We start from the raw sequence: 56,099 nt of genomic DNA, 5'->3' as shown, positions 1-56,099 counted from the left end.
ACAACATGGGAGAGACATCATGTGGCAGGCTATCAGTCATCTTTTAAGCGAGCAACTGGGTGAAGGTGAAATTGAACTGCGTAACGAACTGCCAGGCGGAGAGATCCACGCCGCGTGGCATTTACGATACGCCGGGCGCGATCTTTTCGTTAAATGTGACGAGCGCGAACTGCTCCCCATTTTTACGGCCGAGGCCGATCAGCTTGAGCTGCTGTCGCGCAGTAAAACGGTCACCGTTCCGCAGGTATTAGCCGTCGGCAGCGATCGCGACTACAGCTTTCTGGTGATGAACTATCTTCCCCCTCGCCCCCTGGATGCGCACAATGCCTTTATTCTCGGACAGCAGATTGCCCGGCTGCACCAGTGGAGCGATCAGCCGCAGTTCGGGCTGGATTTCGATAACGACCTCTCCACAACCCCGCAGCCAAACGCCTGGCAGCGCCGCTGGTCGACATTCTTTGCCGAACAGCGCATCGGCTGGCAGCTGGAGCTGGCCGCTGAAAAAGGATTAGCGTTCGGCAATATCGACGCCATCGTCGAACACGTCCAGCAGCGACTGGCCTCGCATCAGCCTCAGCCTTCCCTTTTACACGGTGATTTGTGGTCGGATAACTGCGCGCTTGGGCCTGATGGTCCGTATATTTACGACCCGGCCTGCTACTGGGGCGACAGAGAGTGCGATCTTGCGATGCTGCCGCTGCATCCTGAACAGCCGCCGCAAATTTACGATGGCTATCAGTCGGTCTCACCGCTGCCGCCGGATTTCCTTGAGCGTCAGCCGGTCTACCAGCTTTACACCCTGCTGAACCGGGCCATTTTGTTTGGAGGGGGCCACCTTGTGAATGCCCAGCGCGCGCTGGATCGCATTCTGGCGGCATAGCGGCTGAACGGGTGGCAACGCGCCACCCGCCTTGCCCTACAGAAAGCCGAGCAGGGTAAAGAAGAAATACCCGGCCACAATGATAATGACCGGCAGTATATAGAGCGGGAAAAACTGCACAAAAATGGTGTGGCGCGGTACAACAATCCGCGATTCAATCTGCTCGCGGGTCATCCCTTCTGGCCCTTTCGCCTTCTCAAGGATCAGCCGATCTTCCACCCCTTCACGTAAAAAGCGGGTCTGGCGACTCATTCGTGCGCCGGAAGCCTGAAGCGCCATCGCGATAAAAATTAGCGCAAAGATAATCCAGAACCCCACGTTGAGCTGCTCGTGAAAATTCGGCGTGGGCGAGTTATGCCAGAAGAAATTCAGGAACGGCGTGTTGAACCGCATCATCTCAATCATTACGTGAGCAAAATCAAGCATGACGGCATTGATGCCCGGCTGTTTTTCGCTGCGTTCGTACATAAATTTGAGTACGGAAATCAGCGTTGAAATCAGGGCGGGAATGAAAATAACCCAACCAGCGATACGTTTTAAGACCGCGATGCGTCCAGCCTGTTGATACGTCATTAGTTCCTCTTCATAAAGACGCGTTATTTGTGCCTAAGTCTACCTGCTGTCGGTCATTTTCGCCCGATCTTTGAATGCAATATGCTAAATTGCCTGTGCTTAGCACCGTTCGTCTTACCCCCTATGATAAGGAGATGTTGTAATGTCGACACCGCGCCAGATACTTGCCGCTATTTTTGACATGGATGGATTACTGATTGATTCCGAACCGCTGTGGGATCGGGCTGAACTGGACGTGATGGCCAGCCTCGGCGTCGATATCAGTCGTCGTAGCGAGCTTCCCGACACCCTGGGGCTGCGCATCGATATGGTGGTTGACCTTTGGTATGCCCACCAGCCGTGGGTTGGCCCCGACCGCGAAGAGGTCACGGCGCGCATCATCAACCGCGCCATCTCGCTGGTTGAAGAGTATAAGCCTTTATTGCCGGGAGTCCGCGAGGCTATCGTGCTGTGCAAGGCGCAAGGGCTGAAGGTGGGCCTGGCTTCCGCCTCGCCGCTGCACATGCTGGAAAAAGTGCTCATCATGTTCGGGCTGCGCGACAGCTTCGACGCGCTGGCGTCAGCCGAAAAGCTTCCCTACAGCAAGCCGCATCCGCAGGTCTATCTGGACTGCGCCGCTAAGCTGGGGCTTGACCCGCTCACCTGCGTGGCGCTGGAAGATTCCGTTAACGGAATGGTGGCCTCGAAAGCCGCACGGATGCGCTCCATCGTCGTGCCGGCTGAAGAAGGTCGACACGATCCCCGCTTTGCCCTCGCGGACGTCAGGCTGACGTCTCTTGAAGAACTGACTGCCCGCCATCTGCGCGGAGAGTGATCCGCTTATCAGGCAGCTTCGGCTGCCTGCATCAAAGAATTAAAACAACGTTTTAGTTTATTTGCTTTTCTCATTCCAGGCTCCTATTCTTACGTGCAGAATGACAATTACCTGACTTCTGAGGCGCGTATGATAATGGATGCTTTTACTCTGGCGGGAAAAGTGGCGATGGTGACCGGGTGCGATACGGGTCTGGGGCAAGGCATGGCCGTTGCACTCGCCGGGGCAGGATGCGACATCGTGGGCGTAAACCGCAAGGCGCCTGATGAAACGGCAGCGCGTGTCACGGCGCTCGGGCGACGCTTTATCGCGATCCGTGCCGATCTCGGCAGGCAGGAGAATATTCAGAGCGTGGTGGACAGCGCGGTCGCCGGGATGGGACGTATCGATATTCTGGTTAACAATGCCGGAACCATCCGCCGCGCCGACGCCCTGGAATTCAGCGAGAAGGACTGGGACGAGGTTATCGACCTCAATCTTAAATCGGTCTTTTTCCTTTCCCAGGCGGTAGCGAAACGGTTTATTGCTCAGGGTCAGGGCGGAAAGATCATAAATATCGCCTCCATGCTCTCCTTCCAGGGCGGCATCCGCGTGCCCTCTTACACGGCGTCCAAAAGCGGCGTGCTGGGGCTGACCCGCCTGCTGGCAAACGAATGGGCGCCGCTCGGCATCAACGTGAACGCCATCGCGCCGGGCTATATGGCGACAAATAACACCCAACAGCTTCGCGATGACGAGCAGCGAAGCCAGGCGATCCTCGACCGCATCCCCGCGGGCCGCTGGGGGCTGCCGGAAGACTTACAGGGCCCGGTGGTCTTTCTCGCCTCGAAGGCGTCTGATTACGTTAACGGCCATACCCTCGCCGTCGACGGGGGCTGGCTGGCGCGCTAGCCGGGCGTTTGTGACAAAGAGTTACACCGTCACCTCTTTCGCCCACTGTATAAAAACCCTATACTGTATGAATCGACAGTTTACCGGGTTTTATCATGACGGCGGAAGGCCACCTGCTTTTTTCTCTTGCCTGTGCAGTGTTTGCCAAAAACGCTGAGCTAACCCCTGTGCTGGCACAGGGGGACTGGTGGCATATTGTCCCTTCTGCCGTGCTGACCTGCCTGCTGCCCGACATAGATCATCCCAAATCATTCCTCGGCCAGCGGCTGAAGTGGATCTCAAAGCCCATCGCCAGAGCCTTTGGCCACCGCGGGTTCACCCACAGCCTGCTGGCCGTGTTTGGCCTGCTGACGCTCTTCTACTTAAAAGTGCCCGACAGCTGGATAGTTCCGGCGGATGCCATTCAGGGCATGGTGCTCGGCTACCTGAGCCATATTCTTGCCGACATGCTGACGCCAGCCGGCGTTCCGCTGCTCTGGCCGTGCCGCTGGCGTTTTCGTCTGCCGATCCTCGTTCCGCAAAAAGGCAACCAGCTGGAGCGCGTCCTGTGCATGGCGCTGTTTGCGTATGCCGTCTGGATGCCGCAGACGTTGCCCGAAAATGGTGCAGTGCGCTGGTCGTCGCAGATGATTAATTCGCTGCAATATCAGTTCAATCGTTTCATTAATCACCAGATTGAACATTAAACCGACAAAATAATCACATTTGTCATAAACCATTCCATATGGATATAAGCGCCACATCACACTTCTGCTAACCTTGCGCCAACAGGTTCGGTAAAAATCGACCGTATAATAAATCAGGAGAACGGGGATGAATTTTCCACTCATAGCGAACATCGTTGTGTTCGTCGTATTGCTATTGCTTCTTGCCCAGGCGCGCCACAAACAGTGGAGCCTGGCGAAAAAGGTGCTGGTCGGTCTGGTGATGGGTGTCGTGTTTGGGCTGGCCCTGCACGCCGTCTACGGCTCCGATAGCCCGGTACTGAAAGAGTCCATCCAGTGGTTCAACATTGTCGGCAACGGCTATGTGCAGCTGCTGCAAATGATCGTCATGCCGCTGGTATTCGCGTCTATTCTGAGCGCCGTGGCCCGTCTGCACAACGCGACGCAGCTGGGTAAAATCAGCTTCCTGACCATCGGCACCCTGCTCTTCACCACGCTGATTGCGGCGCTGGTGGGTGTGCTGGTGACTAACCTGTTCGGCCTGACCGCAGAGGGCCTGGTTCAGGGCAGCGCTGAAACCGCGCGCCTGACGGCGATCCAGACCAACTACGCGGGTAAAGTGGCCGATCTTACCGTTCCGCAGATGGTGCTCTCCTTCATTCCGAAGAACCCGTTTGCCGATCTGACCGGCGCAAGCCCAACCTCGATTATCAGCGTGGTTATCTTCGCCGCGTTCCTGGGCGTGGCTGCGCTGAAGCTGCTGAAGGACGATGCGCCTAAAGGCGAGCGCGTTCTGACGGCCATCGATACCCTGCAAAGCTGGGTGATGAAGCTGGTACGTCTGGTGATGCAGCTGACGCCGTACGGCGTGCTGGCGCTGATGACCAAGGTGGTGGCAGGCTCGAACCTGCAGGACATCATTAAGCTGGGTAGCTTTGTGATTGCCTCATACCTGGGTCTGGCCATTATGTTTGTTGTGCACGGCATCCTGCTTGGCGTGAACGGCGTTAGCCCGCTGAAATACTTCCGCAAGGTCTGGCCGGTGCTGACCTTCGCCTTCACCAGCCGTTCCAGTGCGGCCTCTATCCCGCTGAACGTGGAGGCGCAGACCCGTCGTCTGGGCGTGCCGGAGTCTATCGCCAGCTTCTCCGCCTCCTTTGGTGCCACCATTGGACAGAACGGTTGTGCGGGCCTCTACCCGGCAATGCTGGCCGTGATGGTTGCGCCGACGGTGGGCATCAACCCGCTGGATCCGGTCTGGATTGCGACGCTGGTGGGTATCGTAACCATTAGTTCCGCGGGTGTGGCGGGCGTGGGTGGCGGGGCGACGTTCGCCGCGCTGATTGTTCTGCCTGCGCTGGGCCTGCCGGTAACGCTGGTTGCCCTGCTGATTTCCGTAGAGCCGTTAATCGATATGGGTCGTACCGCGCTTAACGTCAGCGGCTCGATGACCGCCGGTACGCTGACCAGCCAGTGGCTGAAGCAGACCGACAAAGCGGTTCTGGAAAGCGAAGACGACGCCGAGCTGGCGCACCGTTAATTCGCGACTGTTAAAAAAACCGCCTGATGGCGGTTTTTTTTTGTCTGCTACTCTTCAACCTCTTCATCCTGGCGAACCTGCACCGCCCAACGCTGCGCCGACTCCGGCACCGTAAATGCGGGAGACCGACGGAAGTGCTCGCCGATCAGCACAAAGGCCACGTATTTACCCCGCAACATCCAGACATCGCGAAAACCATCCACTTTCTGGGCGTGGTCTGGCGGCGCGGGTTCAACGCGGGGCACATAGCTAATAACCTGGCGGTTTTGTTGACGAAGAGGTTTCATAAGCGACTGGTTCACTAAAGCAAATTCTTAAAGCAGGAAATTTCTATCATAGCCGATCCTCACCCCGCCCGTCGCGCCCGGCGTGTGGCAGATGGCTCCTTTCGCTAATCAATCGCTCTGAAAACTCTTAGTTCGCCTGCTAATTCATAACATTGTTCTATCCTTAATAGGGTTTTTAGGAATGAACAAAGGAGAAGCGTGCAATGTCGAACAATGATAAACCACATCAGTCACCCATTCATGGCACCGAAGAATCTCAACCGGGAATGGATTCACTCGCCCCTGCTGACGGCTCTCATAAACCATCCCCGGGCCCTTCCGCGCCGGGGGAACAGCCTACCGCACCGGGAAGCATGAAGTCCCCCGATGCGGAAAACGAGAAGTTAAAATCCCTCGATCCGCACCGCAAAGGTGGCGAAGGCTATGCGCTGACCACCAATCAGGGCGTGCGTATCGCCGATGACCAGAACTCCCTGCGTGCCGGAACGCGCGGCCCGACGCTGCTGGAAGATTTCATCCTGCGGGAAAAGATCACCCATTTCGACCATGAGCGTATTCCTGAGCGTATCGTTCACGCGCGTGGCTCCGCGGCGCACGGCTATTTCCAGCCGTATAAAAGCCTGAAAGAGGTAACCAAAGCGGATTTCTTGTCCGACCCGAATAAAATCACCCCGGTGTTCGTGCGCTTCTCCACCGTACAGGGCGGCGCTGGCTCCGCCGACACGGTGCGTGATATTCGCGGCTTCGCCACCAAATTCTATACCGAAGAGGGTATTTTCGACCTCGTCGGCAATAACACCCCGGTTTTCTTCATTCAGGATGCGCATAAGTTTCCTGACTTTGTCCATGCGGTAAAACCAGAGCCTCACTGGGCCATACCGCAGGGACAAAGCGCACATGACACCTTCTGGGACTATGTCTCGCTGCAGCCGGAAACCCTGCACAACGTGATGTGGGCGATGTCTGACCGGGGGATCCCGCGCAGCTACCGCACCATGGAAGGGTTTGGTATTCATACCTTCCGTCTGATCAATGCCGAAGGTAAGGCAACGTTTGTGCGGTTCCACTGGAAGCCGGTCGCGGGGAAAGCGTCCCTGGTATGGGATGAAGCGCAGAAGCTCACCGGTCGCGATCCGGACTTCCACCGCCGCGAACTGTGGGAATCCATTGAAGCCGGAGATTTCCCGGAATACGAGCTGGGGTTACAGCTGATCCCGGAAGAGGACGAGTTCAAATTCGACTTCGACCTGCTCGATCCGACCAAGCTTATTCCCGAAGAGCTGGTGCCGGTTCAGCTGGTGGGCAAAATGGTGCTTAACCGCAACCCGGACAATTTCTTTGCCGAGAATGAGCAGGCGGCGTTCCACCCGGGCCACATCGTGCCGGGGCTGGATTTCACCAACGATCCGCTGCTTCAGGGCCGCCTCTTCTCCTACACCGATACGCAGATCAGCCGACTCGGCGGGCCTAACTTCCACGAAATTCCGATCAACCGTCCAACCTGCCCGTACCACAACTTCCAGCGTGACGGGATGCACCGCCAGGATATTGACACCAACCCGGCGAACTACGAACCGAACTCCATTAACGATAACTGGCCGCGTGAAACGCCGCCGGCACCGAAGCGCGGCGGGTTTGAGTCGTATCAGGAGCGCGTTGATGGAACGAAAATTCGCGAGCGCAGCCCGTCCTTCGGCGAATACTACGCCCATCCTCGCCTGTTCTGGAACAGCCAGACCCCGATTGAACAGCAGCATATCATCGGCGGCTTCAGCTTTGAGCTGAGCAAGGTGGTGCGCACGTACATTCGCGAGCGCGTGGTCGATCATCTGGCGCATATTGATATTCAGCTTGCCCAGGGCGTGGCGAACAACCTCGGAATTACGCTCACCGACGAGCAGTGCCATGCCGCACCGCCGAAAGACGTGAACGGGCTGAAAAAGGATCCGTCCCTGAGCCTGTATGCGGTACCCGGCGGGTCAATTAAGGGCCGCGTGGTGGCGATCCTGCTGAACGATAAAACCCGCGCCAGCGACGTGCTGGGGATCATGAAGGCGCTGAAAACCCAGGGAGTGCATGCCAAGCTGCTTTACTCACGCATGGGCGAAGTAACGGCCGATGACGGCTCTGTCCTGCCGATTGCTGCCACCTTTGCGGGCGCACCGTCGCTGACGGTTGATGCGGTGATTATGCCGTGCGGTGACGTAGAGAGCCTGCTCGGCAACGGTGATGCCGCCTATTATCTTCTGGAAGCCTATAAGCACCTGAAGCCAATAGCCCTGGCAGGCGATGCGCGGAAGTTTAAAACCCTGCTGAAGGTGCCGGACCAGGGTGAAGAAGGCATTGTTGAGGGGGATAACGTTGACGATGCGTTCATGACCCGGCTGTTTGATCTGCTCGCCGCGCACCGCGTGTGGTCGCGCAGCAGTAAAACCGACCAGATCCCGGCGTAAGCAAACCATACCCGGTTGTGCGGCCTGATGCCCGCGCCCCTCTCCCACGGGAGAGGGAATCAATAATTAAAACGGTAACCCAGGGGTTACCGTTTTGCTTTTATCGCGACACCGGCACGTTTTAAAGATCCCGGAACGTCCCCAGACGATACCCACGTTCGGCAATCGCGTGCTTCAGAGACGCCGATGTCAGGACATCGAGTTCATCCAGGCGCGGCCAGCAGTAGGCGCTCTTACGCACGGTCTGGTCGATAAACGCCGGGTGCGCCATCACCTCAAGCGAGCGCTCCCCTTTTGCGGCAGAATCGTCCAGCACCCTGAGGAACAGCGCTTCGTCGATCGCGTCGCCGTAAAATGCGCTGCTGAACCCGTCCGTTGCCGTTACGGCGACCTCCGGCAACCCGCGCACGTCACGATCCACGCGCATCGCCACGCCTTTGCGCTGGGCAAACTCTGCCACTATCGGGAAAATCGCCGGGATCATATGCACATGATGGTGACTGTCAATATGCGTTGGCTCACGGCCAAACGCGTCGACAAAGCGATTAAACTGGCAGTCCAGCTCGCGGGCAATCTCATCGAGCGGCAGCGCGTTCTGCTCCGCCAGTTCCCAAATCCATTTACCCAGCTGCCCGTCGCGCGTCAGGCCCGGCATTGGCGACAGCGGTAACCCAAGCGTCAGCACAAAGTGCATACCCACGCCCAGCTCTGGTACCTCACGGCTCAGCTGAGCCGCGTGTTCCGCCGCCTCGCCGTTGATAAGCGCTGTTGTGGAGGTCACGACGCCCCGGCGACAGGCCTCAATAATGCCGTAGTTCTGCCCTTTCGACAGGCCAAAATCATCGGCATTTACGATCAGCAGGTTTTCCATCGCGCCTCCTCTTAACGGTGTTTGAGCTTCTCAACCGTGGCGGCAAAGTTTGGCAGCCATTTTTCATGCGCCAGGATCATTTCGCTCGCGAGTTTTTCGGCATCACGGTCAGAATGCACCAGCGGGCTCAGGTTCAGCGCCAGCAGCACGTCATTCAGCTCGCCGCTCAGCGCCGCGTTGCTTGCGGCCACTTCAAAGCCCTTAATGGTATGAATGAGGCCCATCACCTTATCGTCGAAGTGGGTAATGCGCGGATGCGGTTTTGCTCCCTCGCGCCCAAGAATACAGGTCATCTCAACGGCCCAGTCTGCCGGAATATTGTCGATGTGCCCATGATGCGGAACGTTCACATAGTGCTCGGCCTGCTTGTCATTGTAAATGGCGTTGATCACCTCACACGCTGCATCGGAATAGTACGCCCCGCCGCGCTGCTCCAGCTCTTTCGGCTTCACGTTGAGGTTCGGATCTTTATACAAATCAAAAAGCTGCTTCTCCACTTTCTGCACAACCTGCGCACGCGCGCCGCCTTTGTAGTACTCGCCCATTTCAATCGCCAGCATCTCTTTCTGCTTGAAGTAGTAGAGCAGATACGAGCACGGCAGCAGATTCAGGGAGCGGATCAGCCCTTCGCTGAACGGCAGATCGAAGATGTTTTTCACCGAGGCCGCGGTCAGGCGACCGGAGGCGACGCCGTCGAGCAGCTCCGCAAAGCGCGACTGCCCGTTCACCATCACGTCCTTGATGAATACCATGTGGTTGAGGCCGAACAGGTCAATGGAGAGTTCATCGCTGTCGGTCAGTTCCAGCACGTCGCGAATGAACATTTTCATGCCGATCGGAATGTTGCAGACGCCGATAAAGCGTTTGAAGCCGGTGTGGCGATAGACTGCCTCGGTCACCATCCCGGCCGGGTTGGTGAAGTTAATGACCCAGGCGTTCGGGCAAATCTCTTCCACGTCTTTAATGATGTCAAAGATCACCGGAATGGTACGCAGGCCCTTAAACAGGCCGCCTGCGCCGTTAGTTTCCTGGCCCAGATAACCGTGGCTCAGCGGAATACGCTCGTCAAGCTCGCGCGCCTTCAGCTGACCAACGCGCAGCTGCGTGGTAACGAAGTCAGCATCCTTCAGCGCCAGGCGGCGATCCAGCGTTTTATGCACGGTTAACGGCACACCGGCTTTTTCAACCATGCGTTTGCACAGGTCGAAAATAATATTCAGCTTTTCCTGGCCTTCTTCAACATCCACCAGCCATAACTCGCTGACCGGTAATTCATGATAACGTTTCAGGAAACCTTCAAGTAATTCCGGGGTATAGCTGCTGCCGCCGCCGATGGTCACGACTTTTAATTTCTGTTGCATAATATCTCCCTTAGCGTATCAGGTTAACCGCCTGCAAGGTATAGCGTTCTCTTCCCGCTATTTGGGCAAGCAATTACGTCAATGTTCGTCGCGGATAATCCGCGGAAGGTTAATTTATTACCGTTAAATTTTTGCGGTAACTGTTCGGTGTGAATGAAGTAAACTTTTTAAAGGTTTTAATAAACAGGCTGGGGCTACTGTACCCGGATTCGTAAGCGATATCAGTGACAGAGTAGTTAGTAATTTCCAGCTGTTTTTTGGCAAAATTAATGCGGATTTCATTAATAATTTGCACCGGGGTTTTGCGGTAATAACGCTGCGTGGCGCGCGTTAAATATTCCTGAGATTTACCCGACAGCGCCACCATATTTTCAAGCGCGTTATCGCTGAACTGCCCTTTGTCGTGCATCAGCTCCACGGTACTGCGCAGCCACTGCGGAATATCATCAACCACCTGCTGTTCTTCACGGTGATGGCGAAGACGGTTCATCACGTAGAACGTCACGGTTTCAATAAATTCATCAAATTCACTGTCGCGGAAGTTCAGCGAGGCTATAACCGTTTCAATCCAGGTCATAAACTCGTTTTTGACGCGATACACCTGTGACGCCACGAAGCAGAACGGCACCAGCGGCAGATAGTGCTTTTCGAAGAAGCGCCGGCTCACCCCCACGTTCAGGATCCGCGTTGCACCAAATTCATAAAAGCTCTGGTGATAAGAGCCCATCGGCAGAAAGACGAAATCGCCGCGCTCAAGCAGGACGCGCTTACCGTTGATCTCCTGGTAGTATCGGCCGGTCAGAACAATCGTGAACTCGTAGTAGTCATGCTGGTGCAGACCACTGGCGCTCTCCGTTTTGTTGTAAATAACCACGTGAAAATTTTTGCCATTAAACAGCTGCTGCTCATGTGCGGTTTTGATTTCCATCGTGCTGACCTCCTGATGCCTGTGCGGACTTACTGCATCTTCTCGTGAAGCTCGATGAGCTCTGCCACCAGCTCGCGCGCCAGCATGGAGGTCATCAGGTGATCCTGCGCATGAACCAGCACCAGGCTCACCTTCATCTTCCCTTCGCCCTGATCGCCTTCAATGAGCTTCGTCTGCACCAGGTGCGCTTCGTTTAACGCGGTGCGGGACTGATCCATCATGGTTTTCGCGGCGACGAAATCGCCCTGCTTGGCCTGCTTGAGCGCGGCATACGCCAGGCTGCGCGCCTGCCCGGAGTTGATAATAAGGCCCATCACCACTTCTTCCAGATCGTTCTCTGCGGCCTCTTCGGCAACGATACTATCCAAATCTAACATCTTTTAGCTCCTTTTCGCTGGCGCGGGTTGCCCCGCGCCGTGCAATTTTTAGAATTTCAGTGCGAGGGCGATATCCTCTTCGCTCTCTTCTTCATCGATAACCGTTGCGGCTTTGTTGGCAATCGCCACGAACGGCATGTAGAGCAGGGTTGCGATTCCGAGGTTGAATATCGCCAGCAGGAAGGCGGCTACGCTACCGTTGGTGTTGAAGAACGCGCCCAGACCGGCCGGCATCGTCCACGGTGCAATGTTGGTCACCGGCGGGATAATGCCCAGGTAGTACGCCGTCAGCGTAATTGCAGCCAGCAGCGGTTGAACCAGGATAAATGGAATGAACATCACCGGGTTCATGATAATCGGCAGACCAAACAGGATTGGCTCGTTGATCTGGAAGATACCTGACGGCAGGGCCAGCTTCGCAACCTGACGATGGTCAGCGCGGCGAGAGACAATAAAGACCGCGATGATAAGACCCAGCGTCGCCCCGGTACCCCCCAGGAAGATATAGGAGTCAAGCATCGGCTTCGCCCACACATGGAAGGTTTTACCGGCTGCCAGCGCCGCGTCAACGGAGCCGTACTGCTGGTAAAGCGCAACGTTTTCCAGTGCCCACGGGGTCATAATGCCGCTGTCCAGCGCCGCCAGTGCCAGTGAACCATGCACGCCGAAGAACCACAGCAGGGAGGTAAAGATGACATACGCCCAACCGACCACGCTACCCATCGACGCCAGCGGCGTTGATATAGAGTCCATGATGATCTGGTGGAAGTTAGTCCCCCAGTGAGAGAGCGCCCAGGCAATAATCCCCATGATGGAGAGAATAATGAAGCCCGGAATCAGCGCGGAAAATGAACGAGAAACGGAGGCCGGTACGCTATCCGGCAGGCGGATAACCCAGTTGCGGCGAATGATAAAGGTGAACATTTCGGCCACCACCAGCCCGATGATAATACCGGAAATGATATTTGCCCCGCCCAGCCAGTTAGCGCCAACCGCATAGGCATCGCCCACGCTGTACGGTGTAACGGTCATAAACGCGGCAATAGACAGTAAGCCCGCCGCCAGCGGATCCACCTTACGCTCTTCCGCCAGCGCCATTCCTATAAAGAAAGGCGCCATCAGCGACATAATACCCAACGTACCGTTGTATACGTTGCCGCCAATGGCTTTCAGGCCGTTAAGGGTTTCAATAGTGGATGCGTCTAACCTAATTCCTAATGAATAAAAAAAGGAACCTTCACCAAAGCTCAGAAAAACGTTGTTAATTAAAACGAACATTGCCCCTGCTAACGTCAACGGCATTAATTTAATAAAACCGTTTTTAATGGCGTTAACGTGAGGCTGCTTTCCTATTTTAACAGCAAAAGGAAGGAGTACCTTTTCAAGTGAAGCGATAACTTTACTCATAGGAAAATACCCTTAAATGCCGCAACGCGGGTTACGGCGTATTGTGTGTGAAATTACTCTTTGACGGGAAAAATAAAAATTAATTAGCAGCTTTTTTAATCGCCGCAACAGCAGCTTTTAATACACCTAAACCATCAATTTTGCCGTACAGGCCAGAATCGATCACTTCGACCGGCTTATTCGGCAGCAGACGCTGAATTTCTGGCAACATATACGCAATTTGCGGACCCAGCAAAATAACGTCTGCCGTCTGGCCCATTTCACCCGCCAGCGTTTCCGGAAACGCTTCAATCACCACGGGGACTTCATATTTTTCAGCCTGCGCGCGCATCTTTGAAACCAGCAGTGAGGTTGACATGCCCGCAGAGCAGAACAGGTAGATATGTTTCTTTTCCATGATAACTTCCCTCTTGTTTGTCTGACCGCCGTCGCGCTATCACTCGACTCGCTCTCCTGGCTGACGGACAGTGTGCTGAACATTGTTTGTCGTTGAAGTGAGTATACGCAATGGTACAGGGAGGGGATAATTCTGGATAGGCTGAAATTGTCTCTCATTGACCTGGCTTGTTGACTACCTTCACATTTCAGGCAAATAATTCGCGGCAAGAATTAAGATTTGCGCAGCTATAAAAAAACCGGCCTTCAGGCCGGTTTTTTAACGCTCTCAGGCAAGCGCGGTTACTGCGCCTTAGGTGCCTGTGGGTCGGTGTCGTATTCAGCACAGGTCTGGTAACCAGAATTGATCACGTGACCGGTATCGTCCAGGGCAACAAAGTAGGTCTCTGCCTTACCATCACGTTGACCCAGAATATAGGTCTGGCAGGTACCGCGCGCGTGGATCATGGTGACCTCAGAAGAAGGTTTACCGGCAATAGCCGCAACCTGCGAACGCGTCATGCCTTTCTTGACGTCTTTAACCACTGGCTGTGTGAACTGATCCGCGGTGCGATCGTAAGCCGTACACCCTGCCAGCATAGTCAGTACCGCCGCTGCGCTTAAAATTCCTGCTACGTTCTTGTTCATATTCCGTCCTCTTGTTTATCAGCGTGTTAACTAAGCATGGGATAAAAATTACTATTGTTCAACTTTGCGAGTTACGCCAGACGAATTTCGGAAAATTCTAATAAAACAACGATAAGCTGCTAAATCGCTGTAAAACGATACACTCAAAACTGTGATCCTTGTCGTTTTCCCGACAAAGGGTTAGTTTTAACAGATCACTTTCTGTTTGGTTCTGCATAGGGAGGGCGTAATGGCTCTGCAACAAGAGATTATTCAGGCGCTGGGCGCGAAACCTGCGATTGATGCAAATGAAGAGATCCGTCGTAGCGTTGATTTTTTGAAAGCTTATCTGTCAGCACATCCCTTCCTGAAGACGCTGGTGCTGGGCATCAGCGGCGGGCAGGACTCCACGCTGGCCGGTAAGCTTAGCCAGATGGCCATCTCCGAGCTGCGCGAAGAGACCGGTGACGCCGCGCTGCAGTTTATCGCCGTACGCCTGCCGTACGGCGTTCAGGCCGACGAGCAGGACTGCCAGGATGCTATCGCCTTTATCCAGCCGGACCGGGTGCTCACCGTGAACATTAAGAGTTCGGTGCTGGCAAGCGAGCAGGCGCTGCGCGAAGCCGGTATTGAACTGAGCGATTTTGTCCGGGGCAATGAGAAAGCCCGCGAGCGCATGAAGGCGCAGTACAGTATCGCCGGGATGACCAAAGGGGTTGTAGTAGGGACCGACCATGCGGCGGAAGCCATTACCGGTTTCTTCACTAAATACGGCGATGGCGGCACGGACATCAACCCGCTCTTCCGCCTGAACAAGCGTCAGGGCAAGCAGCTGCTGGCTGCGCTGGGCTGCCCGGAGCATCTCTACAAGAAAGCGCCAACGGCCGATCTCGAAGACGATCGCCCTTCCCTGCCGGATGAAGCGGCGCTGGGCGTGACTTATGACAACATTGACGATTATCTGGAAGGCAAAACGCTCGACGACGCTACCGCTAAGATTATCGAAGGCTGGTATCTGAAAACCGAGCACAAGCGCCGTCCACCGATTACGGTGTTTGACGACTTCTGGAAAAAGTAAAAGCAGAACGGTAACTCAGTTTTGCAGGCCGGGTGAGGTACCGCCGCCCGGCTCTTTTTTAACCACCCAACTCCTGCTACACTGTATGCCTGAACAGTATATGGAGCAGTATGTGAGCAGGCGTCAATCCGCCCCGCGTCTTGAGTTTGAAGCGGCGGCTATCTACGAATATCCCGAGCATCTTCGCCCCTGGCTTGAGGCGCTGCCTAAACAGCCTGGCGTCTACTTCTTTCACGGCGACAGCGACACCATGCCGCTCTATATCGGCAAAAGCGTCAATATCCGCAGCCGGGTAATGTCGCACCTGCGAACGCCGGACGAAGCGTCAATGCTCAGGCAGTCGCGGCGCATCACATGGATAGAGACGGCAGGCGAGCTGGGCGCGCTTCTGCTCGAAGCCAGGCTTATCAAGGAGCAGCAGCCGCTGTTTAATAAACGCCTGCGCCGCAACCGCCAGCTTTGCTCCCTACAGATTAGCGCGGGTAAACCGCAGGTCGTCTACGCGCGTGAAGTGGATTTTTCACATGAACCGAATCTCTACGGCCTGTTTGCCAACAAGCGTGCCGCACTGCAAACCCTGCAAACGCTGGCAGATGAATTACAGCTTTGTTATGGCCTGTTGGGGCTGGAAGCCACCACCCGCGGGCGCGCCTGTTTCCGCTCCGCGCTGAAGCGCTGCGCCGGAGCGTGCTGCGGAAAGGAGAGCGTTGAAGAGCATCATGCCCGCTTTATGGCGGGCCTGGCCTCCATCAGCGTCAACTGCTGGCCGTGGGACGGCGCCGTGGCGTTGAAGGAAACCCGCGATGGCATGACGCACTATCACATTATCCGCAACTGGCTCTGGCTTGGCGCCGTCGAAAACCTGAATGACGCAGCCGCTCTGCTGCGCACCCCTGCGGGGTTCGATCAGGACGGCTACAAAATTCTGTGTAAGCCGCTGTTAACCGGAAAGTATGAGATTATCGTGCTTAATGACCCGGCAGCCAGGTGATTTCACTGAACAGCAGCGTGCCTTTCGATGCCAGTAAACGAAGGGTATGCGTGCCCTCTTCCCAGCTGGCTCCCTGATCGGCGGTCAGCAATTTATCTCCCAGCTGCCAGGCACCGCTTAACACGAACGCCACGCCGCCGCGTGACGCGAAGGTGGTGAACGTACGATTAGCGACGCGCACCTTAGCCTGACAGCGGTCCCGCCGGGTCATGATGTTGAAGTCCATCGACATCTGCCCCTCCGTGAGCACGGCCTTCACCGCCAGATCCCCCGCAAAGCCGTAAGGCTGATGGTGCTTCAGGGTATGGCAAAACGCGCTGCCCGCATCCAGGGTCACCTCGCCGCCTTCCAGCAGCGTAATCACCCGGTCAACGCCCGGGAAAGCGGAAAATTCGCCGTTGCTGGCGATGGAGGCAATGCTGGCCCGCCAGAAAAAATCCCGCGTCGCGGGAGGGAAACAGCAAATCTCACGCGTCTCACCCGCGCCGTTACGCCAGAGGCTGACCGGCATTTTACGGATATCAAAGAATTCCATTACCACTCCTGAAGGACGCACCGTGCGTATGGGCATTTTCACAGGGGTATTATCGGCAGCGGTAAGGCCAGACCTTAGGCATGGAATAAAAGAAAAACCGCCGGTCCTGTCCACAGCGTTTTCGCTTTTGTAGACAGGAGCCCGGCGGTCTTAAGAGTGTGAGCCGATTATTCGGCTGGTGCTGGCATTTTACCTTCCGGCGCGGCACGTTCTGTCAGACGCTTCTCAAAATTGGCATTAAACTGTTTTTTCTGTTCCGGCGTCAGAATGTTGTAAATCTTGTTCTGGGTTTCCATATGGGCCAGCATGCGGGCCTTATGCTGCTCAGCCATCTTGTCGATCTGCGCTTCGGCTTTGGCTTTATCGAAGCTGTCGCTGGCAATGATGTCGTGCATCGCGCGGCGCTCTTCCAGCGGAGGACGCTTCATCTGGTCACGCTGGCTTTTCCTGATGTCGCGGATCTGCTGTTTCTGCGCGTCGGTCAGATTCAGATCTTTAAACATCATCATTTCATGGTGCATACCCGGCTTGCCTTTATGATGCATCATCATTTTGCCTTCAGCTGGCGCGGCGGCGGTGGTCGCGGTATCGGCGGCGAACGCGGTGCTGGTAGCGCCCAGAGCCAGGGTAGAGGCAACAAACAGTGCAGTTAATTTACGCATAATGTCTTTCCTTACTTTCAGTTATTCTTCGGCGCTATGCCGTGTTGACGAGATTAACTTTACGGGGTTTAGCGTCAATTAATCAGAGCAACGGTAAAACAATGAAAGTATAAAAAACACTTTTTCGCCAATTGTGGAGAAATTAAGGAAAAATAATGGAGAGATGAAAGTAAAATATTCAACAAGATGATTTTAAAGAGATTATGGAGAAGTATAGCGAAGTGGCGTTTAATAATAAAGCAATTATCCAGGAATATTCCGCAAACAAAACAAGAACGCTTTTATCGCTAAGAAATTAATAAACCGTTTCCCCTCCGGTCAACGCGAGGGGAAACGATCAGGCCATTTTTTCCAGCATCAGCCCGGCTCGCAGACCAAACGCGACCGACGGATTGGGGAATAACACATATTCCGTGGATTGCTGTACCACATAGCGTTCATCTCCATCTTCCGCCAGCAGGACGCCCTTCCGGAACGGCGTAAAGTTCAGCGTGTGGGGCGCCATATGCAGACGGAAAGCATCGCTGCGGCGCGTGATCTGCTGCACCACCCGATAGCGCGCCACGTGCCCCTGCGCGCGTGTCTGCATCTCACCTCCCAGCAACGCCGAAAGCGCATGCTGCGTAGGGGCAAAGCGCGTCAGGTCGTTATGCCCGAACGGCAGCGCTTTTCCCAGCTCCAGCGTGCAGGACAGCGCGCCGAAATTCTCGCAGGTGAAGTGGGTGAAGGTGCCGCCCGGCGCCTGGTGAAAGACCAGCGCCTCCAGCCCCGCGTCGCCAAGCCAGGTCAGAAACGCTTCATCCCACGGCTGGTGACGCTGCGGCAACACGCCAAAACGTACGTGGTACGAGGCGCGGATGGCGGTATGCAGATCGAGGTGCCAGCGCGCTGCCCCCGCGTCGGCAAAAAACGCGGCAACGGTAGCCTCCAGCCACCGGGCGCGCGCCGTTTCATCACTCACCGGGAACTGTGCCCAGCGGCCACCAAACATGCGGTTGAGGTCGCTTGCGAGATAGCGCTGGTTTTGCGCCAGCGCGGGCGGATTCCCCAGCACCACCAGCAGACGACAGCGCAGCGCGAACGCCCCGCGGAACAGCGCGCGCAGCACAATATCGACAATCTCCACGGGTGCCGTTTCGTTTCCGTGAATGCCGGCAGAAAGCAGCAGCGAAAGGTCATACTCCCCTGTGGGCGTCAGCTCAAGCACGCCCGGCCCCAGCCATCGCCAGTGGAACGAGGGGCCTTCCCCCTCTTGCAGCTCCGGCGTCTCTGCTGCCAGGGTCAGCGCCAGTAAATTCTCCATACCCTCTCCTTAGCGCTGGAACGGATAAACCGAACCCAGCTGCAGGATAGTCGATAATGCATCCAGCGCCTCGCGGCCTTCACGCAGCAGCTGCGGATCGACCAGATCGGCCTGAACCAGACGATCGCGATAGTAGCGGTCCACCCAGTCGTTAAGGGTGTTGAACAGCGCGTCGCTCATCATCACCGCCGGATTCACCGCCTGCAATTCGTGTGGCGTTAACACCACGCGCAGGCGCAGACAGGCCGGTCCCCCGCCGTTGGCCATACTTTCCCGCAGATCGAACACGCGGAGTTCATCAATCGGATTATCCGCCTGCACCAGCTCGCTGAGATAGCGCCAGACGCCCTGATGATTGCGGGACTCCTGGGGCAACACCAGCATCATGCTGCCGTCATCCCGGCTCAGCAGCTGGCTGTTGAAAAGGTAGGTTTCAACGGCATCCTGCACGCTAACCGCCCGCGAGGGTACCTGAATCGGCATAAATCCCGGCACGCGCTCGCGCAGCGTAGCCAGCAGCTTTTCCTGATGGACGAACGCCTGCTCGTGGCAGAACAGCACCTGACGGTTGGAAACGGCAATCACGTCGTTATGGAATACGCCCTGGTCGATCGTCTGCGGATTTTGCTGAGCAAAAATGACCTGGGACGGATTAACCTGGTTCAGCCGCGCAACCGCCTGGCTTGCGGCCAGGGTTTGCCTCGCCGGATAGCGAACCGGCGCGAGGTGGCCGCCCTCCTCACGTCCGTAGATAAACAGCTGCAGCCCCGGATCGCCATAATCGCCGCCCAGACGGTTGTGGTTAGCCGCCCCTTCGTCGCCAAACATCGCGACCTGCGGTAGCGCCTGATGCACCTCAAAATGGGCGTCATGATTAAAGATGGCGCGCAGCACGCGCCAGGTGGTGTCCGCTTCGCTGGCGCGGTGGAATTTGTTGTTCAGGTTAGCGACGGTCAGATGCACTTTGCCGTCCAGCGTATCCGCCGACGGTGCGACGGTGGCGGCATTCGCCACCCACATCGAGGAGGCAGAGCTGGCAGCAGAAAGCAGGTGTGGCTCCTGCGTGCCCGCTTTTTCCACCACCTGCTCATCCGTGCCGCTAAAACCCAGCTGGCGCAGCACCGCCACGTTCGGGCGCTCCTGCGGCGGGATCACCGCCTGCGGGAAACCGGCATCGGACAGCGCCTTCATTTTCAGCAGCCCCTGCTTCGCCGCCAGCTTCGGGTTCGAAACCTGGAACCGGTGCTTTGTCGAGGCTTCATTACCGAAGGAGAGCCCGGCATAGTGGTGCGTCAGCCCCACCAGCCCGTCGAAGTTAACCTCACGCGCTTTCATGGGCGTCTCCCTGGGTGAAGTCCAGCCCCGGATTGAGCGTTTCCGGCAGCGTCAGCGACGGGGTTTCGAGGCTTGCCATCGGCCACGCGCAGTAATCAGCGGCATACCACGCGCTGGCGCGATGGTTGCCCGAGGCGCCTACGCCGCCAAACGGCGCGGTGCTCGCCGCCCCGGTCAGCGGTTTGTTCCAGTTCACGATCCCGGCGCGCGCTTCGAGCAGCAGCTGCTCGAACTTCTCGCGGTGCGGCGATATCAGGCCGCTCGACAGGCCGTATCGGGTATTGTTGGCCATCCCGATTGCCGCATCAAAATCGTCATAGCGCCAGACGCACAGCAGCGGGCCAAAGACCTCCTCGTCCGGCACGCCCTCGGCGCCGCTCATCTCAATAATCCCCGGCGTCAGTAACGACGTGCCGGGGGCTAACAGTTTCGGCTCCAGCAAAGTTTTGGCCCCGCGGTTGACGCGATCCTGCCAGGCCTTCAGCACGTTCTGCGCGGCCTGTTCGGAGATCAGCCCGCCAATAAACGGCTGCGGCTCGGCGTCCCACCGGGCGGGCACCAGACGCGCGCTCACCTCAACCAGACGCTTCAGGAATGCATCCCCCTGCGCGCCGCGCCTGACCAGCAGACGACGCGCGCAGGTGCAGCGCTGCCCGGCGGTAATAAAGGCCGACTGGATAGTCAGGTGCACGGCGGCATCAATATCGTCCGGATCCTCGACGATCAGCGGGTTATTGCCGCCCATCTCCAGCGCCAGAATTTTTTCCGGCTGCCCCGCCAGCTGGCGATGGAGCTGATAGCCCGTTCCGGCACTGCCGGTGAACAGCAGGCCGTCAACGTCGCTCAGCGCGCTCAGCGCCTGACCGGTTTCACGCCCGCCCTGCACCAGGTTCAGCACGCCCGGCGGCAGCCCGGCCTGCTTCCACAGCTTCACCACCGCCTCGCCGGTTAACGGCGTGAGCTCGCTCGGCTTGAAGATGACGGTATTCCCCGCCAGCAGCGCGGGGACGATATGCCCGTTCGGCAGATGCCCGGGGAAGTTATACGGGCCAAACACCGCCAGCACCCCGTGCGGACGATGGCGCAGCGTGGCGGCGCCGTCGGGCATCTCGGTATGCTGCTCGCCGGTGCGGGCGTGGTACGCCTTCACCGATATACCGATTTTGTTGATCATCGCCGTGACTTCGGTTGTCGCCTCCCAGCGCGGCTTGCTGGTTTCGGCGGCGATAATGCGGGTCAGCTCGGCTTTATTGGCCTCCAGCAGCGCCGCAAATTTCTCAACCAGCGCCTGGCGCTCGGTGAAAGGCCGTTTCGCCCATGCCGGAAACGCGCGGCGTGCGGCGCGGCAGGCCTGCTCAACCTGTCCGGCGCTGGCGTCGTTTCCCTTCCAGAGCACCTCCTGACCCACCGGATTGGTTTTAATCCGCGCCTCGCCTTCGCCCGTTATCCAGTCGCCGTTAATCCATAAAGTCATGCTGTTTTCTCCTCAGGGCAGAGTCGCACCAGGCGAACCGCGTCGCCGGCGTTACATTTCAGGGCATCCAGCTGCGCGGCGGTCAGTACTAGCCGCTCGCAGGTCGGGTTGGTTCGCACCAGCATGGCGCGGAAGTTGGCGTAATTCTCGTTCGATACCAGGCAGGCGGGCCACTCGCCCGGCGCGGGCTGGCCTTCAGAGACTTCAACCAGACGGCTCTTGCGGATGGCGCGCACGCGGTCGATGTCGCATTCCAGCGTGGGGCCGCCGTCGAAGATGTCGACGTAGTTACGGTAGCGAAATCCCTCTTTCTCCAGCACCGCGCGGGCCGGAGCGGTTTGCGGATGGACCTCGCCAATCACCGCCTGCGCCTCCGGCGTTAAGAAATGGGTATAAATAGGATGCTTCGGCATCAGCTCGGCGATAAACGCCTTCTGGCCGGTGCCGCACAGGTAGTCCGCACGGCTGAACTCCATGGAGAAGAAGCGTTCCCCCAGGCTCTCCCAGAACGGCGAGTAGCCCGTCTCGTCGATCACGCCGCGCATTTCGGCAACCACCTTTTCGTTGAAGCGGTCACGGAAGGCGGCCATGAACATAAAGCGCGATTTGGAAAGCAGATAGCCGTTGCCCTCCTTGCGCCAGTCCGGATCGAGGAAAAGCGTGCAGAGCTCGCTGGCGCCGGTATGGTCATTGCAGAGAAAGAGCGTCGGCAGCGCGTTGTAGACGTTCAGCTCTTTCGAGGCGTGAACCATCGTGCCGACGCGGTAGTTGTACCAGGGATCGTTAAGCCCGACGGCCACCTCGATGGCGCAGATCCCCGCCACGGTTCCCGTGTCGGTATCTTCCAGCACGAACACATAGCCCTGTTCGCTCTTTGGCAACGTCCCCTGCCAGGTTTGCAGGGCGCGCTCAATGCGCGCCGACAGCGTTTTTTCATCGGCAGGCAGCGAGGTCAGCCCGCCGCCTGTCTTACCGGCAAGCTGCATAAGCCCGGCGAGATCGCCGTGCGCAACGGGACGGATAACCATCATGATGACACCCCGGCCTTCACCCCTTCGCAGGCCAGCGCAAAACGGTCCAGCCCGGTTCTGACCTCTTCTTCGCTGACGATCAGCGCAGGGGCAAAGCGCACCACGCTGGCACCGGCAATCAGCACCATCACGCCCTGTTTTGCCGCCTCCTGCGAAATCAGCTTCGCCTTGCCGGCAAACTCAGGGGCGAGTTCGCAGCCAATCAGCAGCCCCAGGCCGCGGATCTCTTTAAACAGGCCGGTCTTACTGTTAATGGCATTCAGACGCTCCACAAACCAGTCGTGACGCTGTTTAACACCCTTCAGCACTTCCGGGGTATTGATGATATCCAGAACCTGTCCGGCCACGGCCGTTGCCAGCGGGTTGCCGCCGTAGGTGGTGCCGTGCGTGCCCACGGTCATCACGCTGGCGAATTTTTCCGTGGTCAGCATCGCGCCGATCGGGAAGCCGCCGCCCAGCGCTTTGGCCGTCGACAGCACATCCGGGGTTACGCCATAGTGCATGTAGGCGTACAGCTCGCCGGTGCGGCCCACGCCCGTCTGCACTTCGTCAAAAATCAGTACCGCGTTATGACGGTCGCACAGCTCGCGCAGCCCCTGAAGGAACGCCTGCTGCGCGGGCATGACGCCGCCCTCGCCCTGCATGGGCTCCACGATCACCGCGCAGGTGGCGTCGTCAATCAGCTCGCTGGCGGACTGCAAATCGTTGTACGCCGCGTGACGGATATCGGGCGGCAGCGGTGCAAAATCCTGCGAATACGAGGGCTGACCGCCCGCGCTGACGGTAAACAGCGTGCGGCCATGGAACGCGTTCCTGAACGCGACGATCCCGCTCTTGTGCGCGCCAAATTTATCGTGGGCATACTTACGCGCCAGCTTCAGCGCCGCTTCGTTAGCTTCCGCCCCGGAGTTACAGAAAAAGACTTTTTCTGCAAACGTGGCGTCGATCAGCTTCTTCGCCAGACGCAGCGCGGGCTCGTTGGTATACCCGTTGCCGGTGTGCCAGAACTTCGCCGCCTGATCGTTCAGCGCCTGACGCAGCGCCGGGTTCGCATGGCCCAGCGCATTTACCGCAATGCCACCCGCAAAGTCGATGTACTCCTTGCCCTGCTGATCCCACAGGCGCGAGCCTTCCCCACGTACCGGAATAAAAGCCGCCGGAGCGTATACCGGCATCATCCATTCATCGAAATTTTCACGCGTAATTGACAGAGACATAGCGACCTCATCCGGTAAATAAAAGGTTGTTTAAATGTTAAATAATTGAGTGTTTGCACTGTGAATGTAGATTGCAGCGTTCGTGCCAGCCAGCGATAAAAATGCATAAAAGGGAGGAGGTAACAGAATATCAACGGGTTAGAATATGGAGTTATTCACTGTTAATGCATAAAAAGTGAATATTTTTACGGTAAGCGGCGCTTTGCGGCATGAAAACAAGAAAGAGTATGCAGAAGCCAAATATAATTCTGGAATTGTGATCGCTCGCGAAATTTATTGGTTCTTTACGCCCTGTCAGAGAGCAATGCGCGTTGAAATGGTGCAAATATTGCACCACCGGCATTATCTGTCGCAGTAATTGGGCGAAGCGGATAACAGACGACGCAAATTCTGCTACCATCCTTCCACTATTCACCTTGCATTGGCAGCGACTATGAAATTTGTCTCTTTTAATATCAACGGCCTGCGTGCCCGCCCTCACCAGCTTCAAGCGATTGTTGAGCAACATCAGCCAGATGTGATCGGCCTGCAGGAGACAAAAGTTCACGACGATATGTTCCCTCTCGAAGAGGTAGCGAAGCTGGGCTATAACGTCTTTTACCACGGACAGAAAGGCCACTACGGCGTTGCGCTACTGACTAAAGACACGCCGGTTTCGGTGCGTCGTGGCTTCCCGGGCGACGGGGAAGAGGCGCAGCGCCGCATCATCATGGCGGAAATTCCTTCCGCACTGGGCAACATTACCGTTATCAACGGCTATTTCCCGCAGGGTGAAAGCCGCGATCATGAAACCAAATTCCCGGCCAAGGCGAAGTTTTACCAGGACCTGCAAAACTACCTGGCAACCGAGCTCAAAAAAGAGAATCCGGTGCTGATCATGGGCGACATGAACATCAGCCCGACGGATCTGGATATCGGCATTGGCGAAGAGAACCGCAAGCGCTGGCTGCGCACCGGTAAATGCTCCTTCCTGCCGGAAGAGCGCGAGTGGATGGAGCGCCTGCTCGGCTGGGGCCTGGTGGATACCTTCCGTAATGCCAACCCGGAAACGCAGGACCGCTTCTCGTGGTTTGACTACCGCTCGAAAGGCTTCGATGACAACCGCGGCCTGCGCATCGATCTGCTTCTTGCCAGTTCGCCGCTGGCCGAGCGCTGCATCGAAACCGGAATCGACTATGACATCCGCAGCATGGACAAGCCGTCCGACCATGCGCCCGTATGGGCAACGTTCAAGCTGTAACTCCCGGTGAACATAAAAAAATCCATTCTCCTGTGCGCCCTTACGGGCGCATTTGTTTCGATCGTTGTTTTGCTTCCTCCGGGCACCCTCACCCTCGACGCGTTAAAAATGCACCAGCAAACGTTGCTCGAGCGGGTGGAGCAGGCACCCGTTCAGAGTGCGCTGTTCTATTTTGCGATTTACGTCGCGGTCTCCGCGCTGTCGATACCCGGCGCGGCCCTTCTGACGCTGCTCGGCGGGGCGCTGTTCAGCCTGTGGGAGGCGGTGCTGCTGGTTTCATTTGCCTCAACGCTCGGCGCGACGCTTGCCATGCTCGCCAGCCGCTACCTGCTGCGCAACGGGGTTCAGCGGCGCTTTGCCGCCCAGATGCAAACGATCGATGCGGGAATGGCGCGCGACGGCGCGCGCTACCTTTTTGCCCTGCGCCTGATGCCGCTGTTCCCCTTTTTTCTGGTCAACCTGCTGATGGGGCTGACCCGGATTACGGTGCGTCGCTACTGGTGGGTAAGCCAGCTTGCCATGCTGCCCGCCACCGTCATCTATCTGAACGCGGGACGCGAGCTGGGGAAACTCGCCTCGCTGCGCGATATTCTGTCGCCGGGATTGCTGTTCGCCTTTACACTATTAGGGCTATTACCGCTGGTCACTCGCTGGCTGTTTTCCCGTTACAACCCTTCGAATAAAAAGTGAGGCATTATGCGCCGGGTGCGTTTTTGCGCGTTTCTGACTGGTCTGCTGCTGGCAACGTCTGCCGCTGCCGCAGAGGGCTGGCAGACCATTCAACAGCAGGCTAAAGGGCAGACCGTCTGGTTTAACGCCTGGGGCGGCGATGGGGCCGTTAACCGCTATCTCGACTGGGTAAGCGGCGAAATGAAAACGCACTACGCCATTAACCTTAAGATCGTTCATCTGGCCGATGCCGCCGACGCGGTCAAACGGATCCAGACGGAACGGGCCGCGGGACGCGGCAGCAACGGGTCGGTAGATCTGCTCTGGGTGAACGGCGAAAATTTTCGCACGCTGAAAGAGGCAAACCTGCTGCTCAGCGGCTGGGCGCAGACCCTGCCCAACTGGCGCTACGTCGATACCCGTAAGCCGGTGACGGAAGATTTTGCCGTCCCGACCGACGGGGCGGAATCACCGTGGGGCGGCGCGCAGCTGACCTTTATCGCCCGGAAAGCGAGCATGCCGACGCCTTTGGCAGATCCGCAGGCGCTGCTGGCCTACGCGCAGCAGCACCCTGGCAAGGTGAGCTATCCGCGCCCGCCGGATTTTACCGGCACCGCGTTTCTTGAGCAGCTGCTTTTAACGCTGACCGCCCGCCCGGACGCGTTAAAAAAAGCGCCTGACGGCACCTTTGCCCAGGTCACCGCTCCGCTGTGGGCCTATCTTGATATCCTGCACCCCCTGCTCTGGCGCGAAGGGAACGATTTTCCCGCCTCGCCCGCGCGCATGGATACCCTTCTCGCCAGCGGCAGCCTTAACCTGTCGCTGACCTTCAACCCCGCTCACGCGCGGCAAAAGGTGGCGAACGGTGAACTGCCTGCCGACAGCTACAGCTTCGGCTTTCGTCAGGGCATGCTCGGCAACGTCCATTTTGTCGCTATCCCGGCAAATGCCGGCGCGAGCGCGGGCGCAAAAGTCGTGGCGAACTTTCTGCTTTCACCGCAGGCGCAGATCCGCAAAGCCGATCCTGCCGTCTGGGGTGACCCGACCGTGCTGGATGCCGACAGGCTGCCTGCGGATGAGGCAAAACGGCTTCGTCTATTTACGCCCGCTGGCACCCCTGACGTGCTTCCCGAACCGCACGCCGCCTGGGTTAACGCCCTGGAGCAGGAATGGCTTCGCCGCTACGGTACCCGCTAGCCGGGCTGGCGTGGGCTGCTATGGCAGCCATCTATCTGCCGCTGCTTCCCGCCAGCGGAATGCTGCTCGCACCGGCGTTTTCCCCCGCCGGCTGGGCGGCGCTGTTTGCCGACCCGCAGCTGCCGCAGGCGCTGGCTGCCACGCTGGTTTCATCGCTTATCGCGACGCTGGGCTCTCTGTTCATCGCCCTGAGCCTGCTTGCGCTTCTCTGGCCGGGTGAAGGCTGGCAGCGCCTGACCGCCCGCCTGCCGTGGCTGTTAGCCGTGCCGCACGTCGCCTTCGCCACCAGCGCGCTGCTGCTGTTCGCCGAAGGGGGCGCGTTTTACCGGATGTGCACGCTCTGCTCGCCGCAGCTGGACCGCTACGGTATCGGGCTTGGGCTTACGCTCGCGGTCAAAGAGAGCGCGTTCGTCCTGTGGGCGCTGTACGCCGCGCTGCCTGAAAAGCGTCTCGCTCAGCAGAAGATTGTGCTGCATACCCTGGGCTACGGACGGATGCAGGCACTCTGCTGGCTGATAATCCCGGCAATCGCCCCCGCGCTGGGCGCCGTGATGCTGGCGGTGCTCGCCTGGTCGCTTTCCGTGGTGGACGTGGCGATCGTGCTCGGGCCGGGCAATCCGCCCACGCTGGCGGTGCTGGCCTGGCAGTGGCTTACCCAGGGCGATGCGCAGCAGCAGATAAAGGGAACGTTGCTGTGCCTGGCGCTGCTCCTGCTGCTGGCCGCGCTGGCCGCGGCGGGATACGGCCTCTGGGCCGCATGGCGGCGCTCGCAGCCTGACGTCTCGGGGCGTCGTCGTGCTTCGCACAGCGCGTTGCCCGCGCGGACCCTTGGCGGATTACTGCCGCTGTGCGGCGCGCTTTGTGCCATTGTCCTGCTGATGCTGGCGGGTCGGGACGACGTCGGCCCGGTCAGCGACAGCCTGTCTCTGGGGCTGCTGTCCAGCCTGCTTGCGCTGGCGCTCCTCTTTCTCTGGCTTGAGTGGGGACCGCCGCGCGGCGCGCGGTGGATCTGGCTGCCGCTTGCGCTTCCCGCACTGCCGCTTGTGTCCGGACAGTATGCCGTTGCGCTGCGGCTGGGCATCGACGGTCAGTACGCCACCGTACTCTGGAGCCATTTGCTCTGGGTTATCCCGTGGATGCTTCTGGTGCTGCAGCCGGCCTGGCGCAGGCTCGATCCCCGCCTGATCCTGACCGCCAGAACGCTGGGATGGGGACAGGCAAAAATTTTCTGGTTAGTAAAATGCCCCCTGATGGTTCGTCCGGCCCTGCTGGCCTATGCCACCGGATTTTCCGTGAGCATGGCGCAGTACATGCCCACCCTCTGGCTGGGGGCTGGACGCTTCGCCACGCTGACGACGGAGGCGGTTGCCCTCAGCAGCGGCGGCAGCGTTCCCATTCTGGCGTCCCGGGCGCTGGGCCTGCTGCTGTTGACCAGCAGCGTCTTCGCCCTTGCCGTGCTGCTCTCGCGGCTCGCAGGCCGCTACCGACAAGGATTACGTTAATGCTGAACGTGAAGAATCTCACCATCTCCCCCCTGTTTCATGATGTGAACTTCAGCGTCCCGGCGGGTGAAATCGTGACGCTGATGGGACCATCCGGCAGCGGCAAATCGACCCTTTTTTCCTGGATGGTGGGGGCATTGTCCGCTGATTTTAAGGCGCACGGCGAGCTGTGGCTGAACGATCGTCGCTGCGATACCCTCGCCGTGGAAGTGCGCGGGATCGGCATCCTGTTTCAGGATGCCCTGCTGTTCGACGCCTTCAGCGTCGGGCAAAACCTGATGCTGGCGCTGCCGGCGCGCGTCGCCGGGCGCGCACGACGCCAGGCGGTAGAGCAGGCCCTGGCGTCAGCCGGGCTGGCAAACCACTACGCCAGCGATCCGGCCACCCTGTCCGGCGGCGAGCGCGCCCGGGTCAGCCTGCTGCGCGCCCTGCTCGCCGAGCCGCAGGCGCTGCTGCTCGACGAGCCGTTCAGCCGCCTTGATAAAGCGCTGCGCGCGTCATTTCGCGCCTGGGTATTTGAGGAGGCTCGCCAGCGCGCTATTCCAGTGGTGCTGGTCACGCACGATGAGGACGATATTCCCCCCGGCGGGCAGGTGATTGAAATTTCTCGCTGGCAATAATGTGCTAACGCAATGTTTTTGGCGGCAGGAGAGACGACAATGCCATCCCCTTTTAATGACGTCAGGTTTTTCGATGAAACGTGTTTCTCAACTGACCGCGCTGGCCCTGCTCTGCGGCCTCGCCTCACTCTCCTCCACGGCGGCTGATATGCCCCACGCCCTCACGCTGGCCCAGCTACAGGCACAGAACGGCGCGGTAATCGATACGCGTATCAGCGCGTTCTATAACGGCTGGCCGCAAACCCTGAGCGGAACGTCCGGACATGAGCCCGCCGCGCTTAATCTCTCCGCCAGCTGGCTTGGGGCGATGAGCGATGACCAGCTCAGCGGCTGGGCAACGCGGCATCGTCTTTCGCCGGACGCGCCAATTGCGCTCTATGGCAGCGATGAAGACAACCGGGCCGTCAAAGCGCGGCTGGAAAACGCGGGCTTTAGCCGCATCACCACCCTGAGCGATGCCCTGCAGCAGGCCGATCGCCTGCAGCGGCTGGCGCACTTCGAGCAGCTGGTCTATCCGCAGTGGATCCACCGGCTACAGCAGGGCAAACCGGTTACGGCCGCACCGGCAGGCGACTGGAAGGTGATTGAGGCCGGATGGGGCGCGCCAAAGCTGTATCTGCTGAGCCATATTCCCGGCGCGGGCTACATCGACACCAACGAAGTGGAAAGCGAGCCGCTGTGGAATAAAGTCTCTGACGAGGCGCTGAAAGCGATGCTGGCGAAGCACGGGATCCGTCACGATACCACCGTCATTCTGTACGGTCGTGACGTCTATGCGGCCGCGCGCGTGGCGCAGATTATGCTCTACGCGGGCGTGAAGGATGTGCGCATTCTGGACGGCGGCTGGAGGGCGTGGTCCGACGCAAACCTGCCCGTTGAACGCGGTACGCCTGCAAGCGTGAAGCCAGCCCCTGATTTTGGCGCGCCGATCCCGGGCCAGCCCCAGCTGATGGTGGATATGGATCGGGCCCGCGGGATGCTGCACCGTCAGGATGCGTCGCTGGTGAGCATTCGCTCCTGGCCGGAATTCACCGGCGAAACCAGCGGCTACAGCTATATCAAGCCGAAAGGTGAAATTGCCGGCGCGCGCTGGGGCCACGCGGGCAGCGACGCGACCCACATGGAAGACTTCCACAACCCGGACGGCACCATGCGCAGCGCCGACGATATCGCCGCCATGTGGAAAACGTGGAATATCCTGCCGGAACAGCACGTTGCGTTTTACTGTGGTACCGGCTGGCGCGCCTCTGAAGCCTTTATGTACGCCCGCGCCATGGGCTGGCAGAACGTCGCGGTCTATGACGGAGGCTGGTACGAATGGAGTAGCCATCCGCAAAACCCGGTCTCCCGCGGCGAGCGAGGCCCCGAGAGTTCACGCTAGCGGTTGAGCGATCTCAGCGTCGCGTAACCGCTCCAGACGCGCGTTGTGGTGGTCAGCCAGCACAGCGCGCCAAACGCCCAGGCAAACAGCGTGAAGTGCGCCGGAAACAGGCAGCACAGCACAAACAGCGCGATGGTCTCCGTCCCTTCCGTCAAACCTCCGATGTAATAAAACGACTTGTGCGCATAGCCTGGATTATCAATATCGTGTTTCGCGGCCAGCGCGGCGAAGGCGAGGAAGCTGCTGCCCGTGCCGATAAACGCGAACAGCAGCCAGGCGGCGGCCAGCGCATTTTCAGCCGGTGCAGCCAGCGCAAAGCCAAACGGCACCAGGGCGTAAAACAGGAAGTCGAGGGCGATATCAAGAAATCCTCCCGCGTCCGTCAGGCCGCGTCGACGCGCCAGCGCACCGTCCAGCCCATCCAGCAGCCGGTTCAGCACAATGGCGACCAGCGCCGCCGGGTACCAGCCGAGCGCCAGAAAGGGCAACGCCAGCGCGCCTGCGGCAAACCCGACGAGCGTTAGCCCGTCGGGCGTGATAAACGGCTTATCCAGGGCGGCAGCCAGCTGGTTAAGCCCGGGCTTCAGCCGGGGGTGCAGATGTTTATCCAGCATGCGGTTTTCCTTTAAACGTGGCGCACAGCCCCTGAGCCGGAATATCGAGTGCCGCATTGAAGCGGGCGGACAGGTTCTGAAACGCAATCAGGGCCGTCATTTCGGTGATAGCATCCTGCGTAAAGTGGCGCTTGAGCTGGCTTTTGATGCTGTCATCGACACGAGGCGGCGTGGCGCTGACCGCTTCTGCAAAGGCCAGCGCGGCGCGCTCCTCCTCGCTGAACAGGGTGGACGTTTGCCAGTCGCTAACGGCCTGCACTTTATCCAGCGCCCCGCTCCGCTCGGCCAGACGCAGGCTGTTGGCATCGATACAAAATGCGCAGTGGCAAATCTGCGAGACGCGGGTCATCAGCAGCGATCGCAGCGCCGGGGACAAACGCGCCTGGCGCCGCTCCAGATAGCCGACAAACAGCGCCACCAGCCAGAAAAGACGCGGCATGCGCCCCCACCAGCGGGTGGGATTAAGCACCGAGCCAAAATGTTTTTTCTGCATGGCGGCAATGGGCTTGAGGCTGACGGGAAGGGATTCGATGGGGGCAACCCAGGCGGATGTCTCTTTCACCTGATTCTCCTGATGACTGGACTCTTTGAAAGGGGACGATAATATGTCGTTTTCCGCTATTAATTATTGACGAACATGCTGAAAACACTCGATGTTGTTGCGGCCATCCTCGAAAAAGAGGGCAAAATTTTACTGGCGCAGCGTCCAGCCCATGCCGATCAGCCCGGAATGTGGGAGTTTGCAGGGGGCAAGGTTGAAGCCGGTGAGACCCAGCCACAGGCGCTGATCCGCGAACTGCGTGAAGAACTCGGCATTGAGGCCGTACCCGCGCGGTACGTGGCAAGCCACCAGCGGGAGGTGTCGCAGCGCCTGATCCATCTCCACGCGTGGCACGTGCCCGACTTTAGCGGCGAGCTCAGGGCGCATTACCACTCGGCGCTGGTGTGGTGCACGCCGGAAGAGGCTTTCGCCTATGATTTAGCCCCGGCGGATATTCCGCTGCTTGAGGCGTTTATTCTTTTACGCGACGCCAGACCAGCGGGTTCGTACTGATGGTGCGCTCATCGCGCTGGCACTGCAGCAGCACGCCCTCCGCCCTGACCACCGCGCCTTCTGAGTAGTTTTGATCCTGATAGATACAGCACTGATTGCACGGCTGGGCACGCTGGCCGCCGCTGCTAAAGACCTCCGGCGGCACGTTAACCTCGACATCCGGTCGAAAGCGGTCAGCCTGCGCGCCTGCGGATAACGTCAAACATATCGCGGCCATTGCGTAACGGTTCATAGACTTTATTTCCTTTGCATCGTTTATATCTATAACGGTAGATCGGGACGGGATCTTTAATTTATCGCATCATCGCTTTTGGTTATGACGCGCGCCTCGTCATTAATTTCCCTTTCGGGCTGCATTTCTGCTTGCCTCTCAAAGCGGTGCGGGTGGTATAGTCAAAAAAACGACACAAAACATCCACGCCACGCGCATAAAATATTATAAGAGGTTCTTATATCTATGGATCAGACACGCTCTCTGGAAAGCTTCCTTGCCCACGTTCAGCAGCGCGACCCGCACCAAAGCGAGTTTGCCCAGGCCGTTCGTGAAGTGATGACCACCCTGTGGCCCTTCCTTGAAGAAAATCCGCGCTACCGCCAGATGGCGCTGCTCGAACGTCTGGTGGAGCCCGAGCGCGTGATCCAGTTCCGCGTGGCATGGGTGGACGACCGCAATCAGGTGCAGGTGAACCGCGCGTGGCGCGTGCAGTTTAACTCCGCCATTGGGCCGTTTAAGGGCGGAATGCGCTTCCACCCTTCGGTGAACCTGTCGATCCTTAAATTCCTCGGCTTCGAGCAGACCTTCAAAAACGCGCTCACTACCCTGCCGATGGGCGGCGGAAAAGGCGGCAGTGATTTCGATCCTAAAGGTAAAAGCGAAGGTGAAGTGATGCGCTTCTGCCAGGCGCTGGTTACCGAACTCTATCGCCACCTTGGCCCGGACACCGACGTACCTGCCGGAGATATCGGCGTGGGCGGGCGTGAAGTGGGCTTTATGGCCGGGATGATGAAAAAGCTTTCCAACAACAGCGCCTGCGTCTTTACCGGCAAAGGCCTGTCGTTTGGCGGCAGCCTGATTCGCCCTGAAGCGACGGGCTACGGCCTGGTCTATTTCACCGAAGCGATGCTCAAGCGTCACGGGCTGAGCTTTGAGGGGATGCGCGTAGCGGTCTCCGGCTCCGGCAACGTGGCGCAGTACGCTATCGAGAAAGCGATGGCGTTCGGCGCGCGCGTGGTTACCGCCTCCGACTCCAGCGGTACCGTGGTAGATGAAACCGGCTTTACGGCAGAAAAACTGGCGCGCCTGTGCGACATTAAAGCCAGCCGCGACGGCCGCGTGGCAGATTATGCCCGCGAGTTTGGCCTGACCTATCTGGAAGGTAAACAGCCGTGGGGCGTGCCGGTGGATATCGCCCTGCCGTGCGCAACGCAAAACGAGCTGGACGTGGAGGCCGCCCGTACGTTGATTAGCAATGGCGTAAAAGCGGTAGCGGAAGGGGCGAACATGCCTACCACCATCGAAGCGACAGACCTGTTCCTCGACGCGGGCGTGCTGTTTGCGCCGGGCAAGGCGGCGAACGCGGGCGGCGTGGCAACGTCCGGTCTGGAAATGGCGCAGAACGCCGCAAGAATGGGCTGGAAGGCAGAGAAAGTGGATGCCCGCCTGCATCACATCATGCTTGATATTCACCATGCCTGCGTGGAGTACGGCGGCGAGGCCTCGCAGACCAACTACGTGCGCGGGGCGAACATTGCCGGGTTCGTGAAGGTGGCGGATGCAATGATTGGGCAGGGTGTGATTTAAGTTTTATCGTGCGGCCGGGGCCCCTCACCCCGGCCCTCTCCCACGGGGAGAGGGAAAAAACGGGCGTATCAGGCCGCGCTCTTTTTCTTCTTAAACGGTTTCTTCGCACCGCTGCCCGGCGCCACCATTCCCCTGAACCGCTTCACCGGCGTGCTGCGCGCCTGGTCAATCAGCTGGTAAAGCGTCCCGACCAGCGGCTGCATAAAGTCCTGGTAACGGCACTGCTTTTCGCTGATTTGCGTCAGCACCGACTCCCAGTGCGCCGTCATGTCCGGCCTTGCCGCAAGCTCAGGAAGGGAATGTATGAGCGCCCGGCCCGGTTCCGTTGAGTGGATGTAACGTCCCTTTTTCTCCAGGAAACCGCGCTTGAACAGCAGTTCAATGATCCCTGCTCGCGTCGCTTCCGTACCCAGCCCGTCGGTCGCGCGAAGGATCTTCTTCAGATCTTTGTCCTGCACAAAGCGGGCGATCCCGGTCATGGCGGACAGCAGCGTCGCGTCGGTGAAGTGACGCGGCGGCTGGGTCTGACGCTCTATCACTTCGCCCTTCTCACACAACAGCTCATCGTCTTTAGCCACCACCGGCAGCGGCGTGCCGTCGTTCTCCTCGTCACGCTCTTTGTTGCCAAGCAGGGTGCGCCAGCCCGCTTCCGCCAGAAAACGCGCTTTGGCAATAAATTTGCCTTTGGCGATGTCCAGCTCAATGACGCACTTGCGAAACACCGCGTCCGGGCAGAACTGCATCAGGTACTGACGGGCAATCAGGTTATAGACCTTCGCTTCGTTGTCGGTCAGGTTGACGCTGCTGGCGCGCGCCGTCGGGATAATCGCGTGGTGGGCATCGACTTTTTTATCGTCCCAGCAGCGGTTATGGGTGTCCGGGTTAACGACCGGCTGAGGAAGCAGATCCGGCGCGTGCACGCCGATGGCGTTCATCACCGCGTGGCGTCCGGCAAAATGTTCTTCCGGGAGATAGCGGCTGTCCGAACGCGGATAGGTGATAAGCTTATGGGTTTCGTAGAGCTTCTGGCAGATATCGAGCACGTTCTGCGCGCTCAGGCCAAATTTTTTGGCGGCCTCAATCTGTAACGCCGACAGGGAGAACGGCAGCGGCGCGGGTTCTGATTCCCGTTTATCGTTATAGCTGGTGACGATAGCGGGCTGGCCGGTAATGCGGTTGACCACGTGCTCCGCCAGCGGGCGATGCAGAAGGCGACCCTCTTCATCCTGATACGATTCACAGGCATCGCTCGGCTGCCAGACGGCGGTAAAGCGCTCGTCTTTTGGCGTGACGATATGCGCTTTAACCTCAAAGAAGTCCTTCGCGACGAAATTCTCGATCTCTTCGTCACGACGCACCACCAGGCCCAGCACCGGGGTCTGCACGCGGCCCACGGAGAGCACGCCCTGATAGCCCGCATTGCGCCCCAGGATCGTGTAGGCGCGGGTCATGTTGATCCCGTACAGCCAGTCGGCGCGCGCCCGCGCCAGCGCGGAGACGCACAGCGGAATAAACTCGCTGTTGGCGCGCAGGCGCGAAATCGCGCGCTCAACCGCCTGCGGGTTGAGGTCGTTGATCAGGCAGCGCTGCACCTGCTGGCGTTTTTCGGGTGCCAGCTCAAGATAGTCCAGCACCTCGTCCACCAGCAGCTGCCCTTCCCTGTCCGGGTCACCCGCGTGGACAACCTCCGTCGCCTCATGCAGAAAGCGCTTGATGACGTTGAGCTGTTTGGTGACGGAAGGTCGGGGTTGCAGGCGCCACTTTTCCGGGACAATCGGCAGATCGCTGAGGTTCCAGCGGGCATAGCGGCTGTCGTAGACATCCGGCTGCGCCTGCTCAAGCAGGTGGCCGATGCACCAGGTGACCACCTGCCCGTTACCGCATTCGATAAAGCCGTCGCCTTTGCGATGCGGCTTAGGCAGCACGTCGGCGATGGCGCGCGCCAGGCTCGGCTTTTCGGCAATAAACAACCGCATCGAATTAACGGATCTCAATCATCGGGCGGCCGCCGCGGGCGGTTACCAGCTCGCCGATGGCCGTCAGGGTGATGCCGAACTCGGCGGCCGTCGCCTGCACGTCAGCTTCCGCTTCCGGGGTGACCGCCAGCAGCAGGCCGCCGGAGGTTTGCGGATCGCACAGCAGGTTGCGCCATTCTTCAGGCATCTCGCCCATCAGGTGGCCGTAGCTGGCGAAGTTGCGCTGCGTACCGCCCGGCACCGCGCCCTGGGCAATGTACTCCTCCACGCCCGGCAGCTTCGGCACGTCCTGGTACCAGATCTGCGCCTGCACGCCCGCCCCCTGACACACTTCGGACAGGTGCCCGAGCAGACCAAAACCGGTCACGTCGGTCATGGCCTTCACGCCGTCGATACAGGCGAACGCCGCACCCGCGAGGTTCATCTGGCACATGACTTCTGTAGCCAGACCTTTGTGCTCGGGCTTCAGCAGGGATTTTTTCTCGGCGGTGGTCAGCACGCCAATGCCAAGCGGCTTGGTCAGGTACAGCTTGCAGCCCGCCTGCGCGGTGCTGTTACGCTTCACGCGCTCGGTCGGCACCACGCCGGTAACGGCCAGGCCGAAGATCGGCTCAGGTGCATCGATAGAGTGACCGCCGGCCAGGGCGATCCCCGCCTGCTGGCAGGCAAAGCGTCCGCCTTCGATCACGTCGCGGGCGATTTCCGGCGGGATGGTGTTGATCGGCCAGCCCAGAATAGCGATCGCCATGATGGGCTTACCGCCCATCGCGAAGATATCGCTGATGGCGTTGGTGGCCGCAATTTGGCCGAAGTCGAACGGGTTGTCGACGATCGGCATAAAGAAATCGGTGGTGCTGATAATGCTGGTGCCGTTACCTAAGTCATAAACCGCTGCATCGTCACGCGTTTCGTTACCGACAAGCAGGTTCGGGTCGACAAACTTCGCCTGTTCACTGTGCAGGATGGTTTCCAGCACTTTTGGGGAAATTTTACAACCGCAACCGGCTCCGTGGCTGTATTGCGTTAAACGAATGGTTTGCTCGCTCATGGACATCTCCTGTCATTGCAATCGCGCTATGGTAGCGCTCATTCCATAAAGAGGTAAGTATGACTGTCTGAATTCTGCGGCGGATGCTCAGAATCCAGACAGTTTAGCGCGTGGGATTAAAAACGGCTGACGAAAGGCGTGGTGTCCGGCACGCTAATGGTGCTGGACGCTTTAAGCTGCGGGGTACCGAGGTAGAGGAAACCGACAATTTTATCGTGCTCACCGCAGGAGAACCCTTCCCGCACGGCGGCGCTTTCGGTCAGCGGACCGGTACGCCAGATGCCGTTAAAGCCCTGCGCGACGGCGGCCATCTGCATCGCCATCACGGCGCAGCCGGCGGACATTTCCTGCTCCCAGACCGGCACCTTATGATCGGCCCTGCACTTCGCAACCACGGCAACGATCATCGGCGCGCGGAACGGCGCGTTGCGGGCTTTATCAATGCCCTTTTCATCCTGACCGGCGGCTACAGCGCCCTGCTCCAGCAGCTGGCTGAAGCGATCGCGTCCTTCGCCTTCAATGATAAAGAAGTGCCACGGCTGTAAGGTGCCATGGTCCGGCGCACGCATTCCGGCACGCAGAATGTTTTCCAGCTGCTCGCCGACCGGTGCCGGTTCAGCCAGGCGGGAAGCGCTACGACGGTTAACAAGCAGTTCTAGTGCGTCCATTGGTTAACTCCTTTCTTGAAATTTACTCACAAAATTAACACGACAGCAGAATTTGTTACAGCGTGGCAGGCGATTCCTGCTGACAAGTGGCGGTTGGGTCATTACGATAACCGCACATTACCGTCCCGTGGCGACGGAAACAGTCATTTTCTGGTTAGGGAGAATACATGCGAACCCTTTGGCGAATCTTTGCCGGTTTCTTTAAATGGACGTGGCGACTGCTCAACTTCGTCCGCAACCTGGTGATGAATATCTTCTTCATCTTCCTGGTACTGGTCTGCGCAGGTATCTGGATGCATCTCAGCAGCGCCAGCCAGTCGCAGAACTCGACGCGCGGCGCGCTGCTCCTCGATATCACCGGGGTAATTGTCGATAAGCCCTCCACCAGCAACCGTCTGGGCGTGATTGGCCGCCAGCTGTTCGGCGCAACGTCTGACCGCCTGCAGGAAAACTCCCTGTTTGATATCGTCGACACGATCCGTCAGGCCAAAGACGATCGCAACATTACCGGTATCGTGCTGGATCTGAAAGATTTTGCCGGTGCCGATCAGCCTTCGATGCAGTACATCGGTAAAGCGCTGCGCGAATTCCGCGACAGCGGTAAACCGGTGATTGCCGTCGGCGACAGCTACACCCAGGGGCAATATTATCTGGCGAGCTTTGCTAACAAAATCTGGCTCTCTCCGCAGGGCACGGTCGACCTGCATGGCTTTGCCACGAACGGTCTGTACTACAAATCGCTGCTCGACAAGCTGAAGGTCACCACCCACGTCTTCCGCGTCGGGACCTATAAGTCTGCCGTAGAGCCGTTTATCCGCGATGATATGTCCCCGGCGGCCCGTGAAGCGGACAGCCGCTGGATCGGCGAGCTGTGGCAGAACTACCTCGGCACCATTGCCGCTAACCGTCAGATGCCCCCTGAACAGATCTTCCCGGGCGCGCGCGGCGTGCTGGACGGTCTGCGTAAGGTGGATGGCGATACGGCGAAATACGCGCTCGACAACAAGCTGGTCGATCGTCTGGGCTCCAGCGCCGAGATTGAAAAAGCGCTCACCAAACAGTTCGGCTGGAGCAAAGAAGACAAAAACTACAGCGCCATCAGCATGTATGACTACGCCGCGAAAAAACCGGACGACAGCGGCGACAGCGTTGCAGTGGTGTTTGCTAACGGTGCCATCATGGACGGTCAGGAAACGCCGGGGAACGTTGGCGGAGATACCACTGCCTCGCAGATCCGCGATGCCCGCCTCGATCCGAAAGTGAAGGCGATTGTCCTGCGCGTAAACAGCCCTGGCGGCAGCGTCAGCGCCTCAGAGGTGATCCGTGCGGAGCTGGCCGCCGCCCGCGCCGCGGGTAAACCGGTTGTTGTTTCCATGGGCGGCATGGCGGCGTCCGGGGGATACTGGATCTCAACGCCTGCTAACTACATCGTCGCTAACCCGAGCACCCTGACCGGCTCGATTGGCATCTTCGGGGTTATCAACACCGTTGAAAACAGCCTTGATTATCTTGGCGTTCATACCGATGGCGTTTCCACCTCACCGCTGGCCGACGTGTCCGTGACGAAATCGCTGCCGCCTGAGGTCTCTGAGATGATGCAGCTCAGCATTGAGAGCGGCTATAAGCGCTTTATCACGCTGGTTGCTGATTCCCGTAAAAAGACGCCAGATCAGATCGACCAGATTGCGCAGGGCCACGTCTGGACAGGCCAGGATGCAAAAAGCAACGGTCTGGTAGACAGCCTGGGTGACTTTGATGATGCGGTGAAGAAAGCAGCAGAGCTGGCCAAACTGAAGCAGTGGCACGTGGACTACTATCAGGACGAACCTACGTTCTTCGATATGATCGTGGACAGCATGTCCGGTTCCGTTCGCGCCATGCTGCCGGAGGCGCTTCAGGCTTACCTGCCTGCGCCTGTTGCCACGGCAGCGAAAGCGATGAAGGCGGAAAGCGACAAGCTCGCGGCCTTTAACGATCCACAGAGTCGTTACGCGTTCTGCCTGACCTGCGCGAACGTCCGTTAAAACCCGTCCCCTCTTCCCGCGAAGAGGGGATTTTTTTCTTTTGAAGAACAAGAACTCACTACCATGCAGAAGAAATCAATTTATGTCGCCTATACCGGCGGTACCATCGGTATGCAGCGCTCTGAAAATGGCTATATCCCGGTTTCCGGCCACCTGCAGCGCCAGCTGGCGCTGATGCCCGAATTCCATCGCCCGGAAATGCCGGACTTCACCATCCACGAATACGAGCCGCTGATGGACTCCTCCGACATGACGCCGGAAGACTGGCAGCATATTGCGGATGACATTAAAGCCCATTACGACCAGTACGACGGCTTCGTGATCCTGCACGGCACCGACACCATGGCGTTTACCGCCTCGGCGCTCTCCTTCATGCTGGAGAACCTGAGCAAGCCGGTCATCGTGACGGGCTCGCAGATCCCGCTGGCGGAACTGCGTTCAGACGGGCAGATCAACCTGCTTAACTCCCTCTACGTTGCGGCCAATTACCCGATCAACGAAGTGTCGCTGTTCTTCAACAACCGCCTTTACCGCGGCAACCGCACCACCAAAGCGCACGCCGACGGCTTTGACGCGTTTGCCTCACCGAACCTGCAGCCGCTGCTGGAGGCGGGTATCCATATCCGTCGTCTGGGCACGCCGCCTGCGCCAAACACCGCGGGCGAGCTGATTGTTCACCCGATCACCCCGCAGCCGATTGGCGTGGTGACGATTTATCCGGGCATCTCCGCCGACGTGGTGCGCAACTTCCTGCGCCAGCCGGTGAAGGCGCTGATCCTGCGCTCCTATGGCGTGGGTAACGCGCCGCAAAACGGTGAGTTCCTGAAGGAGCTACAGGAGGCAAGCGATCGCGGAATTGTGGTGGTCAACCTCACCCAGTGTATGTCCGGTAAGGTCAACATGGGCGGCTATGCCACCGGTAATGCCCTGGCGCACGCGGGCGTTATCAGCGGTTTCGATATGACCGTTGAGGCAACCCTGACTAAACTTCACTATTTACTGAGTCAGGATCTGGATATAGATTCCATTCGCCGCGCGATGATGCAAAACCTGCGCGGTGAGCTGACGCCGGACGAATAAGGAGTTCCCATGAAGCAACGCGCCCTGTTACTGGTCGATTTGCAAAATGATTTTTGTGCGGGCGGCGCGCTGGCCGTCGCCGAAGGTGACAGCACCGTGGACGTGGCAAACACGCTGATTGACTGGTGCAAAACCCGCGCCGAAGCGGTGGTCGCAAGTCAGGACTGGCATCCGGCAAACCACGGCAGCTTTGCCAGCCAGCATAGCGTTGAGCCTTTCACTCAGGGCGAACTCGACGGGCTGGCGCAAACCTTCTGGCCGGATCACTGCGTTCAGCAAACGGAAGGCGCAGAGCTGCATCCGCTGCTGAACCAGAAGGCCATCGACGCGGTGTTCCATAAAGGCGAAGATCCGCTTATCGACAGCTACAGCGCGTTTTTTGATAACGGACATCGTCAGAAAACGGCGCTCGACGCCTGGCTGCGCCATCACGAAATCACGGAGCTGATCGTGCTGGGGCTGGCGACGGACTACTGCGTGAAGTTCACCGTGCTCGACGCGCTCCAGCTTGGCTACACGGTTAGCGTCATTACCGACGGCTGTCGCGGGGTGAACCTTCTGCCGCAGGACAGCCCCCAGGCGTTTATGGACATGGCTGCCGAAGGCGCAACGCTTTATACGCTGGCCGACTGGCTGGAAACGCAGGCCTGATGCTTTTGCCGGGTGGCGCTAGCGCTTACCCGGCACTCTCCTCTCTATCTCCCATAAAGTGAACTCCCTCGCATCACCAGCGAAACGGTAATGGTATTCTTTTCAGGCTGTTTTTTCGCCACGCCTTTTCTGTGGCGTGGTTATTTTTGTTTAGTCAAAGAGGAACACCTATGAAACGTTTGCCCTTGCTGGCAGCTCTACCCCTGCTTTGCGCGTCGGTTGCTACTGCCGCACCTCTGATGTCCGTGGGCTACTTCAACGGCGGCGGTGACGTCACCGCAGGACCAGGCGGCGATATTAATAAACTCGATGTCCGCCAGATAACCCACCTGAACTACTCGTTTGGTCTGGTCTATAACAGCGAGAAAGACGAAACCAACGCCGCGCTGAAAGATCCGACAAAGCTGCATCAAATCTGGTTATCCCCGAAGGTGGCGTCCGACCTGGCGCTGATCCCTCAGCTTCGTAAACAAAACCCTGACATTAAGATTCTGCTTTCCGTGGGCGGCTGGGGGGCGCGCGGCTTTTCTGGCGCGGCGGCGACGAAAGAGACCCGCGCGGTGTTTATTCGTTCCGCGCAGGAGATCGTCGATAAGTACGGCCTGGACGGTATCGATCTCGACTGGGAATTTCCGGTCAACGGCGCGTGGGGCCTGGTGGAAAGCTCACCTGCCGACCGGGATAACTTCACCGCGCTGCTAAAAGAGATGCGTGACGCGTTCGGCAAGAAAAAGCTGGTCACCATTGCGGTGGGCGCGAATGCGGAAAGTCCGAAAAGCTGGATTGACGTTAAGGCCATTGCGCCGCTGCTCGACTACATCAACCTGATGACCTACGACATGGCGTACGGCACGCAGTATTTTAACGCGAACCTGTATGACTCCAGCGACTGGCCGACCGTGGCGGCAGCAGATAAATACAGCGTCGATTTTGTGGTGAACAATTATCTGGCCGCTGGCCTGAAGCCGCAGCAGATGAACCTCGGGATTGGCTTCTACGGGCGCGTGCCAAAACGGTCCGTTGAGCCGGGCATTGACTGGAGCAAGCCCGATGCGCAAAAAAAACCGGTGACGCAGCCTTACTTCGGCCCTCGGGAGATCGCTTTGTTCCGCTCACTCGGTTATGACCTGACCAAAGACACCTACGTGAAATACAACGATATCGTTAAGAAGCTGCTGAACGACCCGCAAAAGCGCTTTACCGAACGCTGGGACGACCAGGCGAAGGTGCCGTGGCTTTCCGTGAAGGGTGCAGACGGGAAGGATCTGTTTGCTATCTCTTATGAAAATCCGCGTTCCGTTGCCATCAAAGCGGACTACATCAAAGAGAAAGGTCTGGCAGGCGCAATGTTTTGGGAGTACGGGGCCGACGACGAAAACCGGCTCGCGAAGCAGCTGGCAGCGTCGTTAGGGATTAAGCACTAGCTGGATTGTGCCGGGTGGCGCGAGGGCTCACCCGGCCTGTTCAGGGGCGTTATTTGAACGTCGCAATCGGCTTTGGCGTGATGCCAAACTCTTCTTTCAGCTCGCGCTTGCTCTTCATCACCATCTGCCCTTTAGTGTCGATGGTCATATGCTGCGCGTCCGTATTGTTGCGCGCCTGCCACAGCATCACCAGCTGGAGGCTGTTCTCTTTTTGCTCCGGCGTCAGCGCTACCCCGTCCGGCCATTTTCCCAGCTCAACGGCCGTTACCAGACGCTGATAAACCTCCGGGGTCATTCCCGCAATCATGTCATCAATATTCACGATTTCTCCCTTACAAAGGAATAATTTGCTGAATCGTTTTTTCAACCTTTGGTCTGGTCGCCGTTTTCGTCATCGGTGAAGCTCATGGAGGCCGAATTTACGCAGAAACGTTCGCCCGTTGGCTGGGGGCCATCCGGGAAGACGTGGCCCAGATGCGCATCACAGTTCCCGCAGCGAATTTCAGTGCGCACCATCCCGTGGGAGGAGTCCGTTAGGTAGCGGATCGCCTCGTCGCTGACGGGCTCGTAGAAGCTTGGCCAGCCGCAGCCAGAGTCATACTTGGTCTGGGAGTTAAACAGCGGTGCATCACACACCAGGCAGTGGTAGACGCCTTCCCGCTTATTGTGCAGTAAACGCCCGGTAAACGGCGGCTCGGTGCCGTGATTCTGCGTCACGTAAAACTGCATTTCCGTGAGGTTTTTTTTCAAATCGTCGGGGTTACGTTGGTTCGACATATGCTTACATCTCGCTGTTGAAACAGACATCTTTTAACCCAGATTCTAACAAAACATTAACACCCGCGCGTGCACTTTTGTTCTAAACTTATGTGTCGCGAAAAGGCGGTCAGGCAATTGTGATCTGTTTCACATTTTAATCCTGCGAGGCCTTTAAAATTCCGGGCGCAGCCCCCATGTGGTTGCTAGCTCAAAGGGAAAGTGAGGCGAGTCAGTCGCACAAACGTTAGTCACAGGATTGATTTGTCGCAATGATTGACACGATTCCGCTTGACGCTGCGTAAGGTTTTTGTAATTTTACAGGCAACCTTTTATTCACTAACAAATAGCTGGTGGAATATATGACTATCAAAGTAGGTATCAACGGTTTTGGCCGTATCGGCCGTATTGTTTTCCGTGCTGCTCAGAAACGTTCTGACATCGAAATCGTTGGTATCAACGATCTCCTGGACGCTGAATACATGGCGTACATGCTGAAGTACGACTCAACTCACGGTCGTTTCGACGGCACCGTTGAAGTGAAAGACGGCCACCTGGTTGTTAACGGCAAAACCATCCGCGTTACTGCTGAGAAAGACCCAGCTAACCTGAAATGGAACGAAATCGGTGTTGATGTTGTAGCTGAAGCTACCGGTATCTTCCTGACCGACGAAACTGCACGTAAACACATCACTGCGGGTGCGAAGAAAGTTGTTCTGACTGGTCCTTCCAAAGACAACACCCCAATGTTCGTTCGTGGTGCAAACTTCGAAACTTACGCTGGCCAGGACATCGTTTCCAACGCATCCTGCACCACCAACTGCCTGGCACCGCTGGCTAAAGTTATCAACGACAACTTCGGCATCATCGAAGGTCTGATGACTACCGTTCACGCTACCACCGCTACTCAGAAAACCGTTGATGGCCCGTCTCACAAAGACTGGCGCGGCGGCCGTGGCGCGGCTCAGAACATCATCCCATCCTCTACCGGTGCTGCTAAAGCAGTAGGTAAAGTACTGCCAGAACTGAATGGCAAACTGACTGGTATGGCGTTCCGCGTTCCAACTCCTAACGTATCCGTTGTTGACCTGACCGTTCGTCTGGAAAAAGCTGCTTCTTATGAAGAAATTAAGAAAGCAATCAAAGCTGCTTCCGAAGGCCCAATGAAAGGCGTTCTGGGTTACACCGAAGACGACGTTGTATCTACCGATTTCAACGGCGAAGTGTGCACTTCCGTGTTCGATGCTAAAGCAGGTATCGCACTGAACGACAACTTCGTGAAACTGGTTTCCTGGTACGACAATGAAACTGGCTACTCTAACAAAGTACTGGACCTGATCGCTCACATCTCCAAATAAGTTGAGATGAGTTCTTGATCCTAAAAGGCGACTTCGGTCGCCTTTTTTATTGTTTTTAGACAGAGGATTGCGTAATGATTAATAAAATATTTGCACTTCCGGTAGTCGAACAACTTACCCCTGTGCTCTCCCGCCGTCAGATTGACGGTGCCGACGTTATTGTCGTTGACCATCCGCGCGTGAAAGCCTCCGTGGCGCTCAATGGCGCCCACCTGCTCTCCTGGAAACCAGAAGGCGAAGAAGAAGGCCTGTGGCTGAGCGAGGCCACCTCGTTTAAGAAAGGCGCGGCGATCCGCGGCGGCGTACCGATCTGCTGGCCATGGTTTGGCCCGTCCGCGCAGCAGGGTCTACCCTCTCACGGTTTCGCCCGTAACCAGCAGTGGACGCTGAAGGCGCACAACGACGATGACAACGGTGCGGTGCTGACCTTTGAGCTACAGGCGAATGAGGAAACGCGCGCCCTGTGGCCGCACGAGTTCACCCTGTATGCCCGCTTCAAGCTGGGTAAAACCTGTGAGATTGAGCTGGAGGCGCACGGCGAGTTCGAAACCACCTCCGCGCTGCACACCTATTTCAACGTGGGTGATATCCAGGCGGTTAAGGTTAGCGGCCTTGGCGATACCTTTATCGACAAAGTGGATAACGCGAAAGAAGGCAAACTGGACGACGGCGTGCAGACCTTCCCGGACCGTACCGACCGCGTTTACCTGCACCCTGAAGCCTGCAGCATGATCCACGACAGCGCCCTGAACCGCGGAATCGAAGTGGTTCATCACCACCACAGCAACGTGGTGGGCTGGAACCCGGGCCCGGCCCTTTCCGTCAGCATGGCGGATATTCCGGACGACGGTTACAAGACCTTTGTCTGCGTGGAAACGGCGTGCGTGACTGCCCCGCAGAAAACCAGCGAAGAAAAACCGTCCCGCTTAGGCCAGACGATTAAGATTGTGAAGCGTTGATTTTTCTGAAGCTTGAAAAAACAAACGGGGCGCAAGCGCCCCGTTTTAATGCATAGCATTCCGATCAGAACTTGTAGGTTACACCCACAGAGAAGATGCCCGCCCAGGACTTATCGACCATCGGGCTGTCTTTCACTTCATCGCTCAGACGGATATAACGACCGGTACCGTATACGTTCCAGTCACCCAGGAAGTTATAGGACGCGGTGAGTTCCAGGTACGGATCCCAGCCATCATCCGCGCTGTAGCTCTTCAGGCCACTGCGGCGAGACTCATCTTTAGAGACGCCATAGTAGTAGTCGTTGTAATTCTCGCTGCTGTACTGCACGCCGATACCCGGCGTCAGGGTCACCGCGCCGTTGGTGTAGCGATAAAGCCATGCCAGATCCCAGATGAAGCCGTTACTGTTATCCAGCGTATCGCCCGCCAGCGCAGTGCGCAGGAAGCCATACTCGGTGTTATGCACGTAAGAAAGCCCCGCCATCAGTGAGCTTCTGCGCTTGTCCAGCTGGCGAAGCGCATTGCTGTCGCTGTCGCCCGGCTTAAAGTGCGTTGGATCGTAGTACGCCATGATGGAGAGCTTATCTGCCGTGTCGTTCCACAGATAGTAACCGCCGCCCAGTCCACGGAACCAGAAGTTATCGCCTTCATAGGTGACAACGGGGACAGGATATACGTCGCGGTCATACTGTTTGTACGGGCTGTTAATCACGCCAGCACCCGCGCCAACCGTCCACTGGCCTTCAGCCTGTACGGTGCTCGCTGCGGTAGCGGCAAGGATGCCCAATGCCAGAAGTTTGAGTTTGGTCACAATCCATTCTTTCCTGTAGTCAAATAATCAGCGGAAGAAGTGTAACCGCCAATCCCGCACATCCCAAAATTTTTTGCGCGCTAATCAGTTTGATTAACCCGTTATTTTTCATTTTTCAGATGACAACCCGCTTTCATTTATGTGACCGATAAATGAAAAACCCACTTTCGCCTTATACGCGCAGTGGAAATTTTTGGATGAGTTATTGATATGTCATTGAAAGTAGATTTTATGCGTATGCAAGTTTTGCAATTGCCATCTACGCTTTAATTTAAGAAGAGGTTTTGCTGAACACCCTGCGGTTCTTAGCCTTCGACCTGGCACACAGGTTGCTGCTCTGGCAGTGAGGTGCGAGAAATTCTCTTCCGGGAGCCTCCACTACTCATACGAACGGCTCTTATCCTGTGCTAAAAAACGAAAGGACGGCATGCCATGAATATATTCGATCACTATCGCCAGCGCTACGAAGCTGCCAAGGACGAAGAGTTCACACTGCAGGAGTTTCTTACCATTTGTCGGCAAGATCGCAGTGCCTATGCCAATGCGGCAGAACGGCTATTGATGGCTATTGGTGAGCCAAACATGGTTGATACTGCCCTGGAGCCACGGCTTTCCCGTCTATTTTCGAATCGGGTAGTCGCCCGATATCCGGCGTTCGAAGAGTTCTATGGTATGGAAGATGCCATAGAGCAGATCGTCTCCTACCTGAAGCATGCCGCTCAGGGGCTGGAAGAGAAGAAACAGATCCTCTATCTGCTGGGCCCGGTTGGCGGTGGTAAATCCTCGCTGGCCGAACGGCTGAAGGCGCTGATGCAGCGCGTGCCGATCTATGTCCTGAGCGCCAACGGCGAACGCAGCCCGGTGAATGACCATCCGCTGTGCCTGTTTAACCCGCAGGAAGATGCGCAGATTCTGGATAAAGAGTTTGGCATTCCGCATCGCTATCTCGGCACGATCATGTCGCCGTGGGCGGCGAAACGTCTGCACGAGTTTGGCGGGGATATCACCAAATTCCGCGTCGTCAAAGTCTGGCCGTCAATCCTTGAGCAGATCGCCATCGCCAAAACCGAACCCGGCGACGAGAACAACCAGGATATCTCGGCGCTGGTGGGTAAAGTCGATATCCGTAAGCTGGAGCATCACGCGCAAAACGACCCGGACGCCTACGGTTATTCCGGCGCGCTGTGCCGCGCCAACCAGGGGATAATGGAATTTGTCGAGATGTTCAAAGCGCCGATCAAGGTGCTGCATCCGCTGCTGACCGCTACCCAGGAAGGGAACTACAACGGCACGGAAGGTATCTCCGCCCTGCCGTTTAACGGCATTATCCTTGCCCACTCAAACGAATCTGAATGGGTCACCTTCCGTAATAACAAAAACAATGAGGCGTTCCTTGACCGCGTGTACATCGTCAAAGTGCCTTATTGCCTGCGGATCTCGGAAGAGATCAAGATTTACGAGAAACTGCTTAACCACAGCGAGCTGATGCATGCCCCCTGCGCGCCGGGAACGCTGGAAACGCTGTCGCGCTTCTCTATCCTGTCGCGTCTGAAAGAGCCGGAAAACTCCAGTATCTACTCCAAAATGCGCGTATATGACGGTGAAAGCCTGAAGGATACCGACCCGAAAGCGAAATCGTACCAGGAGTACCGCGATTACGCCGGGGTCGATGAAGGGATGAACGGCCTGTCGACGCGTTTTGCGTTTAAGATCCTCTCCCGCGTCTTTAACTTCGACCATGCGGAGGTGGCCGCCAACCCGGTTCATCTGTTCTACGTGCTGGAACAGCAAATCGAGCGCGAGCAGTTCCCGCAGGAGCAGGCTGAACGCTACCTTGAGTTCCTGAAAGGCTACCTGATCCCGAAATATGCGGAGTTCATCGGTAAAGAGATCCAGACCGCCTATCTGGAATCCTATTCAGAATACGGTCAGAACATCTTCGACCGCTACGTCACCTATGCTGACTTCTGGATCCAGGATCAGGAGTATCGCGACCCGGACACCGGCCAGCTGTTTGACCGTGAATCTCTTAACGCCGAGCTGGAAAAAATCGAGAAGCCGGCCGGGATCAGCAACCCGAAAGACTTCCGAAACGAGATTGTGAACTTTGTCCTGCGCGCCAGAGCGCATAACAACGGACGCAACCCGAACTGGACCAGCTACGAAAAACTGCGCACGGTCATTGAGAAGAAAATGTTCTCCAATACCGAAGAGCTGTTGCCGGTAATTTCGTTTAACGCCAAAACCTCAACCGACGAGCAGAAAAAACACGACGATTTTGTCGACCGTATGATGGAGAAAGGTTACACCCGCAAGCAGGTACGCCTGCTCTGCGAATGGTATCTGCGCGTGCGTAAATCGTCCTAAAACAAGTGCCCGGTAGCGCTCGCGCATACCGGGCCGACAAATGCTAGTTGGCAAATGCAGTACGGGGGGTATATGACCTGGTTTATTGACCGGCGTCTTAACGGCAAAAACAAGAGCACGGTTAACCGCCAGCGCTTCTTGCGTCGTTATAAATCGCAAATTAAACAGTCGATCTCCGAGGCCATCAACAAACGCTCGGTGACCGACGTCGACAGCGGCGAATCCGTCTCCATCCCCAACGATGACATCAGCGAACCGATGTTTCATCAGGGGCGTGGCGGCCTGCGCCATCGCGTCCACCCAGGTAACGACCACTTCGTCCAGAACGACAGAATCGAGCGTCCGCAAGGCGGAGGCGGCGGTTCCGGAAGCGGTCAGGGCCAGGCCAGCCAGGACGGTGAGGGCCAGGACGAGTTCGTCTTCCAGATTTCTAAAGATGAATATCTTGACCTGCTGTTTGAAGATCTGGCCCTGCCGAATCTGAAAAAGAATCAGCACCGCCAGCTCAACGAATATAAAACGCACCGCGCGGGGTATACCGCAAACGGGGTGCCCGCCAACATCAGCGTCGTACGTTCGCTGCAAAACTCGCTGGCGCGACGCACGGCAATGACGGCAGGTAAGCGACGCGAGCTGCGCGAGCTGGAAACCAGCCTGAAAGTGGTGGAAAACACGGAACCGGCGCAGCTGCTGGAAGAGGAGCGCCTGCGTAAAGAGATTGCCGAACTGCGGGCGAAGATCGACCGCGTGCCGTTCATCGACACCTTCGACCTGCGATACAAAAACTACGAAAAACGTCCGGAGCCTTCCAGCCAGGCGGTGATGTTCTGCCTGATGGACGTGTCAGGCTCAATGGATCAGGCCACCAAGGATATGGCGAAGCGTTTTTATATCCTGCTCTATCTGTTCCTGAGCAGAACCTATAAGAACGTGGAGGTGGTCTACATTCGCCATCACACTCAGGCGAAAGAGGTGGACGAGCATGAGTTCTTTTACTCGCAGGAGACCGGCGGCACCATCGTGTCGAGCGCCCTGAAGCTGATGGATGAGGTGGTGAAGGAGCGCTACGATCCGGCGCAGTGGAACATCTACGCCGCGCAGGCATCTGATGGCGATAACTGGGCGGATGACTCGCCGCTGTGTCATGAAATTCTGGCGAAGAAAATTCTGCCGGTGGTGCGTTACTACAGCTACATTGAAATTACCCATCGCGCCCACCAGACGCTGTGGCGTGAATATGAGCATCTGCAATCGATGTTCGATAACTTCGCGATGCAGCACATACGTGACCAGGATGACATCTATCCGGTCTTCCGGGAACTGTTCCAGAAACAGTCATCCACCAGCAATGCGTGACTCAACGGCCAGCGAAAACCCGCTGGCCGTCTTCTTTCGACCCTCTCCTTCCCGTGCTAAGGTAGCAAGCTGCATAGTGGCAACTTACAGGTAAATTCGTTATGTCTGATGACGTTATTGGGATGACTACCCATCAGCAGCTAATCAGCTTATTAACCGAGCAGGGCGCGCGCTTTCGCGTGATCGAGCATGAAGCGGTCGGGAAATGCGAAGCAGTCAGTGAAATTCGTGGAACCGCTCTCGGGCAGGGTGCAAAAGCGCTGGTCTGTAAGGTGAAAGGCAACGGCGTAAAAAAACACGTGCTGGCGATCCTCGCCGCCGATCTGCAGGCCGATTTAAGCCGGCTGGCGAGCCATTTCGGTGGGCTGAAAGCCTCACTCGCCAGCCCGGCGGAAGTGGATGCGCTTACCGGCTGCGTTTTCGGCGCCATTCCCCCCTTCAGCTTTCACCCGGATCTGACGCTGGTCGCCGACCCGCTGCTGTTTGAGCGCTTCGACGAGATCGCCTTTAACGCCGGCCTGCTGGAAAAGTCGGTGGTTATGGATACCCAGGACTATCTGCGTATTGCCCGCCCTGAACGGGTGACGTTCCGTAAAGGATAATTTATGCGGCTGGCTAAGGGTCAGCCGTTTTCCAGCAACAGCACGGATGCGATCAGAATAATGGCGATGACGAAAAACGATGAGGAGATAATCAGCGTTTCAACAAACATGGGATCGTTCATGATGCGCTCTGCTTTGCCCTGAATACCTCTTTTTTACCCCCGCCCGGTGACGGTTAAATGACGGTGATGCGTCAGCTAAATGACGTTTTATTGGCTGAAACGATTCCTGGATAATTATCCTCCGCCGCGCAATGTCACTCTTTTAACGCTTTATTTGTTACCGGTATCACGAAAAGAAATTTACGTAACCCCGATGCCAGATCTCGCAATTGTTAACCTTTTCCCCGTGGTTAAACCTGTTTAACGGAGCACCTCAATAATAAACCTTACACTGGCAAGGTGATTACAATGACCGAGAAAATTACCCGTAAAGAAAAAATCAGTTATGGGTTAGGCGATATGGCAAGCCATATTGGGCTGGATAACGTTATTATTTTTCTGACGTTTTACTATACGGATGTGGTGGGATTACCCGCGGCATTCGTGGGAACCATGTTTTTACTGGCACGAACGGCGGATGCCATTATTGACCCGGCGATGGGCTATATCGCAGACCGGACGCGCACCCGCTGGGGAAAATTTCGTCCGTGGATGCTGTGGCTGGCGCTGCCCTTTGGCGCAAGCTGCCTGCTGACCTACGCCGTACCGGAGTCGCTCGACCTGCACGGTAAAATGATTTTCGCCACCGTCAGCTACACCCTGATGATGCTGATGTATACCGCTATTAATATTCCCTACTGCTCCATGGGCGCGGTCATTACCCCCGACAACGACGCGCGAATTTCCCTGCAGTCCTGGCGCTTTTTCCTGGCCACGCTGGGCGGCGCGCTGTCGACATTCTTTATGATGCCGCTGGCGGAATTTTTGGGCGGCGACGATAAATTACTGGGCTATCGCTGGGCGATGGCCATAATGGCAACCGTCGCGGTAGTGATGTTCTGGATCTGCTTCGCCAACACGCGTGAACGTATTAACGCCCCCGCGACCCACAATAATTATCTTGCGGAGCTGCGGGATTTATTGCGTAACGACCAGTGGCGCGTGGTCGCCGTCCTGGTATTAACCAATATTGGCTTTGGCGTTATTCGCCTTGGCGCAATGATGTATTTCGTCACCTACTATCTCGGCAGCGCCAGCTATTTTATGTGGATGCTCGGCGCGCATATTCTTGGCAAAGCCGCGGGCAGCGCGCTGGCCAAACGCCTGACGCAAAACGTCAGCAAAGTGCAGATGTTTGGCTACTGCTCCGTGCTGGCGGGCGTGTTCAGCATCGCCCTGTTCTTTGCGCCTAAGTCGGTGCTGATCCTGGTGCCCATGACGTTCATCGTCTCTACCCTTTACCAGGCCACCACCACGCTGATGTGGGTAATGATGGCAGACGTCGCCGACTACGGGGAATGGAAACAGGGCAAGCGCATGGACGGCGTGATCTTCTCCACCTTCCTCGCCGTGCTCAAGCTGGGTATGGCCATCAGCGGCGCGATTGTTGGCTGGACGCTGGGCTTAAGCGGCTATGTGGCGAATGCCCCGGAACAGACCACCACGGCCATGTACTGCATCATCGCCCTCTTCACCCTCGTGCCCGGCCTACTGTCGCTCTGCGCGTTCGCCACGCTGCGCTGGTACAGGCTTGACGACAGCACCATGAAATCCATCCATCTCGCCAAACACCCCATTTAACAGGACGCATTATCCATGAGTGAGCTGATTCAGCATTCCAACAGTATTGAATGGCGATTTGAACGCCAGACCCTGCGTATTGAACCCTGGGGGGAAAACAGCCTGCGCGTCAGGGCCACCTGCTCGCCCACGTTTGATGACGCCCTGCAGGCGCTGCTGCCCGCAGCACCTTGCCAGGCAGAGATTACCGCCGAAGCAGAAAGCCTGACGCTGCGTAACGGCAATATTACCGCGACGCTGAACCTGAAAGGCCAGCTGGCCTTCTACAACCAGCGCGGTGAACTGCTGCTGGAGGAGATGTGGCGCCAGCGCTCAACCGTCGGGATCGGCGCCAGCGAGAAGAGTCAGGATAAGTATGTCAGCGCCCTGAAGCTGGATGGCCGCGAGTTTAAGCCGCTGACGGGAGGGAAATACCAGCTCACCGTTCGCTTTGAGTCGCGGGCGGATGAACGCCTCTACGGCATGGGTCAGTATCAACAGCCGTGGCTGGATCTGAAAGGCTGTACGCTGGAGCTGGCGCAGCGCAATTCCCAGGCCAGCGTGCCCTTTATGCAGTCCAGCCTTGGCTACGGCCTGCTGTGGAACAATCCGGCGATTGGTGAAGTCAGTTTTGCGAAAAATCAGACGGAGTGGCGCGCCCGCGTGACCGGCGAAATGGACTACTGGATCACAGCCGCCGACGCGGTGGCGGATATCACCCGCCAGTACGCGAAAGCCACCGGTACGCCACCGCCAGCCCCGGCGTTTATCAGTGGCCTGTGGCAGTGTAAATTGCGCTACCGCACGCAGCAGGAGGTGCTGGAGGTCGCCCGCGAGTATCGCCGCCGCAACCTGCCGCTGTCGGTTATGGTCATCGACTTTTTCCACTGGCCGAACCAGGGCACCTGGTGCTTCGATCCCGTGGACTGGCCCAATCCTGAAGCGATGGTCAACGAACTGCGCGAAATGGGCATTGCCCTGATGGTATCGGTGTGGCCAACGGTAGAAGCCCGCAGCCCGCTTTATCCGCTGATGAAGGCGAAGGGCTGGCTGGTCAGCAGCGAACGCGGCGTGCAGGTTAACCTCGATTTTATGGGCAATACCACGTTCTTTGACGCCACGCACCCCGAGGCGCGCAGGTTCGTCTGGGACACGGTGAAGAAGAATTATTATGACCTGGGGATAAAGCTGTTCTGGCTCGACGAGGCGGAGCCGGAATACCGCGCCTATGATTTTGACAACTACCGCTATCACGCCGGCCCGGTGCTGGAGGTGGGCAACCGCTATCCGCGTGATTTTGCGCAGGGATTTTACGATGGGCTACGGGCAAACGGTGAAACCGACATTGTTAACCTCGTACGCTGCGCCTGGGCAGGCAGCCAGCGCTACGGCGTGCTGGCGTGGTCGGGGGACGTTCACTCCTCGTTTCACGCCTTCCGCAATCAGCTCGCCGCCGGGCTGAATATGGGGCTGGCGGGGATCCCCTGGTGGACCACCGATATCGGCGGCTTCCAGGGAGGTAACGTTAACGATCCGGCGTTTCACGAACTACTGGTTCGCTGGTTCCAGTGGGCGGTGTTCACGCCGGTTCTGCGCATGCACGGCTACCGCGAGCCGCAGATCCAGCCACCGGAGCGCTACCGGGACGGCATTCCTCAGTGTAACAGCGGTTCGCCTAACGAGCTGTGGAGCTACGGTGAAGAGAATTACGCCATCATGCAGCACTGGCTTACCGTGCGTGAAACCCTGCGTCCGTATATTGACGCGCTGTATCAACAGGCGCATCAGCACGGCGACCCGCTTATGCGCCCGCTGTTCTGGCACTATCCGCAGGATAAGCAGAGCTGGGAGTGCGAAGATCAGTACCTGTTCGGCGAAGACCTTCTCGTGGCGCCGGTAATGCACGCCGGCCAGCGCGAGCGCGAGGTCTGGCTTCCGCCAGGCAATGGCTGGATCGCCCTGAACGGCGAGCGCTACCCTGGCGGTGAACATATCCGCGTCGCCGCCGCGCTCGAAACCATCCCGGTATTTATCCGTGAGGGCAGCCCGCTGGTGGACGATCTGGTGAACTGATTTCAGGCAAGCGCCCAAAAATAGACAATTTTTTTCGTAAAGCCTGTTTGCTGCCGCGTTTGCGCGTAAAGTAAGCAGGCTTACTATTTTTGGCAAGGATCACCTCATGCTCGACCCTACTCTTCTCATCCTTCTGGCGCTGGCAGCGCTGGGTTTTGTCAGCCACAACACGACGGTGGCTATCTCCATTCTGGTGCTTATCATTGTTCGCGTCACGCCGTTAAACACCTTCTTCCCGTGGATAGAAAAACAGGGGCTTACCATCGGGATCATCATTTTAACCATCGGCGTGATGGCACCGATTGCCAGCGGTACGCTTCCGGCCTCAACGCTGCTCCACTCCTTTGTGAACTGGAAGTCGCTGGTGGCAATTGCGGTGGGTATTTTTGTCTCATGGCTTGGCGGACGCGGCGTGACCCTGATGAGCAGCCAGCCTTCTCTGGTAGCGGGTCTGCTGGTCGGCACCGTGCTGGGCGTGGCGCTGTTTCGCGGTGTGCCGGTTGGCCCGCTGATTGCCGCCGGGCTGGTTTCGCTGTTTATCGGGAAGTCGTAGTCAGGCTGGCAATATAGCGGGCAGGCGTCTGGCCCAGCCCTTTCTTAAACATGGTGATGAAGGCGGTGGTGGAGTCATACCCCAGCGCCTGCGCCACCTGCTGCACCGACCTGCCGCCGATAAGCAGCTGCAACGCGACGATCAGCTGGAGCTGGTGCCGCCAGCGGCGAAAGCTTAAGCCGGTCTCTTTCACCACCAGCCGCGCCAGATTGCGCTCGCTCATGGCAAAGCGGCTTGCCCACTGGGCGAGCGTCTGCCAGGCGGCTGGCTCGTTTGCCATGGTCTCACTCATCAGACGAATTTTCGGATGCGGAGAAACCGGCAGCTGTAAATGCTCTTGCGGCTGCAGGGGCAGTTCATCAAACAGGACGTCAACCAGCCGGGCGGTGGCGGGAAGATGCCGTTCATCCCGGGATCTGTCCGCCAGCGACAGCACCAGCTCCCGGACCAGGGGCGATATTTTGAGGGTGCAGGAGCGCGTCGGCAGCTCGAGCGCTCCGGGCTCAATAAACAGCAGGCAGAGCTGCGCGCCGGGCGTCGCCTTGTTGCTGTGCGGCGTTTGACCGGGGATCCACACCGCATACTGTGGCGGTACCATCAGCATCGCGTTCTGCACCTCGCAGGTGATCGCGCCACCCAGCGCCATTATCAGCTGCCCCTTGCGGTGCTGATGCAGCGGTATATGCTGTTCTTCCGCCACGACGCGAATGCGAAAGGCAACCGCCGCATCGTGCTGGCTGTCGGGATCGTAGCCATCGAGACCCAGTCCGTGCATAATTTTGTCCGATATTAGCGATAAACTGTCATTTTAGCCTGATTTCAACCACGACTTAAATCGGTATCGTATGCGCTCGCCTGAACGTAAGAGACAATGATGACTACTGCTATTCAACCTTCCGGGAAACAGGGTGCGCTGCTG

Annotated in this window: 54 protein-coding genes and 2 pseudogenes (1 of these 56 running past the window's edge); 29 read left to right on the top strand and 27 right to left on the bottom strand. The window is 57.7% G+C overall.

Translation table 11 applies throughout. The features are described from left to right. The first annotated feature begins 19 nt into the window (after nt 1-19). Entirely contained in the window at nt 20-880 is an 861-nt protein-coding gene (locus tag OWK27_RS16950; protein WP_148419059.1) for a fructosamine kinase family protein, read from the top strand. Between the two features lie 36 nt (nt 881-916). Here OWK27_RS16950 and OWK27_RS16945 read toward each other — a convergent pair whose 3' ends face one another. Then, nucleotides 917-1,453 carry a YniB family protein gene (locus tag OWK27_RS16945; RefSeq protein ID WP_193356249.1) on the bottom strand — a complete coding sequence of 179 codons (537 nt, stop codon included), beginning with the start codon at nt 1,451-1,453 and terminating at the stop codon, nt 917-919. Nucleotides 1,454-1,595: 142 nt separating this feature from the next. Between OWK27_RS16945 and hxpB the strand changes: the two genes are divergently transcribed. From hxpB to OWK27_RS16925, 4 genes are all read left to right on the top strand, one after another. Further along, complete coding sequence (gene hxpB / locus OWK27_RS16940; RefSeq protein ID WP_267590818.1) at nt 1,596-2,267, top strand: hexitol phosphatase HxpB; 672 nt, start codon at nt 1,596-1,598, stop codon at nt 2,265-2,267. A gap of 129 nt (nt 2,268-2,396) precedes the next feature. Further along, nucleotides 2,397-3,158, top strand: a complete 762-nt coding sequence (kduD, locus tag OWK27_RS16935) for a 2-dehydro-3-deoxy-D-gluconate 5-dehydrogenase KduD (protein ID WP_176610567.1) — start codon at nt 2,397-2,399, stop codon at nt 3,156-3,158. A gap of 95 nt (nt 3,159-3,253) precedes the next feature. Next, nucleotides 3,254-3,844: a metal-dependent hydrolase gene (locus OWK27_RS16930; protein ID WP_148419067.1), complete on the top strand. Its 591-nt coding sequence runs from the start codon at nt 3,254-3,256 to the stop codon at nt 3,842-3,844. Between the two features lie 127 nt (nt 3,845-3,971). Beyond that, the gene (locus OWK27_RS16925; protein WP_267590817.1) at nt 3,972-5,363 is read left to right on the top strand and encodes an L-cystine transporter; all 1,392 of its coding nucleotides are present in this window, start codon (nt 3,972-3,974) and stop codon (nt 5,361-5,363) included. A 47-nt stretch (nt 5,364-5,410) separates the two neighbouring features. Here OWK27_RS16925 and cedA read toward each other — a convergent pair whose 3' ends face one another. After that, the gene (gene cedA, locus OWK27_RS16920) at nt 5,411-5,650 is read right to left on the bottom strand and encodes a cell division activator CedA (RefSeq protein ID WP_209007147.1); all 240 of its coding nucleotides are present in this window, start codon (nt 5,648-5,650) and stop codon (nt 5,411-5,413) included. A 203-nt stretch (nt 5,651-5,853) separates the two neighbouring features. On the opposite strand from cedA, the gene katE reads away from it, so the two are divergent. Beyond that, nucleotides 5,854-8,103 carry a catalase HPII gene (gene katE / locus OWK27_RS16915; protein WP_176610569.1) on the top strand — a complete coding sequence of 750 codons (2,250 nt, stop codon included), beginning with the start codon at nt 5,854-5,856 and terminating at the stop codon, nt 8,101-8,103. A 121-nt stretch (nt 8,104-8,224) separates the two neighbouring features. On the opposite strand, the gene chbG is transcribed toward katE, so the two are convergent. From chbG to osmE, 7 genes and pseudogenes are all read right to left on the bottom strand, one after another. Next, nucleotides 8,225-8,974 (bottom strand): chitin disaccharide deacetylase, encoded by a 750-nt coding sequence (chbG, locus tag OWK27_RS16910; protein WP_148419074.1) that lies wholly within the window; start codon nt 8,972-8,974, stop codon nt 8,225-8,227. Between the two features lie 11 nt (nt 8,975-8,985). After that, entirely contained in the window at nt 8,986-10,335 is a 1,350-nt protein-coding gene (locus OWK27_RS16905; protein ID WP_148419076.1) for a 6-phospho-beta-glucosidase, read from the bottom strand. Between the two features lie 109 nt (nt 10,336-10,444). Beyond that, nucleotides 10,445-11,275 (bottom strand): annotated as a pseudogene (chbR, locus tag OWK27_RS16900) (transcriptional regulator ChbR); the annotation flags it as partial. Nucleotides 11,276-11,292: 17 nt separating this feature from the next. After that, nucleotides 11,293-11,640, bottom strand: coding sequence for a PTS N,N'-diacetylchitobiose transporter subunit IIA (gene chbA, locus OWK27_RS16895; protein ID WP_148419080.1), 348 nt, complete (start codon nt 11,638-11,640; stop codon nt 11,293-11,295). A gap of 48 nt (nt 11,641-11,688) precedes the next feature. Further along, nucleotides 11,689-13,047: a PTS N,N'-diacetylchitobiose transporter subunit IIC gene (chbC, locus tag OWK27_RS16890; protein ID WP_017384664.1), complete on the bottom strand. Its 1,359-nt coding sequence runs from the start codon at nt 13,045-13,047 to the stop codon at nt 11,689-11,691. Nucleotides 13,048-13,126: 79 nt separating this feature from the next. Next, nucleotides 13,127-13,456: pseudogene (locus tag OWK27_RS16885) on the bottom strand (PTS sugar transporter subunit IIB); the annotation flags it as partial. A gap of 269 nt (nt 13,457-13,725) precedes the next feature. Next, nucleotides 13,726-14,070 (bottom strand): osmotically-inducible lipoprotein OsmE, encoded by a 345-nt coding sequence (gene osmE / locus OWK27_RS16880; protein WP_148419084.1) that lies wholly within the window; start codon nt 14,068-14,070, stop codon nt 13,726-13,728. A gap of 229 nt (nt 14,071-14,299) precedes the next feature. On the opposite strand from osmE, the gene nadE reads away from it, so the two are divergent. Together nadE and cho are read left to right on the top strand one after the other, a co-directional pair. Beyond that, nucleotides 14,300-15,127, top strand: a complete 828-nt coding sequence (nadE, locus tag OWK27_RS16875) for an ammonia-dependent NAD(+) synthetase (protein WP_267590816.1) — start codon at nt 14,300-14,302, stop codon at nt 15,125-15,127. Between the two features lie 112 nt (nt 15,128-15,239). Then, nucleotides 15,240-16,118, top strand: a complete 879-nt coding sequence (gene cho / locus OWK27_RS16870) for an excinuclease Cho (RefSeq protein ID WP_252003493.1) — start codon at nt 15,240-15,242, stop codon at nt 16,116-16,118. On the opposite strand, the gene ves is transcribed toward cho, so the two are convergent. The 7 genes from ves to astC all read right to left on the bottom strand — a co-directional run bounded on the left by ves (nt 16,096) and on the right by astC (nt 23,675). Continuing rightward, complete coding sequence (gene ves, locus OWK27_RS16865; RefSeq protein WP_267590815.1) at nt 16,096-16,653, bottom strand: environmental stress-induced protein Ves; 558 nt, start codon at nt 16,651-16,653, stop codon at nt 16,096-16,098. The genes cho and ves overlap by 23 nt on opposite strands. A 167-nt stretch (nt 16,654-16,820) precedes the next feature. After that, a complete protein-coding gene (gene spy / locus OWK27_RS16860) occupies nt 16,821-17,315 on the bottom strand; it encodes an ATP-independent periplasmic protein-refolding chaperone Spy (protein ID WP_242173180.1) in 495 nt (164 codons plus the stop codon). 337 nt (nt 17,316-17,652) lie between these two features. Further along, nucleotides 17,653-18,618 carry a succinylglutamate desuccinylase gene (astE, locus tag OWK27_RS16855; RefSeq protein WP_267590814.1) on the bottom strand — a complete coding sequence of 322 codons (966 nt, stop codon included), beginning with the start codon at nt 18,616-18,618 and terminating at the stop codon, nt 17,653-17,655. A gap of 9 nt (nt 18,619-18,627) precedes the next feature. Further along, the gene (gene astB / locus OWK27_RS16850; protein ID WP_267590813.1) at nt 18,628-19,953 is read right to left on the bottom strand and encodes an N-succinylarginine dihydrolase; all 1,326 of its coding nucleotides are present in this window, start codon (nt 19,951-19,953) and stop codon (nt 18,628-18,630) included. Continuing rightward, the gene (gene astD, locus OWK27_RS16845) at nt 19,940-21,427 is read right to left on the bottom strand and encodes a succinylglutamate-semialdehyde dehydrogenase (protein WP_267590812.1); all 1,488 of its coding nucleotides are present in this window, start codon (nt 21,425-21,427) and stop codon (nt 19,940-19,942) included. The genes astB and astD overlap by 14 nt, the downstream gene beginning before the upstream one ends. Then, nucleotides 21,424-22,458, bottom strand: coding sequence for an arginine N-succinyltransferase (astA, locus tag OWK27_RS16840; RefSeq protein ID WP_176610578.1), 1,035 nt, complete (start codon nt 22,456-22,458; stop codon nt 21,424-21,426). Before astA ends, astD begins: the two co-directional genes overlap by 4 nt. Next, entirely contained in the window at nt 22,455-23,675 is a 1,221-nt protein-coding gene (gene astC, locus OWK27_RS16835) for an aspartate aminotransferase family protein (RefSeq protein WP_267590811.1), read from the bottom strand. Before astC ends, astA begins: the two co-directional genes overlap by 4 nt. A 433-nt stretch (nt 23,676-24,108) precedes the next feature. Here astC and xthA point away from each other — a divergent pair, with 433 nt between their 5' ends. The 6 genes from xthA to OWK27_RS16805 all read left to right on the top strand — a co-directional run bounded on the left by xthA (nt 24,109) and on the right by OWK27_RS16805 (nt 30,284). Next, nucleotides 24,109-24,915, top strand: a complete 807-nt coding sequence (xthA, locus tag OWK27_RS16830) for an exodeoxyribonuclease III (protein WP_267590810.1) — start codon at nt 24,109-24,111, stop codon at nt 24,913-24,915. A gap of 6 nt (nt 24,916-24,921) precedes the next feature. Then, complete coding sequence (locus tag OWK27_RS16825) at nt 24,922-25,605, top strand: TVP38/TMEM64 family protein (protein WP_267590809.1); 684 nt, start codon at nt 24,922-24,924, stop codon at nt 25,603-25,605. A gap of 6 nt (nt 25,606-25,611) precedes the next feature. Further along, nucleotides 25,612-26,781: an ABC transporter substrate-binding protein gene (locus OWK27_RS16820; protein WP_267590808.1), complete on the top strand. Its 1,170-nt coding sequence runs from the start codon at nt 25,612-25,614 to the stop codon at nt 26,779-26,781. Further along, on the top strand, nt 26,754-28,283 hold the full coding sequence (locus OWK27_RS16815; protein WP_267590807.1) for a thiamine ABC transporter permease: 1,530 nt from the start codon (nt 26,754-26,756) through the stop codon (nt 28,281-28,283). The genes OWK27_RS16820 and OWK27_RS16815 overlap by 28 nt, the downstream gene beginning before the upstream one ends. Then, complete coding sequence (locus OWK27_RS16810) at nt 28,283-28,903, top strand: ATP-binding cassette domain-containing protein (protein ID WP_267590806.1); 621 nt, start codon at nt 28,283-28,285, stop codon at nt 28,901-28,903. Before OWK27_RS16815 ends, OWK27_RS16810 begins: the two co-directional genes overlap by 1 nt. Nucleotides 28,904-28,976: 73 nt before the next feature. After that, complete coding sequence (locus OWK27_RS16805; RefSeq protein ID WP_176610584.1) at nt 28,977-30,284, top strand: sulfurtransferase; 1,308 nt, start codon at nt 28,977-28,979, stop codon at nt 30,282-30,284. On the opposite strand, the gene OWK27_RS16800 is transcribed toward OWK27_RS16805, so the two are convergent. Then, on the bottom strand, nt 30,281-30,898 hold the full coding sequence (locus OWK27_RS16800; protein WP_193356263.1) for a CDP-alcohol phosphatidyltransferase family protein: 618 nt from the start codon (nt 30,896-30,898) through the stop codon (nt 30,281-30,283). The genes OWK27_RS16805 and OWK27_RS16800 overlap by 4 nt on opposite strands. Next, the gene (locus OWK27_RS16795) at nt 30,888-31,460 is read right to left on the bottom strand and encodes a carboxymuconolactone decarboxylase family protein (RefSeq protein WP_267590805.1); all 573 of its coding nucleotides are present in this window, start codon (nt 31,458-31,460) and stop codon (nt 30,888-30,890) included. Before OWK27_RS16795 ends, OWK27_RS16800 begins: the two co-directional genes overlap by 11 nt. 75 nt (nt 31,461-31,535) lie before the next feature. On the opposite strand from OWK27_RS16795, the gene OWK27_RS16790 reads away from it, so the two are divergent. After that, the gene (locus tag OWK27_RS16790; RefSeq protein ID WP_274857156.1) at nt 31,536-31,952 is read left to right on the top strand and encodes a pyrimidine (deoxy)nucleoside triphosphate diphosphatase; all 417 of its coding nucleotides are present in this window, start codon (nt 31,536-31,538) and stop codon (nt 31,950-31,952) included. On the opposite strand, the gene OWK27_RS16785 is transcribed toward OWK27_RS16790, so the two are convergent. Further along, nucleotides 31,912-32,184, bottom strand: coding sequence for a YnjH family protein (locus OWK27_RS16785; protein ID WP_420712982.1), 273 nt, complete (start codon nt 32,182-32,184; stop codon nt 31,912-31,914). The genes OWK27_RS16790 and OWK27_RS16785 overlap by 41 nt on opposite strands. Before the next feature lie 225 nt (nt 32,185-32,409). Here OWK27_RS16785 and gdhA point away from each other — a divergent pair, with 225 nt between their 5' ends. Beyond that, nucleotides 32,410-33,753: an NADP-specific glutamate dehydrogenase gene (gdhA, locus tag OWK27_RS16780; RefSeq protein WP_267590804.1), complete on the top strand. Its 1,344-nt coding sequence runs from the start codon at nt 32,410-32,412 to the stop codon at nt 33,751-33,753. 68 nt (nt 33,754-33,821) lie between these two features. Here gdhA and OWK27_RS16775 read toward each other — a convergent pair whose 3' ends face one another. The 3 genes from OWK27_RS16775 to OWK27_RS16765 form a co-directional block, all read right to left on the bottom strand. After that, nucleotides 33,822-35,729 (bottom strand): DNA topoisomerase III, encoded by a 1,908-nt coding sequence (locus OWK27_RS16775; RefSeq protein ID WP_148419125.1) that lies wholly within the window; start codon nt 35,727-35,729, stop codon nt 33,822-33,824. 4 nt (nt 35,730-35,733) lie between these two features. Then, on the bottom strand, nt 35,734-36,777 hold the full coding sequence (selD, locus tag OWK27_RS16770; protein ID WP_267590803.1) for a selenide, water dikinase SelD: 1,044 nt from the start codon (nt 36,775-36,777) through the stop codon (nt 35,734-35,736). A 116-nt stretch (nt 36,778-36,893) separates the two neighbouring features. After that, on the bottom strand, nt 36,894-37,445 hold the full coding sequence (locus OWK27_RS16765; RefSeq protein WP_176610591.1) for an NAD(P)H nitroreductase: 552 nt from the start codon (nt 37,443-37,445) through the stop codon (nt 36,894-36,896). A gap of 167 nt (nt 37,446-37,612) precedes the next feature. Here OWK27_RS16765 and sppA point away from each other — a divergent pair, with 167 nt between their 5' ends. The 4 genes from sppA to OWK27_RS16745 all read left to right on the top strand — a co-directional run bounded on the left by sppA (nt 37,613) and on the right by OWK27_RS16745 (nt 42,624). Next, nucleotides 37,613-39,469, top strand: coding sequence for a signal peptide peptidase SppA (sppA, locus tag OWK27_RS16760; protein WP_267590802.1), 1,857 nt, complete (start codon nt 37,613-37,615; stop codon nt 39,467-39,469). A gap of 63 nt (nt 39,470-39,532) precedes the next feature. Continuing rightward, on the top strand, nt 39,533-40,549 hold the full coding sequence (ansA, locus tag OWK27_RS16755) for an asparaginase (protein WP_032673734.1): 1,017 nt from the start codon (nt 39,533-39,535) through the stop codon (nt 40,547-40,549). 9 nt (nt 40,550-40,558) lie between these two features. Beyond that, nucleotides 40,559-41,200, top strand: coding sequence for a bifunctional nicotinamidase/pyrazinamidase (gene pncA, locus OWK27_RS16750; protein ID WP_267590801.1), 642 nt, complete (start codon nt 40,559-40,561; stop codon nt 41,198-41,200). A gap of 170 nt (nt 41,201-41,370) precedes the next feature. After that, a complete protein-coding gene (locus OWK27_RS16745; RefSeq protein WP_267590800.1) occupies nt 41,371-42,624 on the top strand; it encodes a glycoside hydrolase family 18 protein in 1,254 nt (417 codons plus the stop codon). 49 nt (nt 42,625-42,673) lie between these two features. Here the strand turns inward: OWK27_RS16745 and OWK27_RS16740 are convergent, their stop codons facing one another. Together OWK27_RS16740 and msrB are read right to left on the bottom strand one after the other, a co-directional pair. Further along, nucleotides 42,674-42,946, bottom strand: a complete 273-nt coding sequence (locus OWK27_RS16740) for a YeaC family protein (RefSeq protein ID WP_148419137.1) — start codon at nt 42,944-42,946, stop codon at nt 42,674-42,676. A gap of 41 nt (nt 42,947-42,987) precedes the next feature. Further along, the gene (msrB, locus tag OWK27_RS16735) at nt 42,988-43,401 is read right to left on the bottom strand and encodes a peptide-methionine (R)-S-oxide reductase MsrB (RefSeq protein ID WP_176610595.1); all 414 of its coding nucleotides are present in this window, start codon (nt 43,399-43,401) and stop codon (nt 42,988-42,990) included. A gap of 341 nt (nt 43,402-43,742) precedes the next feature. On the opposite strand from msrB, the gene gapA reads away from it, so the two are divergent. Both gapA and OWK27_RS16725 read left to right on the top strand, forming a co-directional pair. Then, nucleotides 43,743-44,738 (top strand): glyceraldehyde-3-phosphate dehydrogenase, encoded by a 996-nt coding sequence (gene gapA, locus OWK27_RS16730; protein WP_006809136.1) that lies wholly within the window; start codon nt 43,743-43,745, stop codon nt 44,736-44,738. 74 nt (nt 44,739-44,812) lie between these two features. Continuing rightward, nucleotides 44,813-45,697: a D-hexose-6-phosphate mutarotase gene (locus OWK27_RS16725; RefSeq protein WP_148419141.1), complete on the top strand. Its 885-nt coding sequence runs from the start codon at nt 44,813-44,815 to the stop codon at nt 45,695-45,697. Nucleotides 45,698-45,761: 64 nt separating this feature from the next. Here the strand turns inward: OWK27_RS16725 and OWK27_RS16720 are convergent, their stop codons facing one another. Further along, on the bottom strand, nt 45,762-46,508 hold the full coding sequence (locus tag OWK27_RS16720; protein ID WP_148419143.1) for a MipA/OmpV family protein: 747 nt from the start codon (nt 46,506-46,508) through the stop codon (nt 45,762-45,764). Between the two features lie 432 nt (nt 46,509-46,940). Here OWK27_RS16720 and yeaG point away from each other — a divergent pair, with 432 nt between their 5' ends. The 3 genes from yeaG to OWK27_RS16705 all read left to right on the top strand — a co-directional run bounded on the left by yeaG (nt 46,941) and on the right by OWK27_RS16705 (nt 50,833). Further along, a complete protein-coding gene (gene yeaG / locus OWK27_RS16715; RefSeq protein WP_063449019.1) occupies nt 46,941-48,875 on the top strand; it encodes a protein kinase YeaG in 1,935 nt (644 codons plus the stop codon). 72 nt (nt 48,876-48,947) lie between these two features. Next, entirely contained in the window at nt 48,948-50,231 is a 1,284-nt protein-coding gene (locus OWK27_RS16710) for a YeaH/YhbH family protein (RefSeq protein WP_267590799.1), read from the top strand. 101 nt (nt 50,232-50,332) lie between these two features. Beyond that, the gene (locus OWK27_RS16705; protein ID WP_267590798.1) at nt 50,333-50,833 is read left to right on the top strand and encodes a YbaK/prolyl-tRNA synthetase associated domain-containing protein; all 501 of its coding nucleotides are present in this window, start codon (nt 50,333-50,335) and stop codon (nt 50,831-50,833) included. 20 nt (nt 50,834-50,853) lie between these two features. Here the strand turns inward: OWK27_RS16705 and yoaI are convergent, their stop codons facing one another. After that, a complete protein-coding gene (gene yoaI, locus OWK27_RS16700; RefSeq protein WP_227009728.1) occupies nt 50,854-50,955 on the bottom strand; it encodes a small membrane protein YoaI in 102 nt (33 codons plus the stop codon). 288 nt (nt 50,956-51,243) lie between these two features. Between yoaI and OWK27_RS16695 the strand changes: the two genes are divergently transcribed. From OWK27_RS16695 to OWK27_RS16685, 3 genes are all read left to right on the top strand, one after another. Next, nucleotides 51,244-52,575, top strand: a complete 1,332-nt coding sequence (locus OWK27_RS16695) for a glycoside-pentoside-hexuronide (GPH):cation symporter (RefSeq protein ID WP_267590797.1) — start codon at nt 51,244-51,246, stop codon at nt 52,573-52,575. A gap of 15 nt (nt 52,576-52,590) precedes the next feature. After that, nucleotides 52,591-54,627: a glycoside hydrolase family 31 protein gene (locus tag OWK27_RS16690; RefSeq protein ID WP_267590796.1), complete on the top strand. Its 2,037-nt coding sequence runs from the start codon at nt 52,591-52,593 to the stop codon at nt 54,625-54,627. Nucleotides 54,628-54,733: 106 nt separating this feature from the next. After that, nucleotides 54,734-55,180: a DUF441 domain-containing protein gene (locus tag OWK27_RS16685; RefSeq protein WP_242174497.1), complete on the top strand. Its 447-nt coding sequence runs from the start codon at nt 54,734-54,736 to the stop codon at nt 55,178-55,180. Here the strand turns inward: OWK27_RS16685 and OWK27_RS16680 are convergent. Further along, nucleotides 55,164-55,955, bottom strand: a complete 792-nt coding sequence (locus OWK27_RS16680; RefSeq protein WP_324291172.1) for a helix-turn-helix transcriptional regulator — start codon at nt 55,953-55,955, stop codon at nt 55,164-55,166. The genes OWK27_RS16685 and OWK27_RS16680 overlap by 17 nt on opposite strands. Nucleotides 55,956-56,054: 99 nt before the next feature. Here OWK27_RS16680 and OWK27_RS16675 point away from each other — a divergent pair, with 99 nt between their 5' ends. Further along, a protein-coding gene (locus OWK27_RS16675; protein WP_267590832.1) for a CynX/NimT family MFS transporter crosses the window boundary here: on the top strand, nt 56,055-56,099 show its start. The gene runs 1,143 nt beyond the window's last position; only the first 45 of its 1,188 coding nucleotides appear in the window; the start codon lies at nt 56,055-56,057; its stop codon lies off the right edge, out of view.

The sequence above is a fragment of the Enterobacter cloacae complex sp. 2022EL-00788 genome (genome assembly GCF_026627565.1).
GTDB lineage: Bacteria > Pseudomonadota > Gammaproteobacteria > Enterobacterales > Enterobacteriaceae > Enterobacter > Enterobacter pasteurii.
This window is presented reverse-complemented; position numbering and strand designations above follow the sequence as displayed.

Bases quoted from the DNA above. Each gene is read 5' to 3' on its own strand.
- OWK27_RS16950 (WP_148419059.1), top strand. From the start codon at position 20: ATGTGGCAGGCTATCAGTCATCTTTTAAGCGAGCAACTGGGTGAAGGT.
- OWK27_RS16945 (WP_193356249.1), bottom strand. From the start codon at position 1,453: ATGACGTATCAACAGGCTGGACGCATCGCGGTCTTAAAACGTATCGCT.
- hxpB (WP_267590818.1), top strand. From the start codon at position 1,596: ATGTCGACACCGCGCCAGATACTTGCCGCTATTTTTGACATGGATGGA.
- kduD (WP_176610567.1), top strand. From the start codon at position 2,397: ATGATAATGGATGCTTTTACTCTGGCGGGAAAAGTGGCGATGGTGACC.
- OWK27_RS16930 (WP_148419067.1), top strand. From the start codon at position 3,254: ATGACGGCGGAAGGCCACCTGCTTTTTTCTCTTGCCTGTGCAGTGTTT.
- OWK27_RS16925 (WP_267590817.1), top strand. From the start codon at position 3,972: ATGAATTTTCCACTCATAGCGAACATCGTTGTGTTCGTCGTATTGCTA.
- cedA (WP_209007147.1), bottom strand. From the start codon at position 5,650: ATGAAACCTCTTCGTCAACAAAACCGCCAGGTTATTAGCTATGTGCCC.
- katE (WP_176610569.1), top strand. From the start codon at position 5,854: ATGTCGAACAATGATAAACCACATCAGTCACCCATTCATGGCACCGAA.
- chbG (WP_148419074.1), bottom strand. From the start codon at position 8,974: ATGGAAAACCTGCTGATCGTAAATGCCGATGATTTTGGCCTGTCGAAA.
- OWK27_RS16905 (WP_148419076.1), bottom strand. From the start codon at position 10,335: ATGCAACAGAAATTAAAAGTCGTGACCATCGGCGGCGGCAGCAGCTAT.
- chbA (WP_148419080.1), bottom strand. From the start codon at position 11,640: ATGTTAGATTTGGATAGTATCGTTGCCGAAGAGGCCGCAGAGAACGAT.
- chbC (WP_017384664.1), bottom strand. From the start codon at position 13,047: ATGAGTAAAGTTATCGCTTCACTTGAAAAGGTACTCCTTCCTTTTGCT.
- osmE (WP_148419084.1), bottom strand. From the start codon at position 14,070: ATGAACAAGAACGTAGCAGGAATTTTAAGCGCAGCGGCGGTACTGACT.
- nadE (WP_267590816.1), top strand. From the start codon at position 14,300: ATGGCTCTGCAACAAGAGATTATTCAGGCGCTGGGCGCGAAACCTGCG.
- ves (WP_267590815.1), bottom strand. From the start codon at position 16,653: ATGGAATTCTTTGATATCCGTAAAATGCCGGTCAGCCTCTGGCGTAAC.
- spy (WP_242173180.1), bottom strand. From the start codon at position 17,315: ATGCGTAAATTAACTGCACTGTTTGTTGCCTCTACCCTGGCTCTGGGC.
- astE (WP_267590814.1), bottom strand. From the start codon at position 18,618: ATGGAGAATTTACTGGCGCTGACCCTGGCAGCAGAGACGCCGGAGCTG.
- astB (WP_267590813.1), bottom strand. From the start codon at position 19,953: ATGAAAGCGCGTGAGGTTAACTTCGACGGGCTGGTGGGGCTGACGCAC.
- astD (WP_267590812.1), bottom strand. From the start codon at position 21,427: ATGACTTTATGGATTAACGGCGACTGGATAACGGGCGAAGGCGAGGCG.
- astA (WP_176610578.1), bottom strand. From the start codon at position 22,458: ATGATGGTTATCCGTCCCGTTGCGCACGGCGATCTCGCCGGGCTTATG.
- astC (WP_267590811.1), bottom strand. From the start codon at position 23,675: ATGTCTCTGTCAATTACGCGTGAAAATTTCGATGAATGGATGATGCCG.
- xthA (WP_267590810.1), top strand. From the start codon at position 24,109: ATGAAATTTGTCTCTTTTAATATCAACGGCCTGCGTGCCCGCCCTCAC.
- OWK27_RS16820 (WP_267590808.1), top strand. From the start codon at position 25,612: ATGCGCCGGGTGCGTTTTTGCGCGTTTCTGACTGGTCTGCTGCTGGCA.
- OWK27_RS16815 (WP_267590807.1), top strand. From the start codon at position 26,754: ATGGCTTCGCCGCTACGGTACCCGCTAGCCGGGCTGGCGTGGGCTGCT.
- OWK27_RS16810 (WP_267590806.1), top strand. From the start codon at position 28,283: ATGCTGAACGTGAAGAATCTCACCATCTCCCCCCTGTTTCATGATGTG.
- OWK27_RS16805 (WP_176610584.1), top strand. From the start codon at position 28,977: ATGAAACGTGTTTCTCAACTGACCGCGCTGGCCCTGCTCTGCGGCCTC.
- OWK27_RS16800 (WP_193356263.1), bottom strand. From the start codon at position 30,898: ATGCTGGATAAACATCTGCACCCCCGGCTGAAGCCCGGGCTTAACCAG.
- OWK27_RS16790 (WP_274857156.1), top strand. From the start codon at position 31,536: ATGCTGAAAACACTCGATGTTGTTGCGGCCATCCTCGAAAAAGAGGGC.
- OWK27_RS16785 (WP_420712982.1), bottom strand. From the start codon at position 32,184: ATGAACCGTTACGCAATGGCCGCGATATGTTTGACGTTATCCGCAGGC.
- gdhA (WP_267590804.1), top strand. From the start codon at position 32,410: ATGGATCAGACACGCTCTCTGGAAAGCTTCCTTGCCCACGTTCAGCAG.
- OWK27_RS16775 (WP_148419125.1), bottom strand. From the start codon at position 35,729: ATGCGGTTGTTTATTGCCGAAAAGCCGAGCCTGGCGCGCGCCATCGCC.
- selD (WP_267590803.1), bottom strand. From the start codon at position 36,777: ATGAGCGAGCAAACCATTCGTTTAACGCAATACAGCCACGGAGCCGGT.
- OWK27_RS16765 (WP_176610591.1), bottom strand. From the start codon at position 37,445: ATGGACGCACTAGAACTGCTTGTTAACCGTCGTAGCGCTTCCCGCCTG.
- sppA (WP_267590802.1), top strand. From the start codon at position 37,613: ATGCGAACCCTTTGGCGAATCTTTGCCGGTTTCTTTAAATGGACGTGG.
- ansA (WP_032673734.1), top strand. From the start codon at position 39,533: ATGCAGAAGAAATCAATTTATGTCGCCTATACCGGCGGTACCATCGGT.
- pncA (WP_267590801.1), top strand. From the start codon at position 40,559: ATGAAGCAACGCGCCCTGTTACTGGTCGATTTGCAAAATGATTTTTGT.
- OWK27_RS16745 (WP_267590800.1), top strand. From the start codon at position 41,371: ATGAAACGTTTGCCCTTGCTGGCAGCTCTACCCCTGCTTTGCGCGTCG.
- msrB (WP_176610595.1), bottom strand. From the start codon at position 43,401: ATGTCGAACCAACGTAACCCCGACGATTTGAAAAAAAACCTCACGGAA.
- gapA (WP_006809136.1), top strand. From the start codon at position 43,743: ATGACTATCAAAGTAGGTATCAACGGTTTTGGCCGTATCGGCCGTATT.
- OWK27_RS16725 (WP_148419141.1), top strand. From the start codon at position 44,813: ATGATTAATAAAATATTTGCACTTCCGGTAGTCGAACAACTTACCCCT.
- yeaG (WP_063449019.1), top strand. From the start codon at position 46,941: ATGAATATATTCGATCACTATCGCCAGCGCTACGAAGCTGCCAAGGAC.
- OWK27_RS16710 (WP_267590799.1), top strand. From the start codon at position 48,948: ATGACCTGGTTTATTGACCGGCGTCTTAACGGCAAAAACAAGAGCACG.
- OWK27_RS16705 (WP_267590798.1), top strand. From the start codon at position 50,333: ATGTCTGATGACGTTATTGGGATGACTACCCATCAGCAGCTAATCAGC.
- yoaI (WP_227009728.1), bottom strand. From the start codon at position 50,955: ATGAACGATCCCATGTTTGTTGAAACGCTGATTATCTCCTCATCGTTT.
- OWK27_RS16695 (WP_267590797.1), top strand. From the start codon at position 51,244: ATGACCGAGAAAATTACCCGTAAAGAAAAAATCAGTTATGGGTTAGGC.
- OWK27_RS16690 (WP_267590796.1), top strand. From the start codon at position 52,591: ATGAGTGAGCTGATTCAGCATTCCAACAGTATTGAATGGCGATTTGAA.
- OWK27_RS16685 (WP_242174497.1), top strand. From the start codon at position 54,734: ATGCTCGACCCTACTCTTCTCATCCTTCTGGCGCTGGCAGCGCTGGGT.
- OWK27_RS16680 (WP_324291172.1), bottom strand. From the start codon at position 55,955: ATGCACGGACTGGGTCTCGATGGCTACGATCCCGACAGCCAGCACGAT.